This window comes from Nocardioides sp. (genome assembly GCF_047607185.1).
Lineage (GTDB): Bacteria > Actinomycetota > Actinomycetes > Propionibacteriales > Nocardioidaceae > Nocardioides.
In genome coordinates, this window is record NZ_JASGDQ010000032.1 from 1 (window position 1) to 42,052 (window position 42,052).

At 71.3% G+C, this 42,052-nt stretch carries 45 protein-coding genes; 42 read left to right on the forward strand and 3 right to left on the reverse strand.

The features are described from left to right. The 21 genes from QM595_RS02815 to QM595_RS02915 form a co-directional block, all read left to right on the forward strand. Positions 1–218 (forward strand): hypothetical protein (locus tag QM595_RS02815; protein ID WP_415170005.1); only part of this gene is annotated, 218 nt, incomplete at its 5' end. A 90-nt stretch (positions 219–308) separates the two neighbouring features. Next, positions 309–2,291 (forward strand): DUF6801 domain-containing protein, encoded by a 1,983-nt coding sequence (locus tag QM595_RS02820; protein ID WP_415170006.1) that lies wholly within the window; start codon positions 309–311, stop codon positions 2,289–2,291. Further along, positions 2,288–2,995, forward strand: coding sequence for an ABC transporter ATP-binding protein (locus QM595_RS02825; RefSeq protein ID WP_415170007.1), 708 nt, complete (start codon positions 2,288–2,290; stop codon positions 2,993–2,995). The genes QM595_RS02820 and QM595_RS02825 overlap by 4 nt, the downstream gene beginning before the upstream one ends. After that, positions 2,992–5,604, forward strand: a complete 2,613-nt coding sequence (locus QM595_RS02830; protein ID WP_415170008.1) for an FtsX-like permease family protein — start codon at positions 2,992–2,994, stop codon at positions 5,602–5,604. The genes QM595_RS02825 and QM595_RS02830 overlap by 4 nt, the downstream gene beginning before the upstream one ends. Before the next feature lie 32 nt (positions 5,605–5,636). Continuing rightward, entirely contained in the window at positions 5,637–6,635 is a 999-nt protein-coding gene (locus QM595_RS02835) for a DUF6801 domain-containing protein (RefSeq protein ID WP_415170009.1), read from the forward strand. 37 nt (positions 6,636–6,672) lie between these two features. Continuing rightward, the gene (locus QM595_RS02840; protein WP_415170010.1) at positions 6,673–7,455 is read left to right on the forward strand and encodes a TSUP family transporter; all 783 of its coding nucleotides are present in this window, start codon (positions 6,673–6,675) and stop codon (positions 7,453–7,455) included. 106 nt (positions 7,456–7,561) lie between these two features. Then, positions 7,562–8,428 (forward strand): FAD binding domain-containing protein, encoded by an 867-nt coding sequence (locus QM595_RS02845; RefSeq protein WP_415170011.1) that lies wholly within the window; start codon positions 7,562–7,564, stop codon positions 8,426–8,428. Then, positions 8,429–8,899: a (2Fe-2S)-binding protein gene (locus QM595_RS02850; RefSeq protein WP_415170012.1), complete on the forward strand. Its 471-nt coding sequence runs from the start codon at positions 8,429–8,431 to the stop codon at positions 8,897–8,899. It abuts the gene before it with no gap. Then, positions 8,896–11,253 (forward strand): aerobic carbon-monoxide dehydrogenase large subunit, encoded by a 2,358-nt coding sequence (locus QM595_RS02855; protein ID WP_415170013.1) that lies wholly within the window; start codon positions 8,896–8,898, stop codon positions 11,251–11,253. Before QM595_RS02850 ends, QM595_RS02855 begins: the two co-directional genes overlap by 4 nt. Continuing rightward, a complete protein-coding gene (locus QM595_RS02860; RefSeq protein WP_415170014.1) occupies positions 11,250–12,206 on the forward strand; it encodes a LysR family transcriptional regulator in 957 nt (318 codons plus the stop codon). Before QM595_RS02855 ends, QM595_RS02860 begins: the two co-directional genes overlap by 4 nt. Positions 12,207–12,340: 134 nt before the next feature. Further along, positions 12,341–12,631 carry a hypothetical protein gene (locus tag QM595_RS02865; RefSeq protein ID WP_415170015.1) on the forward strand — a complete coding sequence of 97 codons (291 nt, stop codon included), beginning with the start codon at positions 12,341–12,343 and terminating at the stop codon, positions 12,629–12,631. Beyond that, positions 12,631–13,509 (forward strand): FAD binding domain-containing protein, encoded by an 879-nt coding sequence (locus QM595_RS02870; protein ID WP_415170016.1) that lies wholly within the window; start codon positions 12,631–12,633, stop codon positions 13,507–13,509. Before QM595_RS02865 ends, QM595_RS02870 begins: the two co-directional genes overlap by 1 nt. Before the next feature lie 61 nt (positions 13,510–13,570). Further along, positions 13,571–14,113 (forward strand): (2Fe-2S)-binding protein, encoded by a 543-nt coding sequence (locus QM595_RS02875; RefSeq protein WP_415170017.1) that lies wholly within the window; start codon positions 13,571–13,573, stop codon positions 14,111–14,113. Between the two features lie 4 nt (positions 14,114–14,117). Then, positions 14,118–16,523, forward strand: coding sequence for an aerobic carbon-monoxide dehydrogenase large subunit (locus QM595_RS02880; RefSeq protein ID WP_415170018.1), 2,406 nt, complete (start codon positions 14,118–14,120; stop codon positions 16,521–16,523). Between the two features lie 13 nt (positions 16,524–16,536). Then, a complete protein-coding gene (locus QM595_RS02885; protein WP_415170019.1) occupies positions 16,537–17,499 on the forward strand; it encodes an XdhC family protein in 963 nt (320 codons plus the stop codon). After that, positions 17,500–18,084, forward strand: a complete 585-nt coding sequence (locus QM595_RS02890; RefSeq protein ID WP_415170020.1) for an SRPBCC family protein — start codon at positions 17,500–17,502, stop codon at positions 18,082–18,084. A gap of 5 nt (positions 18,085–18,089) precedes the next feature. Continuing rightward, positions 18,090–18,341, forward strand: a complete 252-nt coding sequence (locus QM595_RS02895) for a hypothetical protein (RefSeq protein ID WP_415170021.1) — start codon at positions 18,090–18,092, stop codon at positions 18,339–18,341. A 7-nt stretch (positions 18,342–18,348) separates the two neighbouring features. Then, positions 18,349–18,576 (forward strand): hypothetical protein, encoded by a 228-nt coding sequence (locus QM595_RS02900; RefSeq protein WP_415170022.1) that lies wholly within the window; start codon positions 18,349–18,351, stop codon positions 18,574–18,576. A gap of 2 nt (positions 18,577–18,578) precedes the next feature. Further along, positions 18,579–18,815: a hypothetical protein gene (locus tag QM595_RS02905; protein ID WP_415170023.1), complete on the forward strand. Its 237-nt coding sequence runs from the start codon at positions 18,579–18,581 to the stop codon at positions 18,813–18,815. Positions 18,816–18,817: 2 nt separating this feature from the next. Next, on the forward strand, positions 18,818–19,105 hold the full coding sequence (locus tag QM595_RS02910) for a hypothetical protein (RefSeq protein WP_415170024.1): 288 nt from the start codon (positions 18,818–18,820) through the stop codon (positions 19,103–19,105). Continuing rightward, the gene (locus QM595_RS02915) at positions 19,102–19,497 is read left to right on the forward strand and encodes a hypothetical protein (protein ID WP_415170025.1); all 396 of its coding nucleotides are present in this window, start codon (positions 19,102–19,104) and stop codon (positions 19,495–19,497) included. The genes QM595_RS02910 and QM595_RS02915 overlap by 4 nt, the downstream gene beginning before the upstream one ends. A gap of 3 nt (positions 19,498–19,500) precedes the next feature. Here QM595_RS02915 and QM595_RS02920 read toward each other — a convergent pair whose 3' ends face one another. Continuing rightward, positions 19,501–19,674, reverse strand: coding sequence for a hypothetical protein (locus QM595_RS02920; protein WP_415170026.1), 174 nt, complete (start codon positions 19,672–19,674; stop codon positions 19,501–19,503). Positions 19,675–19,784: 110 nt separating this feature from the next. Between QM595_RS02920 and QM595_RS02925 the strand changes: the two genes are divergently transcribed. From QM595_RS02925 to QM595_RS03010, 18 genes are all read left to right on the forward strand, one after another. Next, complete coding sequence (locus QM595_RS02925) at positions 19,785–20,459, forward strand: FadR/GntR family transcriptional regulator (RefSeq protein WP_415170027.1); 675 nt, start codon at positions 19,785–19,787, stop codon at positions 20,457–20,459. Between the two features lie 133 nt (positions 20,460–20,592). Beyond that, entirely contained in the window at positions 20,593–21,624 is a 1,032-nt protein-coding gene (locus QM595_RS02930; RefSeq protein WP_415170028.1) for an ABC transporter substrate-binding protein, read from the forward strand. Between the two features lie 215 nt (positions 21,625–21,839). Then, the gene (locus QM595_RS02935) at positions 21,840–24,302 is read left to right on the forward strand and encodes a hypothetical protein (RefSeq protein WP_415170029.1); all 2,463 of its coding nucleotides are present in this window, start codon (positions 21,840–21,842) and stop codon (positions 24,300–24,302) included. Then, the gene (locus tag QM595_RS02940; protein ID WP_415170030.1) at positions 24,299–25,084 is read left to right on the forward strand and encodes a hypothetical protein; all 786 of its coding nucleotides are present in this window, start codon (positions 24,299–24,301) and stop codon (positions 25,082–25,084) included. The genes QM595_RS02935 and QM595_RS02940 overlap by 4 nt, the downstream gene beginning before the upstream one ends. Positions 25,085–25,103: 19 nt before the next feature. Then, positions 25,104–26,078, forward strand: coding sequence for a FecCD family ABC transporter permease (locus QM595_RS02945; protein ID WP_415170031.1), 975 nt, complete (start codon positions 25,104–25,106; stop codon positions 26,076–26,078). Continuing rightward, a complete protein-coding gene (locus QM595_RS02950) occupies positions 26,075–27,091 on the forward strand; it encodes a FecCD family ABC transporter permease (RefSeq protein ID WP_415170032.1) in 1,017 nt (338 codons plus the stop codon). Before QM595_RS02945 ends, QM595_RS02950 begins: the two co-directional genes overlap by 4 nt. After that, positions 27,088–27,855 (forward strand): ABC transporter ATP-binding protein, encoded by a 768-nt coding sequence (locus QM595_RS02955; protein WP_415170033.1) that lies wholly within the window; start codon positions 27,088–27,090, stop codon positions 27,853–27,855. Before QM595_RS02950 ends, QM595_RS02955 begins: the two co-directional genes overlap by 4 nt. Then, positions 27,852–29,015, forward strand: a complete 1,164-nt coding sequence (locus QM595_RS02960) for an enterochelin esterase domain-containing protein (protein ID WP_415170034.1) — start codon at positions 27,852–27,854, stop codon at positions 29,013–29,015. The genes QM595_RS02955 and QM595_RS02960 overlap by 4 nt, the downstream gene beginning before the upstream one ends. A 188-nt stretch (positions 29,016–29,203) precedes the next feature. Next, the gene (locus tag QM595_RS02965) at positions 29,204–30,265 is read left to right on the forward strand and encodes an LLM class flavin-dependent oxidoreductase (protein WP_415170035.1); all 1,062 of its coding nucleotides are present in this window, start codon (positions 29,204–29,206) and stop codon (positions 30,263–30,265) included. A gap of 208 nt (positions 30,266–30,473) precedes the next feature. After that, positions 30,474–30,695: a translation initiation factor IF-1 gene (gene infA / locus QM595_RS02970; protein WP_011757309.1), complete on the forward strand. Its 222-nt coding sequence runs from the start codon at positions 30,474–30,476 to the stop codon at positions 30,693–30,695. Positions 30,696–30,753: 58 nt separating this feature from the next. After that, positions 30,754–30,867, forward strand: a complete 114-nt coding sequence (gene rpmJ, locus QM595_RS02975; RefSeq protein ID WP_004008316.1) for a 50S ribosomal protein L36 — start codon at positions 30,754–30,756, stop codon at positions 30,865–30,867. Positions 30,868–31,018: 151 nt separating this feature from the next. Continuing rightward, positions 31,019–31,396, forward strand: a complete 378-nt coding sequence (gene rpsM / locus QM595_RS02980) for a 30S ribosomal protein S13 (RefSeq protein ID WP_415170036.1) — start codon at positions 31,019–31,021, stop codon at positions 31,394–31,396. A gap of 44 nt (positions 31,397–31,440) precedes the next feature. After that, positions 31,441–31,848, forward strand: coding sequence for a 30S ribosomal protein S11 (gene rpsK / locus QM595_RS02985; protein WP_091125760.1), 408 nt, complete (start codon positions 31,441–31,443; stop codon positions 31,846–31,848). A gap of 31 nt (positions 31,849–31,879) precedes the next feature. After that, positions 31,880–32,488 carry a 30S ribosomal protein S4 gene (gene rpsD, locus QM595_RS02990; protein ID WP_415170037.1) on the forward strand — a complete coding sequence of 203 codons (609 nt, stop codon included), beginning with the start codon at positions 31,880–31,882 and terminating at the stop codon, positions 32,486–32,488. A 106-nt stretch (positions 32,489–32,594) separates the two neighbouring features. Then, positions 32,595–33,611, forward strand: a complete 1,017-nt coding sequence (locus QM595_RS02995; RefSeq protein ID WP_415170038.1) for a DNA-directed RNA polymerase subunit alpha — start codon at positions 32,595–32,597, stop codon at positions 33,609–33,611. A gap of 54 nt (positions 33,612–33,665) precedes the next feature. After that, positions 33,666–34,268, forward strand: a complete 603-nt coding sequence (gene rplQ / locus QM595_RS03000; RefSeq protein ID WP_415170039.1) for a 50S ribosomal protein L17 — start codon at positions 33,666–33,668, stop codon at positions 34,266–34,268. A gap of 81 nt (positions 34,269–34,349) precedes the next feature. Continuing rightward, the gene (gene truA / locus QM595_RS03005) at positions 34,350–35,192 is read left to right on the forward strand and encodes a tRNA pseudouridine(38-40) synthase TruA (protein WP_415170040.1); all 843 of its coding nucleotides are present in this window, start codon (positions 34,350–34,352) and stop codon (positions 35,190–35,192) included. Beyond that, positions 35,189–35,782 (forward strand): class I SAM-dependent methyltransferase, encoded by a 594-nt coding sequence (locus QM595_RS03010; protein ID WP_415170041.1) that lies wholly within the window; start codon positions 35,189–35,191, stop codon positions 35,780–35,782. Before truA ends, QM595_RS03010 begins: the two co-directional genes overlap by 4 nt. Here QM595_RS03010 and QM595_RS03015 read toward each other — a convergent pair. Beyond that, on the reverse strand, positions 35,769–37,082 hold the full coding sequence (locus QM595_RS03015; RefSeq protein WP_415170042.1) for a cytochrome P450: 1,314 nt from the start codon (positions 37,080–37,082) through the stop codon (positions 35,769–35,771). The two genes, QM595_RS03010 and QM595_RS03015, sit on opposite strands and share 14 nt — an antisense overlap. Positions 37,083–37,434: 352 nt before the next feature. Here QM595_RS03015 and QM595_RS03020 point away from each other — a divergent pair, with 352 nt between their 5' ends. The 3 genes from QM595_RS03020 (at position 37,435) to QM595_RS03030 (ending at position 41,099) form a co-directional block, all read left to right on the forward strand. Continuing rightward, positions 37,435–38,046 carry a hypothetical protein gene (locus QM595_RS03020; protein ID WP_415170043.1) on the forward strand — a complete coding sequence of 204 codons (612 nt, stop codon included), beginning with the start codon at positions 37,435–37,437 and terminating at the stop codon, positions 38,044–38,046. 237 nt (positions 38,047–38,283) lie between these two features. Next, positions 38,284–40,026, forward strand: a complete 1,743-nt coding sequence (locus QM595_RS03025) for an ABC-F family ATP-binding cassette domain-containing protein (protein WP_415170044.1) — start codon at positions 38,284–38,286, stop codon at positions 40,024–40,026. After that, positions 40,023–41,099, forward strand: coding sequence for a GNAT family N-acetyltransferase (locus QM595_RS03030; protein WP_415170045.1), 1,077 nt, complete (start codon positions 40,023–40,025; stop codon positions 41,097–41,099). Before QM595_RS03025 ends, QM595_RS03030 begins: the two co-directional genes overlap by 4 nt. Here QM595_RS03030 and QM595_RS03035 read toward each other — a convergent pair. Then, a partial coding sequence (locus tag QM595_RS03035) for a hypothetical protein (RefSeq protein WP_415170046.1) occupies positions 41,083–42,052 on the reverse strand: 970 nt, incomplete at its 5' end. The two genes, QM595_RS03030 and QM595_RS03035, sit on opposite strands and share 17 nt — an antisense overlap.

Consider the following 42,052-nt stretch of genomic DNA (forward strand, 5'->3'; position numbering starts at 1 on the left):
CGGCCTCGGGGGCGAGTGTCTCCGGTGAGGTCACGGTGACCTTGACGAAGGGGAAGAAGGCCAAGTCGGTCACCGCCACGCTGACGGCCGGCAAGGCCGTGGTGAAGCTGCCCCGGCTGGCCAAGGGCAAGTGGAAGGCGAGTGTCGCCTACGCGGGTGACACCGCTTTCGAGTCGGCCACCTCGAAGGTCGTGACGATCAAGGTCAAGAAGAAGTAGCAGCACCGCACGCCACCGGCGGTCCGGGCACCCTGCCTCGACGGGGCGGGTGCCCGGGCCGTACGGCGTTCGAGCAACAGAGAAGGTCCCATGCCACATTCGATCCACCCGCATGACTCGCGCCGCTCTGGCCGCGTGCTGGTGCCGGCGGTCCTGGTGCTGCTCGCCGCTGCCATGCTCTTCCTGCTGCCGACGGGGCCGGCCCGGGCTGCCGACACCGACACGGACACCGTCGAGGTGAGCGGCACCGTCGAGCTGTCGTGCACCTCGTTCATCAACGCAGCGGCGTGGACGGCCAGCATCGACGTCCAGACCGAGCTCCCCGCCTCCCTGACGCCGGGCGAGACCGTCGCGGCGCGTCCGGTCACCTATGCGATCAACGTCGGCAACGTCTTCAGCGTCGCCGCGGCGCGGGGGACGGCGTGGACCATGAACAGCGTGCGGCTCGGACTCTCGGACCCCTATCTCGAACTCCTGGTCGACGGGGTCAGCGCCGATGCCGTCAAGGGCGAGACCTTCCTGTCCGAGTGGATCGACCTCACCGAGCGTCGCGACGACCTCGACGACGAACTGATCGCGACTACCGAGACGACCCTGCCCGCCTTCGTGGTCCCCGAGAACGCCGAGACCTCGATCGAGCTCGCCCTCGGTGCCCCGGTCAAGCTCTACTACGACTGGGTCTCCATGGATCTTCCGGACCGGGACGCCGAGGAGGCGGAGTTCCAGGGCTGCACCGCGACCAGTGCCACCTTCGGCACCGCGACGGTGACCCCGCAGACCACCTCGGCGACCGAGGTGGCGACGAAGACGCTGACCAAGACGGTCTCCTACAGTTGCTATCTCTCCGGTTCCTCGGTCACCACCGCGGTGAGCATCACCGCCGCGGCGACCGTCCCGGAGCGGGTCGCGCCGGGCTCGAAGGTGCGGGTGCCGGTGCAGTTCTCGATCGGGCTGCCGGCCCTGCTCATCGACGTCGCGTCGGCGTACGGCGAGTTCGAGACGTACTGGGGCTATAGCGACAATCTCGAACTCAATGCCACCGTCGCCGCCACGACCACGGCCTACCGCTTCCCACGGGTCTCCGCGACCGGGACCCTGCCGGCCAGTGGCGCCTTCACCGCCGAGGCCAGCTCCACCGCTGTCCGTGTCGAGGTGCCCTCCGAGGTCACCTCGGGGACGGTGGATCTCTCGCTGCCCACGGCCGAGCAGATCGAGCACCCGCGCACCGACATCGGGGGCCGGATCTCCTTCACGATGAACGCCCAGCTCTACAGCCCTGCCTATGCGACCCCGTTGTACGCGATCTTGGTCTGCACCGCTCCGGCCGGGGCCGACCTGAGCCTGGGCAGCATGACCATCGACCCCGATGTCGAGGTGGTCACCGACGAGGAGGTCGTGATCGACAACGAGGAGGTCGAGGTCCTCACCCAGGACACCCCGAGCGGTGATCTGTGGGTGGAGGTCTCCACCGCGTCGCTCAACTCCGGCGCGTCGCGTTTCACGGCCCGGGTCAGCAACGCCGCCAAGCAGGTGATGCTGACCAGCGCGGTCAAGGGCTCGAGCGGGAAGATCGCCTCGGTGACCTCGACCGCGGCGGGCACCGCGAAGGTCAAGGTCGACCTCGCGAAGCTGAAGCTGGCCGACGGCAAGCACACCCTGGTCGTCACCGAGCCGCTGACCCAGCGCACCGGCAAGGTCCGGTTCACGGTGGCCGATGGCCGGCTGGCGGGCGGCAGCACCTCCTCCTCCTTGACCACGACGATCTCGAGCTCGCTGCCGGCCGGGGACCTGGCCGGAGATCTGGGCGGGGACGCCTTCGCCGAGGCCGCCGCTGCGCCCGAGGTCGCCACCGTGCCGGTGGAGACGAGCGGCACGGTGCCGGTCGTGGTGCCGGCTGCTGCCGATCTGGCCGTGGTCGCCGCGCCGTTGGCCGGGGCCGGGGAGGAGGGGGGCGAACCCCCGCTCGCGCCGTGGCTGTGGGGGATCGCGGCCGTGGTCGCGGTGGGCGTCCGGGTGATCGTGGGCCAGCACGTCACCGCGGTACGACGACTGCGGGAGCAGGCCGACGGATGAGCTCTGACGCTGCGCTCGCGGTCGAGGCAGCCGAAGTGCGCAAGTCCTACCTGAGTGCCCTCGGCGAGCGGGTCGTCGCCCTCGACGGCGTCGACCTGACCGTCGCGCGCGGCGAGATGGTCGCCATCATGGGCCCGTCCGGGTCGGGCAAGTCGACGCTGCTCAACGTGCTCGCCGGACTCGACCGCGCCGACCAGGGCCGCATCCTGATCGGCGGCACCGACATCACCCGGCTCTCCGACCGCCGGCTGACCCGGCTGCGTCGTACCCGGGTCGGGTTCGTCTTCCAGGGCTTCAACCTGCTGCCGCAGCTGACCGCCCGGCAGAACATCGTGCTGCCCCTGGAGCTGGCCCGCCGCCGGGCCGACACCGCGCGACTCGACGAGCTGGTCGCCGTACTCGGCCTCGGCGACCGCCTCGAGCACCGGCCCGGCGAGCTGTCGGGCGGCCAACAGCAGCGAGTGGCCGTCGCCCGGGCGCTGTTGCCCCGGCCCGACATCGTCTTCGCCGACGAGCCGACCGGCGCGCTCGACTCCCAGAGCAGCGCCGAACTGCTCGGCTTCCTGCGGCGCGCCGTCGACACCGAGGGCCAGTCGGTCGTGCTGGTCACCCACGACCAGGACGCCGCCCGCTGGGCCGACCGGATCGTCCGGATCGCCGACGGCCGGGCCACCAGCCCGGCCGACGTCGCGGCGCTCCCATGATCGCGCTCAAGCTCGCCTGGGAGTCGCTGCGCGCCAGCCTGGCGCGCACCGTCGCAGTCGGCGTCGCGGTCGGTGTCGGCGCCTGCCTGCTGAGCCTGACCAGCATCCTCGGCGACACCGCCGGCGAGGCGGTCTCCCGGGGGCTCTACTCCGAGTACGGCGCCGCCGACGTGGTCGTCCAGGCGGGGGTCCGCGACGAGGGCGCCGGCACCCTCGACGACACCGCGGGCGCACAGCTCGAGACCGGCCAGGTCGCCAGGATCGCGGCACTTCCCGGGGTGAGCCAGGCCAGCGGGCTGGTGCGGGCCAGTGCCGTGGTCCGTACCGGCGAGGGTGCCGAGGAGGTGCGCGGCATCAGCGTGGAGAGTCTGCTCGACCCCGGGCTGCGCTGGCAGCGACTGGAGAGCGGCTCCTGGCCTGCCACCGACACCCAGATCGCGCTCTCGGCGCAGACCGCCGCCGCGCTGGGCGTCGGCATCGGCGAGGAGCTGCTGGTGGGCAAGCGCGGCGTCGAGCCGGGCACGATGACCGTCACCGGCCTGGTCGACACCCGCGGCTCGGTGCGTCACGACGGCGTCGCCTACGGCATCGTCGGCGAGGCAGGCGCCCGTCGGCTGGCCGGGATCGAGGGGATCAGCGAGGTCAGGGTCGCCGTCACCGCCGGAACCAGTCCCGAGCAGGTCGTCGACGCCGTCAACGCCCTCTCCCCGGGCGGCTGGCCGATGACCGTCGCCGAGGCCGCCGGCAGCACCGCCGACCTGTTCGAATCCGGCCTGGACGCCATCGCCCAGGCGGTACGCGTGCTGGTCGGGGTCTCCTTCCTGGTGACCGCGCTGGTCCTCGCCACGACCTACACCATCACCCTGAGCGCCCGCAGCCGCGCGCTCGCGCTGCTGCGCTGCGTGGGCGCCACCCGCGCCCAGGTCTTCGGCTCGGTCGTGGTCGAGACCCTCCTGGTCGGGCTGGCGGCCGGCGCGGCCGGCGTCCTGGTCGCGGTGCTGATCGGCTACGGCGCCGTACCTCTGCTGCACCGGCGGCTCTCGGGCATCTCCGCCGAGGTGGTCACGGTCTCGCCGAGCGGCGCGATCCTGCTGCCCGTCCTGGCCGCCGCGGTGCTGACCGTGCTCGCCGGCCTGCTGCCCGCCTGGCGCGGGGCCCGGGTCCCGGCCGTCGCCGCGCTCGGCGTCGACGTCGGCCACGCGGCACCCCGGCGGGTGCCGAGGTCGCGGCTGGTCGGCGTCGTCGTGGCGGCCGCGGCCGGGATCGCGCTGCTGCTCACCGGTGCCGGCGCCCTTCCCCGCGCCGGGCTCGGGGTCGCCCTGCTCGCCGTCGGCCTGGTCGCGGCGATGCCGCTGCTGGTCCGCGCCGGTGCTGCGCTCGCCGGACTGCTGGGCCGGCTGCTGCGCTGGCCGACCGGCATCCTGGTGGCCGCCAATGTGGCCCGCAACCCGCGCCGCAGCGGCGCCATCGCCCTAACCGTCCTGGTCGGCTGCCTGCTGTGCAGCGCCTCCTGGGTCGCGCTGGACTCGCTGCGGGCCACCGCGCTGCAGCGCGTCTCCGACAAGCCGTCGATCGACGTCATCGTCGGCGACGCCGCCGGGTCCGGCACGCTCTCGGCCGACACCCCGACCCGGCTGGCCGCCATCGCGGGAGTCGAGGCGGTGCAGCCGGTCCGGGTCAGCGACGAGATCACCATGACCGGCACCGCCGCCGTCATCGCCGACACCAACCAGGACATCGACGAGCTCGACGACCTGGCCGGCGAGGGGCTCGGCGTGAGCCGCGACGACGGCACCGCCAGCTGGGCGGTCTCCGTCGCCGCACTGACCCAGAGCTGGCTCGACGCGGTCAGCCACGTCCCCTACGACCTGACGGGGACCATGGACGACCGGACCGTCTACCTCGAGGCCAGCGCCTACCCGCCGTTCGACGACTCCCGGCCGGTCGCTCTCGCCGGCCCGCTCGGTCAGGTGAGGGACGTCCGGGTCGTCTACGTCGCCAACCTCCCGGTGCCGGCCATGGTGACCCCGGCGCTCTTCGAGCGGCTCGCCGCCACCAGCGTGCTCCGCGCCGCCTGGGTCAGGACCGATGCAGGCGCCGACCGGGCCGCGCTGCTCGGCCTGGTCCGTGCCCAGGCGGTGCTCGACGCCGACCAGGCCGTCACCGGGACGCTGCCGGTCGCCCTGCGCATCGACGGCGCCGTCGACCTCGTCGCGGCCGTCGTCACCGCGCTGCTCGGCGTGGCCGTCGCCATCTCGCTGATCGGCGTCGCCAACGCGCTCGCCCTCTCGGTGGTCGAGCGACGGCAGGAGAACGCGCTGCTCCGGGCGCTCGGCCTGGACCGCGAGCAGCTCGGCGGCCTGCTGGTGGGCGAGGCGACGCTGCTGACCCTGCTCGGCGCGGTGCTCGGGGTCGCCGGGGGAGTCGGGCTCGGCCTGTTCGCCGTCCACCTCGCCGCCGACGCCTTCGCCCTCACCGCCGTGGTCGCGATGCCGGTGCTGGTCCTGGCGCTCGGCGTCGTCGTCATGGTCACCGCCGGACGAAGCGCCACCGCCCTGCCCGCCGCCCGCGCCGCCCGCCTCACCCCCGCCCGTGGACTGGCCGCCTGATGAGCCCGTCGTCCGCACCATTGGGAGAACCGATGCCCCGCACCCGCCGTCACCCCCGGTCCCTGCTGGCCGGAGCCTTCGCCGCCGCCCTCACCGCGCCCCTCGTCGCGCTGGCGCCGGCCCACGCCGAGCAGGTCGTCAAGCAGGCGTCGTACACCTGCCAGATCGCCGGCGTGCCCGGTGAGAGCACCGTGGGCATCCTGCTGCGGGTCGAGCTTCCCGAGAGCCTCACCCCCGGGCAGAAGGTGTCGATCAAGGGCCGGATCACCCTGCGTCTCCCGGAGAACGTCAAGGCCGCCGCCGACGCCGCCGAGCTGACCCACGTGCAGGGCTACTCCGACACCGTGACGCTGCCGGTCACCATCGGCGGCAAGACGACGCTGGTGCGGACCTCGCGGATCCAGACCCCGAAGGTCGCGATCGGCAAGCCCTTCACGGTCTCGGCCCCGCTCAGCGTGCCCGCCTTCACGATCCCCGACGACGCCAGCGGCGACGTGGTCATCGAGCTGCCGCGCAATGGCACCGTCGCCAACCCCAAGGACGGCGGCTCGCCGGCCAAGGTCGCCTTCACCGCGATGTCGACGGTGTACGGCGAGGGGGGCTCGCAGTCGATCGGGCTGTTCTGCTACTACAAGACCGACATCGACCGGGTGATCGCCCGGATCCCGGTCGCTGCCACCTCGGCCACCACTCCAGCGGCGACCGCTTCGGCCACCTCGTCGGCCACCTCGTCGGCCTCAGCGACCGCCGTACCGACCGACGCCGGGTCGACCGGACCGGCCCCCGACGGTGCTTCCGCACCGGTGGCGACGGTGACGGTCACCGCGGCGGCCAGCCCGGAGCCGACCCTGGACCCGACCGTCGAGGCCTTCCGGGCCAGTGCCGCCGACGACCCGGACCGCGACGGCGTCTTCGTCCCCGAACAGGCGCTGATCGCGGCCGGGGTCGGCGTCCTCGCCCTCGCGCTGCTCTACGCCTTCCTCGCCAATCGCCGGCTGCGACTGCTGGGCAGGCGGTCCCGGGAGCCCTGAGCAGGCTCGTGGTCCCTTCCGTGGAACCCTAGGGTCCATGTCCGATCCCAGCCTCGCCGTCCTGGTGCTGCTCGGGGTGGCGGCGCTGGCGGCCGGGTTCGTCGACTCGGTGGTGGGTGGCGGTGGGCTGATCCAGCTCCCCGCGCTGCTGCTCGGGATGCCGCACGCCGCGCCGGTCGAGATCCTGGCGACCAACAAGCTCGGCTCCATCTGCGGTACGACGGTCAGCTCGGCGACCTACTACCGCCGGATCAGGCCCGACCCGAGGACGTTCGGGCCGCTGATGCTGTTCGCCTTCCTCGGCTCGGCCGCCGGCGCGGTGATCGGCTCCCACATCCCCAGGGACGCGTTCTCGCCGATCGTGCTGGTCGCGCTGATCGTGGTGGGCGCCTATGTGCTGTTCAAGCCCTCACTGGGCGAGATCACCGAACTGCGCTTCACCGGCCGCCACCACACCGCGGGCGCCATCGGCATCGGCGCCGTGGTGGGCTGCTACGACGGCGCGCTCGGGCCGGGCACCGGCTCCTTCTTCGTCATCGGCCTGGTCGGGCTGCTGGGCTACTCGTTCCTGGAGGGTTCGGCCAAGGCCAAGCTCGCCAACTGGGCCACCAATCTCGCCGCCCTCGCCGTCTTCCTGCCGCAGGGCGCGATCCTCTGGCGGGTCGGCCTGGTGATGGGCGTCTGCAACCTGGTCGGCGGCTACCTCGGCGCCCGTACCGCGGTCGCCCGCGGCGCCGGCTTCGTGCGGGCGTTCTTCATCGTGGTCGTCGCCGGCTTCATCGTCCGGATCGGCGGCGAGCTGCTCGGCTGGTGGAGCTGAGTGGTCACTTCTTTAAGCACTCTCTTAAGAGGATCGGCGAAAGGATGACGTCAGGCCGCGCCGCGGCCTAGAGTGCCGTGCTGGGGGCCACAGTCGAGGAGGTCGTGTGCAGGTTCCGGCCCCGGTCGAATACGAGCGGGCGACGAGTGTCCAGCACGCGATCGGGCTCCTCGAGCGGCTGGGCGAGGAGGCTCGCGTCATCGCCGGCGGGCACAGCCTGCTGCCGATGATGAAGCTGCGGCTCGCCAACCCGGAGTACCTCGTCGACATCAACGACCTGCACGCCGAGCTCGGCTACATCCGGCGAGGGCGCGGCGAGGTCAGGATCGGCGCGATGACCCGCCACCGCGAGCTGCTGGAGTCCGAGCTGCTGCGCGAGCTGTTCCCGATCTTCCACGACGCCGAGTCGGTGATCGCCGACCCGCCGGTGCGCAACCGTGGCACCCTGGGCGGCTCGCTGTGCCAGGCCGACCCCTCGGAGGACCTCTCCAGCGTCTGCACCACCCTCGGTGCCAGCTGCGTGATCCGGGGCGCGGCGGGGGAGCGGGTGGTCAGCATGGAGGAGTTCCACCGGGGTCCCTACCAGACCGCCGTCGGCCCCGCCGAGCTGCTCACCGAGGTCCGTGTCCCGCTGCGACCGGGCGGCGGCAGCGCCTACGCCAAGGTCGACCGGCGGGCCGGCGACTGGGCAGTGGTCGCGGCCGGCGCCGCCATCTGGATCCGGGACGGCCTGATCACCGACGCCCGCGTCGGGCTGGCCGCGGTCGGCCCCAACACCACCGGCATCCCGGAGATCTCCGCAACGCTCACCGGCCGACCGCCCGACGAGGCCGCCTTCACCGCTGCCGGGGAGATCGCCGCGCGGTCCTGCCACCCGGTCACCGACGGCCGCGGCAGCGCCGACTACAAGCGCCATCTCGCCGCCGAGCTCACCCGTCGTACCCTCCGCGTCGCCGCCGAGAGAGCGATCTAGATGGAGGTCTCGCTCTTCGTCAACGGCGAGTACGTCATCCGCGAGGTCGAGGCGCGGCTGCTGCTGGTGCACTTCCTGCGCGACGAGCTCGGCCTGACCGGCACCCACTGGGGCTGCGACACCACCAATTGCGGCGCCTGCGTGGTGCTCTACGACGACGAGCCGGTCAAGTCCTGCACCGTGCTCACCGCGATGGCCGGCGGTCACGACGTGCGCACCGTGGAGAGCCTGGAGGTCGACGGCACCCTCGACCCGGTGCAGCAGGGGTTCATGGAGTGTCACGGCCTGCAGTGCGGGTTCTGCACGCCCGGGATGCTGATGAGCGCCCGGGCGCTGCTCGACCGCAGCCCCGATCCCACCGACCACGAGATCCGCGAGGCGATCTCCGGGCAGATCTGCCGGTGCACCGGCTATGCCAGCATCGTCAAGTCGATCCGGTGGGCGGCCGACACCGAGAGGGGAGTGCTGTGACCGCCACCGCCCCGATGGGCCACGGCCGGATGCTCCGCAAGGAGGACCGCCGCTTCGTGCGCGGCCTGGGCCGGTTCACCGACGACGTACGACTCCCCGGGATGCTCCACCTCGCCATCCTGCGCAGCCCGGTCGCCCACGCCCGCATCGCCCACCTCGACACCACCGCCGCGCAGATGCACCCGAAGGTCAGGGCCGTCGTGACCGGGGCCGACCTCGAGGCCCGTGGCATCGCCTGGATGCCCACCCTGGCCGGCGACCGGCAGGCGGTGCTGGCCACCGACAAGGTCCGCTTCCAGGGCCAGGAGATCGCCTTCGTGGTGGCCGAGGACCGCTACAGCGCTCGTGACGCGCTCGAGCTCATCGACATCGAGTACGACGTGCTGCCGCCGGTCGTCGACGCCCGGCACGCCCTCGACCCCGACGCCCCGATCATCCGCGACGACATCGCCGGCAAGCAGAGCAACCACATCTTCGACTGGGAGACCGGCGATCCGATCGCCACCGAGGCGGCCTTCCGCGCCGCCGAGGTGACGATCAGCCAGGAGATCCTGTTCCCCCGGGTCCATCCGGCGCCGCTGGAGACCTGCGCCGCCGTCGCCGACTGGGACCGGGTCGAGGAGAAGCTGACGCTGTGGTGCACCAGCCAGGCGCCGCACGCCCACCGGGTCGTCTACGCCATGTTCTCCGGCATTCCCGAGCACAAGATCCGCGTGGTCAGCCCCGACGTGGGTGGCGGCTTCGGCAACAAGGTGCCGATCTACCCGGGCTACGTCTGCGCCATCGCCGCCTCGATGATCACCTCGCAACCGGTCAAGTGGGCCGAGGACCGCACCGAGAGCCTGACCGCCGGCGCCTTCGCCCGCGACTACGTCATGACCGGCGAGATCGCCGCCACCCGATCGGGGCGGATCCAGGCGATCCGCAGCCACGTGCTCGCCGACCACGGCGCCTTCAACGGCACCGCCGCTCCGCTGCGCTTCCCGGGCGGCTTCTTCGGCGTCTTCACCGGCTCCTACGACCTGCAGGCCGCCTACTGCTCGATGACCGCGGTCCACACCAACAAGGCCCCCGGCGGCGTCGCCTACTCCTGCTCGTTCCGGATCGCGGAGGCGGTCTACCTCGTCGAGCGGATGGTCGACCTGCTTGCCCGCGAGCTCGACCTGGACCCGGTCGAGCTGCGGCTGAGGAACTTCATCCAGCCCGACCAGTTCCCCTACACCTCCCGCACCGGCTGGGTCTACGACTCCGGCGACTACGAGCGGGCCATCCGCGAGGCGATGCGGATCGCCGGGTACGACGACCTGCGGGCCGAGCAGGCCGAGAAGCGCTCGCGCGGGGAGCTCATGGGCATCGGCGTCTCGTTCTTCACCGAGGCGGTCGGCGCCGGCCCACGCCGCGACATGGACATGCTCGGCCTGGCGATGGCCGACGGCTGTGAGGTGCGGATCCATCCCACCGGCAAGGCCGTCGTACGTCTCTCCGTGCAGACGCAGGGACAGGGCCACGAGACCACCTTCGCCCAGCTGGTCGCCGAGGAGATCGGCATCAGCCCCGACGACATCGAGGTCGTGCACGGCGACACCGACACCACCCCGTTCGGGCTCGGCACCTACGGCAGCCGTTCCACGCCCGTCTCCGGCGCGGCGGCGGTGCTGGCGACCCGCAAGGTGCGCGAGAAGGCCCGGCTGATCGCCGCGCACCTGCTGGAGGTCGCGCCGGAGGATCTGGAGTGGCAGAAGGGGGAGTTCCACGTCCGCGGCGTGCCCGGCACCAGCGTCACCATCGCCGAGATCGCCCGGCGCGCCTACGGGCCCGGCGACCTGCCCGAGGGGGTGGACGGGTCGCTGGAGGCCGAGGTCACCTACAGCCCCGACAACCTCACCTATCCGTTCGGCGCCTACATCTGCGTCGTCGACGTCGACCCCGGCACCGCCCAGGTCAAGGTGCGCCGCTTCGTCGCCGTCGACGACTGCGGCACCCGGATCAACGAGATGATCGTGGAGGGACAGATCCACGGCGGCCTCACCGACGGCGTCGGGATGGCGCTGATGGAGTTCATCGGCTTCGACGAGCACGGCACCTGCCTCAACGCCTCGCTGATGGACTACCTCATCCCCACCGCGCTGGAGGTGCCCGACTGGGAGACCGGCGCCACCTACACGCCCTCGCCCCATCACCCGATCGGCGCCAAGGGAGTGGGGGAGTCGGCTACCGTCGGCTCGCCACCCGCTGTCGTCAACGCGGTGATGGACGCGCTGGCGCCGCTCGGCGTCCGGCACGCCGACATGCCGCTCACGCCCTCGCGGGTGTGGGAGGCGATCCAGGAAGCCACCCGGAAAGGACACGAGTGACTCCCACCCAGCTCCGTGCCTTCGCCACCGTCGTCAGGCTGGGCTCGGTCAAGGCCGCCGCGGAGAGCCTCGACGTCACCGAGGCGGCGGTCTCGCTCCACGTCGGCCAGCTCCGCAAGGAGCTCGGTGACCAGCTCTTCAGCCGCACCGGCTCCGGGCTCGCCTTCACCCCCGGCGGGCTGCGACTGGCGAGCCGGGCCGTGGAGCTGCTCGGCCTGCAGGACCGCACCGTGCTGGAGGTCCGCGAGGCCGGCGCCGGGCGTCGGCTGCTGCGGCTGGCCGCCTCCAGCCTGTTCGCCGAGCACGCCGCGCCCGGGCTGATCGGGAGGTTCGCCGACCGGGCCCGGGACCTCGACGTGGAGCTGTCGGTGCACCGCGCCGCCGACTTCGAGCAACTGCTGGTCACCCGCACCGTCGACGCCACCATCGGCCCCCGGCCCGCCACGACCGAGGGCGTCGTCAGGTCGACACTCTTCCTCAACTACCAGATCTGGGCGGTGGCCGCGCCCACCCACCCGATCAACCGGGCGACCCCGGCGCCGAACGTGCTCCGCGACCAGGTGTGGGTGCTCGGCCCCGCCGCGGCCGAGGACTCCGGCGTCGTACCCGCGATGCTGCACCGGCTCGGCGTCCCCGAGAGCAAGCAGCAGATCTTCCAGAGTCACGCCGCCGCGCTGGACGAGGCCAAGCGGGGACGCGGCATCGCGCTGGCGCTCTCCTTCGTCGCCCAGCCTGACATCGCCCGGGGCGCATTGGTGCAGCTGCCCGGCCGGCTCACCCAGGCTCAGGGGTCCTGGAACGTCTCCATCCTCGGCGGCGGGCGGGCCACCCCGGCCGCCGAGGAGATGGCACGCTTCGTCACCACGCCACGGGCCACCCAGGCCATGCTCCGGGGCCGTGCCATCGCCCATGGCCGGTTCAAGCCGGCGGTCCACGTGACGCTGTGGTCGTGAGGACTGGCGGCGGGCGGCGGAGGCTAAGACATCTATTGATCCTCCGTTGAAAACGGCTGTGACCCGGGGCACAGTCAGCCTCGTCAGGGGATGGACGAGCCTGTCCTCCCCTGCTCGCCGGAGAGGAGACGGACGTGGCAGTCGAGTCCGACGGGCACAGCCGCGGCAACCCCCGGATGTATGAGCTCTTCGAGAGCGCGCCGCCGAACCCGCCGAAGGGCAGCGGCAAGTCCCCGACCATCCGGGCCTTCCCGCAGGTCATCGACTTCCTGAAGGTCTCCGGCCAGCCGGTGCAGGGGCCGTGGCCGCCGCACCAGCAGCCGCGTCCCGATCCCGACGACGTCGAGGCCGGCCCGATCGCGGTGCCCGACCCGCAGTCCCAGCCCAGGCACAGCACCGAGTCCGCCGGCACGGAAGGCCAGTGATGTATCCCTCCCGCTTCCGCTACGAGGCGCCGCGCAGCGTCGAGGAGGCCATCGCGTTCCTCCACGAGGGCGCCGGCGAGGCCAAGGTGCTGGCCGGCGGCCAGAGCCTGGTGCCACTGCTCAAGCTCCGGTTCGCCGCGCCCGAGCTGCTCGTCGACATCAACAACATCCCCGAGCTCTCCTACTACCGCGCCGAGCCCGACGGCACCCTCCGGTTCGGGGCGCTGGCCCGGCACGGCCAGCTCGAGCGCTGGGCCGAGCTGGCCGCGGTGCAGCCGGTCGCAGCCGCGGCGGTGCCGCTGATCGCCGACCCGATCGTGCGCTCCCGCGGCACCCTGGTCGGCTCGCTGTGCCATGCCGACCCGCAGGGGGACTGGTCGGCGGTGGTGACCGCGCTGGGCGGCTATGTCATCGCCCAGGGCCTGGGCGGCAGCCGGCAGATCCCGATCGCCGACTTCGTCACCGGCCCCTTCCAGAACACCCTCCGGTACGACGAGCTGGCGGTCGAGGCGGTCATCCCGGCGGCCAAGGGCAAGGTCGAGGGCGGCTTCCTCAAGCTGGAGCGCCGGGTCGGCGACTTCGCCACCGCCGGCACCGCCATCGGCCTGGAGCTCGACGGCGCCACCGTGATCCGCGCCGGCATCGCGCTGACCGGCGTCGGCAGCCGCACCATCAACGCCGTCGACGCGGCGAGCGTCCTGGTGGGCGGCACCCTGGACGGCGCCTCCGTCGCCCGGGCTGCCGAGCTCGCCGCTGAGGTCGCCGAGCCGGGCTCGGACCACCGCGGCAGCGCGGCGTACAAGAAGCACGTCATCCACACCTTCGTGACCCGGATCCTGACCCGGATCGCCGAGACCGAGGAGCGCAGCGCGGCATGAGCGAGCTTGCGAGCGAATCATCGGCAGCATGCCGGCCACGAGCGCAGCGAGAGGCCAGCTCATGAGCAGTCTCTTCGAGGAGATCCCGGTCGACTCGGTCGGCGAGGTGCCCACCCGCCGGGTGACCATCACCGTCAACGGCCAGCGTCGCGCCGCCGAGATCGAGCCCCGGCTGCTGCTGGCCCACCTGCTGCGGCAGGGCTTCAAGCTGACCGGCACCCATACCGGCTGCGACACCACCAACTGCGGCGCCTGCACGGTGCTCTTCGACGGACACCCGGTCAAGAGCTGCACCATGCTCGCGGTGCAGGCCGACGGCCACGAGGTGCGCACCGTCGAGGGCCTGGCCAGCAGCCAGCAGCTCAGCCCGGTGCAGGAGGGCTTCAAGCAGGAGCACGGCCTCCAGTGCGGCTTCTGCACGCCCGGCATGATGATGGCCGCCACCGCCCTGCTGGAGGAGAACGACGACCCCACCGAGGACGAGGTCAGGTTCGCGCTCTCCGGCAACCTGTGCCGCTGCACCGGCTACCAGAACATCGTCAAGGCCGTGCTGTGGGCCGCCGCCAAGAAGCGCGGCGCGGCTCCGGCGTCGGAGGAGGAGTGAGGCGATGACGACGACACAAGACCGCCCGGCACCGCTCGACGAGATCAAGATCGGCGGCCTCGGCAGCAGCCGCCGCCGGGTCGAGGACAACCGCTTCATCCGCGGCCGGGGCAACTACATCGACGACGTGGTGCTGCCCGGGATGCTCCACATGGAGATCCTGCGCAGCCCGATCGCGCACGGCCGCATCAAGAGCATCGACGTGTCCAAGGCCTATGCCATCCCCGGCGTACGGCTGGTCATCACCGGCGAGATGATGGCGACCCGCAACCTCGCCTGGATGCCGACGCTGTCCTATGACACCCAGGCGGTGCTGGCCACCGACAAGGTCCGCTTCCAGGGCCAGGAGGTCGCCGCCGTCATCGCCGACGACCCCTACATCGCCAAGGACGGCTGCGAGGCCATCGTCGTCGACTACGAGCAGCTGCCGCCCATCGTCAACCCGACCCAGGCCCAGGCCGCCGACGCGCCGCTGATCCGCGACGACAAGGAGAGCCAGGCCGACAACGTCTGCTTCACCTGGCAGGTCGGCGACAAGGAGAACACCGAGAAGGCGTTCGCACAGGCCGACGTGGTCTCCAAGATCGACCTGCACTACCCGCGCACCCACCCCTCGCCGCTGGAGTGCTGCGGCTCGGTCGCCGACTTCGACCGCGCCACCGGCAAGCTCACCGTCTACATGACGAGCCAGGCGCCGCACATCGTGCGCGCCGCCGTGGCGCTGATCGCCGAGCTGCCCGAGCACATGATCCGGATCATCTCCCCCGACCTCGGCGGCGGCTTCGGCAACAAGGTGCCGGTCTACCCGGGCTATGTCGTCTCCATCCTGGCCTCGATCCTCACCGAGAGGCCGGTGAAGTGGATCGAGGACCGCACCGGCAACCTGATCTCGACCGGCTTCGGCCGCGACGTCTACCTCCACGGCGAGGTGGCGATGCGCAACGACGGCAAGATCCTCGCGGTCAAGATGAACACCGTCTCCGACCACGGCGCCTTCTACGCCGACGCCCAGCCGAGCAAGTTCAAGATCGGGCTGATGCACTCGGCCTTCGCCGCCTACGACATCCCCTACGCCTACCTCGACTCGATCGGCTACTACACCAACAAGGCGCCGGGCGGCGTCGCCTACCGGTGCTCGTTCCGGGTGACCGAGGCGATGTTCTTCCAGGAGCGGATGATCCACGCCGCCGCCGACGACGTCGGCATCGACCAGGCGGAGTTCCGCCGCATCAACCTGGTCAAGGACGACGACTTCCCGCACCGGACGCCGTACGGCTTCCTGACCGACTCCGGGCAGTACGAGAAGTGCCTGCGGGTCGGCATGGAGGCGATCGGCTACGACCAGTTCCGCCGCGACCAGGAGGAGGCCCGCAAGCGCGGCCGGCTGCTCGGGCTGGGCATCTCGACGATGACCGAGCCGCTGGGCGCCGGCAACAGCCGGGAGTACGACATCCTGGGCATCAAGATGTTCGACTCCGCCGAGCTGCGGGTCCACATGACCGGCAAGGCGATCCTGCGCACCGGCGCCAAGACGCAGGGCCAGGGCCACGAGACGACCTGGCCGCAGATCGTCGCCCACGAGCTCGGCATCCCGGCCGAGGACATCGTGGTCGAGGAGGGTGACACCGACACCGCGCCCTTCGGCATGGGCACCTACGCCTCCCGCAGCACGCCGGTCGCCGGCGCGGCGGTGGCGATGGCCGCCCGCAAGGTGCGGGCCAAGGCCCGCAAGATCGCCGCCCACCTGCTGGAGGTCTCCGAGGAGGACGTCGAGTGGGAGCTCGGCCGCTTCCACGTCCGCAGCGCGCCCGAGCGCGGGGTGACCATCCAGGAGTGCGCGATGGCCGCCTACGCCAATATGCCCGACGGCATGGAGCCGGGCCTGGAGGCCACCTCCTACTACGACCCGCCCAACCTGACCTGGCCCTTCGCCGCCTACTTCTGCACCGTCGAGATCGATCCGGCGACCGGGGTGTGGGACGTGCTGCGCTTCGTCGCGGTCGACGACTGCGGGGTGCGGATCAACCCGCTGGTGATCGAGGGCCAGATCATGGGCGGCCTCACCGAGGCCTACGCCATGGCCAACATGCAGTTCATCACCTTCGACGTCGACGGCAACTGCATCGGCTCGAACTTCATGGACTTCCTGCTCCCCACCGCCTGGGAGACCCCGGGCTGGGAGCTCCACGAGGTGGTCACCCCGTGCCCGCACCACCCGATCGGCGCCAAGGGCGTCGGCGAGTGCGCCACCGTCGCGGGGCCGGCCGCCTTCGTCAACGCGGTGGTCGACGCGCTCAAGCCGTACGGCGTCCGCAATATCGACATGCCGATGCTGCCGGACCGGGTCTACGAGGCGATCACCACCCGGAGCGACGTCTCCGGCGCGCCGCCGGTGAGGACCGACAGATGAGCGAGGCCTCGTCATGACTCAGTGGGACCCGGACGGCTGGGACGTGCTGGGCCGCGCCCGCGAGCTCAGCGAGGCCGGCGAGCCGTTCGCGCTCGCCACCGTGGTGTGGCGGCAGGCGCCCTCCTCGGGACACGTCGGCTCCCGGGCCATCGTCACCGCCGACGGCCGGATGGAGGGCTGGATCGGCGGCGCCTGCGCCGAGCCGGTGGTGCTCCGGGAGGCCAAGGAGGTCATCGCCAGCGCCGAGCCACAGCTGCTCTTCCTGGGCACCGCCACCGAGGGGGACCTCCCGCTTCCCGACGGCGCCCGGTTCGTCGCCATGTCCTGTCAGAGCGAGGGCGCGCTGCAGATCTTCCTCGAGCCGGTCGTCCCGGTCGTCGACCTGGTCGTGATCGGCGACTCCCCGGCCGCCACCACCCTGGTGGCGCTGGCCGACACCCTCGGCTGGCGCACCCGCCAGGTCGGCAGGACCGACCTCGCCGATGTCGTCATCGGTCCGCGCTCCGTGGTCGTGGTAGCCACCCAGGGCCACGGCGACGAGGAGGCGGTCGAGTGGGCGGTCCGCGCCACGCCGGCGTTCGTCGGCCTGGTGGCCTCGCGCAAGCGAGGCCACAACGTGCTCGGCTATCTGGCCGACCGGGGCGTCCCGAAGCAGCTGCTCGGCCGGGTCCACACCCCGGTCGGGCTCGACCTGGGCCACACCTCCCATCAGGAGATCGGCGTCGCCGTGCTCGCCGAGCTCGTCCAGCTGCGGGCCGCCGGCGCGTTCGCCACGACGGCCCGACCGCTGCTGCCGATGCTGTCCGCCGAGGCTGCTCCTGAGGCGATCGACCCGGTCTGCCACATGACCGTGCCCGCCGACGACGGGCACTGGCCGCACCAGGTCGACGGGGCGACGTACTGGTTCTGCTGCCTGCCCTGCCACGACCGCTTCGCGACCGACCCGGCCGCCTACCTCGCCGACCAGGGGGTCTGAGTGCTCATCTCCAACACCATCGACGTCGAGCAGCCGATCGAGAAGGTCTGGGCCTTCTTCGGCGACGTGCCCCAGGTCGCGTCCTGCCTGCCCGGCGCGGAGCTCACCGAGGATCTCGGCAACGATCAGTACGCCGGCTTGGTCGGCATCCGGATGGGGCCGGTCAAGCTGCAGTTCGACGGCAAGGCCAGCATCCTCTCCCGCGACGAGGCCAACAAGACCATGGTCATCGACGGCGCCGGAGCCGCCGAGGGCGGCCGTGGCAACGCGGCGATGCAGCTCACCGCTCGGCTCGCCCCCGCCCCGGCCGGCACCAAGGTCAACCTCGACATGGACCTGCAGCTCTCCGGCGCCGCCGCACAATACGGCCGTGGCATGGTCCAGGACGTCACGAAGGTCCTGATGGGCCAGTTCGCGACCAATATGCAGCGACGCATCGACGCCATCGAGCGCGGGGAGTCGCTCGACTCGCTGGGCGGCGCGGCCCCGGCCAGCGGGATCGCCATCGCGCTGCAGGCAGCCAAGCTCGCGATCTCGCGGGTGCTGCGCCGGTTCTTCCTGCCCTACGACGCCGCGAAGGTGTGATTGAGATGCTGTGGTGGATCGGAAACATCCTGCTGCTGGTCGTGGTGGTGCCGGTGCTGGTCGCACTGGTCAACCGGGTGCTGGCCGCCCTCGAGCGGATCCGGAAGGCGTCCGACGAGATCCTCGACGGTGGTGGCCGGCTCGCCGCCGCCCTCGACGGCGCGCCCGAGGGGCTTGCCGTCACCGACCAGACCATCAAGGACGTCTCGGCGGGCGCGGTGCGCTATGCCGGCTCCGTCGCGAAGCTGCTGGGGTGAGCTGCTGATGCCTGTCGTCGCCTGGGTCACGGTCGTGCTCGCCGTGCTGATCATCGCCGCCGCAGCGCTGGGCCTGATCCGCGTCATCGGCCACCTGATGGCGGTCTCCCGCACTCTCGACGGGGTGATCGGCGGAGTCGGCGTGGTCGCCGACCGCACCGCCACCGTCCCGACCGTGCTGCCGTCGGTCAACGCCAGCCTGGCGCCGGTCCGCGACTTCTGCGAAGGGATCTAGTCATGGGATGGACCATCGGGTACGTCGCCGGGATCGTGGTGGTCCTGGCGGTCGTCGCCCTCGTCGTACCCATCCTGCTGCTGGCCCGCCGGATCGGCGGCCAGGCGCTGGCGATCGACGACTCGCTGCAGGACTCGGTGCGGCACACCGCCGCACTCGCCGAGCTCAACACCACCATCGAAGCGGCCGGCGTCATCGTCGCCGGCCTCGAGCGCGGCCGTCACCGGCTGGGAGGCTGACCATGACTGTGCTGCTGACCGACACCCAGGAGACCCTGTGGTGGATCGCGATCGTCGCCGGCTTCGTGGTCGTGCTCGCCGTGGCGGCGCTGCTCACCGTCCTGGTGATGCTGGTCAACACCATCGAGAGGCGCGTCACGAACGTGAAGGCCACCCTGGCCGCGGCGAAGGCGAATACCACCGACACCGCACTGATCGGGGAGACCGCTGCCGGTGTCGACGCGGTCCTGGCCGAGGGCCTTGAGCACCACCTCTTCCTCGGCCGAGTCCTGGAGAAGGTGCGGTCATGACGCTTCTGGTGATCCTGTCGGTGGTCGACATCGTCCTGCTCATCGCCGGACTGGCGATCTACCTCTACATCGTCGGCAGCCAGCTGACCCGGGTCGCCGGGCTGCTGGAGGAGTCCCGCGACATCGTCGAGGAGATCGTCGCCGACGCCCAGCCGATCATCCCCGGCGTGGTCCACATCAACCAGGTCGGCGGCGTGGTCGCCGGCGCGCTGCCGCTGCTCTACGGCATGGCCGAGGGCATCGTCACCGGCGCCACCTTCGACCCCGCCGAGGCCCACGCCGAACGGGTGCCCAACAGGCCCGCTGCCGGCACCCGGCGCTCCCGGCTGCACGACGGCGTCGGCTACGACCCGACCGGTCAGCAGCCAGCGGGGATGGCGCGCCACGGCTGACCACTAGCCCTGCTGCCGCTGTGGCCCGGCGTCGTTGCCGGGGTTGACGGCCGAGCCCTTGTACATGTGGGTGTTGTCGAGGGCGTCGATCTTGACGTAGACGGTCTGCCAGCTGCCGTCGTCTGCCGGTAGGAAGCCGTTGCCCTGGCGGCGACCGCGATGCTGGGTGATGTTCAAGACGACAACTCCCGAATCTTCTCTCGCTTGTGACCGAATCAGGTAAGTCGACGCTAACTTAGGTAGGACAAACTGTCGACTGGGGGCTCACGATGCGATACTCCGGCGCCATGACGACGGGTGCTCGCAGCATGGGCAGCGACCGTGCGCGCGAGACCGTGAGGCGGCTGCAGGCCGACATCACCTCGGGGCGCTGGCCGGTCAACGGTCGGATCCCGACCGAGGCCGAGCTGGCCGCCGAGTTCGGCGTCGGCCGCAGCACCATCCGGGAGGCGGTGCGCAGCCTCGCCCATCTCGGTATGGTGGAGCCCGCCCCCGGTCGCGGCACCTTCGTGCGCTCGCTCAACCCGGTGCGCGGCGTGCTCTCCGACTTCGTCGAGGCGCACTCCTGGTCGGACATCCTCGCGGTCCGCAAGGCGCTCGAGGTGCAGGCCGCCGAGCTCGCCGCCCGGAACGCCGACGAGGACGGCGTCGAGCGGCTGCGGCTGGCCCACCGGGCCGACGTCGAGGGTGGCGGCGACACCGAGCGCGGCCGGGCGCCGGGGCAGTTCCATGCCCTGCTCATCGAGCTGTCCGGCAACAAGCTGCTCGCCGAGCTGTACGCCGGGCTCGGCGCCGCCATCCGCGCCGGCCGCTCGCGCGGCACCATCGTCAGCGGCCAGGACGCCGCCGGCCGGCAGGCCGACCATGCCACCCTGCTGGCCGCCATCGCGGCGGGCGACCCGGCCGGAGCGGCGGCCGCGGCGGCGGCCCATGCCGACCACGACCTGGTGGCGACTGATTGATCAGACGGTGATGAGGGTAACCTCACCTTAGAGGTTCCGTTGGTGGGTATCGCCAACCGCCCGGCACCCGGGGTGCGGTCTCGCTGCGGGATCTCTGACGTCGTCAGTTGTCGATCGATGTTGGTGCTTCCTCATGTCTGCTCTGCTGCGCCGCTCCGCTGGTGCACTGTTGGCCACCCTGCTGCTGCTCGTCATCGCCGGCTGTGACGGATCCTCCGACTCCGGTGAGGCCGGCGGGTCTGGCGGGTCGTCCGGCGCGGCGAGCCAGTCCGGCACCCGCACCGTCACCGACGTCGAGGGCACCGACGTCGAGGTGCCTGCCTCGCCCCAACGAGTGGTCGCGCTGAGCGAGCCGACCCTGGACGGCGTGCTCGCGCTGGGCGTGACCCCGGTCGGCACCATCACCGGTCGGGGACAGTCGACGGTGCCGCATTATCTGATCGGCCAGGCTGGTGACATCCCGATCCTGGGCGGCGTCGCCCAGCCCAGCTACGAGGCCATCGCCGCCGCCGAGCCCGACCTGATCCTGGTCGACGGCACCAGCCTCAACAACAACCCCGACGCGATGGCGATCCTGCGGGAGATCGCCCCGACGGTCTACACCGGCTACGCCGGCGGCGACTGGAAGGTCAACTTCGGCTTCGTCGCCGATGCGCTCAACCTGGCCGACCAGGCCAAGCAGGTCGTCGCCGACTACGAGGCCAAGGCGGCGGCGGCCAAGGAGCAGCTTGCGGCGACGTACGGCGCGAAGACCTTCTCGATCGTGCGCTGGCAGGGCGGCTCGGCCTCGCTGATCCTCAAGGAGCTGCCGGCCGGGATGGCGCTCGCCGACGTCGGGCTGGCCCGGCCGCCGGCGCAGGACCGCCGTGGTCGCGGCCACTCCGAGCCGGTGTCGCTGGAGAACCTCGCCCAGATCGACGCCGACTACATCTTCTTCGGCACCCTCGGCGGCTCCTCCAACGACAATCCGGCCGCCGGCGGCAGCAGCGACGAGCAGGGTGCCGAGAAGGCCCTCGCCGCGGCGGAGAAGGTGGCCGGCTTCACCAGCCTCACCGCCTACCAGGAGGGCCACATCATCCCCGTCGACGGCTCGCTGTGGACCTCCACCGGCGGTCCGTTGCTGATGAGCGGACTCATCGACTCGATCCTGGAGGCGCTGTCATGACCGAGTCGGCAGAAGTGCAGGTCCCTACGCCGCCGAGTCGGCAGAAGTGCAGGTCCCTACGCCGCCGAGTCGGCAGAAGTGCAGGTCCCTACGCCGCCGAGTCGGCAGAAATGCAGGTTGGACGTCAGCACTTCTGCCGACTCGCGGCTCCTGAGAGCAGCACTTGTGCCGACTCGCGGCTCCTGAGAGCTGCACTTCTGCCGACTCGGCTGCTGGTGGCGGCCGTGGTGGCGATGCTGCTGATGGTGCCGCCGGCGTTCGCCGAGGACGCCGGTACGCCGGCGGGCGACTCCTCGACGACCACCACCGCCCCGAGCGAGCCCACGCCCTCGACTGCCCCGAGCGACTCCGTCGAGCCCGAGCCGTCGGCCACACCCACGCCGTCGGCCGCCGTCGAGCCCGAGCCGTCGACGGCGGTGCCGAGCCAGGAGCCGAGTACGACGTCCGCCAAGGAGTCGACCGGCGACGCCACGAAGACCAGCCAGAGCGCCGATGAGCAGAAGGGCACCGGCAGGCCCGACGGAGCTGCCGCGACGGCCGTCACGGACTGCCCGACGGCGAGTGTCGCCCTGGCCGCGTCGAGCGTGGCGCTCGGCGGAACCCTGCGGATCACCGGCGCCGGCTGGTGCCACCCGGCCGGCGGCGGCTCGGTGATCGGCGTCAAGATCGACGACGGCGCGATCAGCCACCTCGACACCGCCGTCCACGCCAACAAGACCATCTGGGCGATCGTCTCGGCCGACGCCGACGGCACCTTCACCGCCGACATCACCATGCCCGACGGCACCGGCGACGCGCCCGGCGGCTCCGCCCCGGCGCTGACCGCGGGCAGCCACAGCCTTCGGCTGCTCAGCGGCAGCCTCAAGACCGGCGACGAGACCCGCACGGTGGAGTCGGCCGACTTCACCGTGCTGCCCGCCGGCACCGACGAGAACGACCCCCAGGTGTGGGGCACCGAGCTCACCAGCGGGACCACCAAGGCCTGGGTCCAGCGCAGCGTCTCCACCACCGAGGGGACGCTGCGGATCGCCGGCACCGGCTGGCTCACCACGGCAGGCACGCCGTCCACCATCGCCGTCAAGCTCGACGCCAGCGCTACCACGCAGTTCAGCCGCGACAGTGGCGTCCTGGAGGGCGACGCCACGATCTGGGCGATGCTGAAGGCCAGCCCAGCGGCGGTCCACGAGTTCGAGGTCGGCCCAGACGGCAGCTTCGACGTCGAGCTCGACCTCCCGCCCGGGCTGTCGAGCGGCAGCTATCTCGCGGTGCGGCTGACCTCCGGCAAGTTCGGCGCCGGCGACGTGCAGCGCTCCCTGGTCAGCCCCACCATCGCCGTCGACGGCGTCGCCTGGGACGAGCCCGAGGACGGTGCCGACATCACCTGCGTCCCCACCAGCACCACGACCACCGTCACCGTCGACACTCCGACCGTGTCGCTCGGCGGCACCGTCGTGGTCAGCGGCGCCGGCTGGTGCCACCCGACCGGCGGCGGCTCGAAGATCGGCGTCAAGATCGACGACGGCGCGATCAGCCACCTCGACGACTCGGTGCACACCAACCGCACCATCTGGGCGATCGTCCAGGCCGACCACCACAACGGCACCTTCACCGCCTCCATCCAGCTGCCCGACGGCACCACCAACACCTCCACCCCGGCACTGACCGAGGGCGCCCACACGCTGCGCTTCCTCTCCGGGTCGCTGCGCACCGACGACAAGGTCCGCACGCTGTCGGCCGACTTCGTCATCGGCGCCTACCGCCCCAACGGCACACCCGACCCGCTCGCCAAGCACGACCTGCGCAAGAAGGACCGCCACGGCGTCACCGCCAAGCTCGTGGCCGGGGGAGCGAAGGTCCGGGTCACCGTGCCCGGCGCCGCGAAGGGCGACTGGATCTTCCTGTCCACCTACGACGAGGACGGCTCGCCGAGCTACCCCTGGGACGACCGCTGGTTCCGCGCCGACGGCCACGGCCGGGTCACCGTGCCCGTCCGCAAGAAGGCCCCCACCGGCGAGGTGAAGCTGGTCGCCCAGAGCGGCGCGCAGGGTCACCTCGGCGAGCTGCTCGGCTGGGCGCCGGTCACCCTCCGTGCCGTCCCCACCACCGCCACCTCGGTGACCACGACGACCGCCGAGACTGTCCTGGTCGTGCCGGCCGTGGTGACCCCGGTCGTCTCGCTGGTGGCGCCGCAGCCGCCTGCCGCGTCGTACGACGCCCTGGGCGCTCTCCCGGCCGGCGAGGTCAGCGCCAAGCTCAAGGGCACCGTCGCCACGCTCACCGTGCCCGGCAACGCGGGCGCGAAGGTCTTCGTGACCGTCTACGGCCCCATCGGGGTGCTGCCGGCCGGCTGGGTGACGCTCGACGACGCCGGCCGCGCCCGCGTCGACCTGCGGCTGCTCGGCACCGGCGACTTCCGGCTCGCGGTCCAGGACACCGCCGGACGACTCCTCGGGTACGCCGGCGCCACCGTCGCCGTCGACGAGCCGGTGGCCCCGGCGGCCGAGGAGTCGGACATCCCGGCCATCACGCCCACCCCCGAGCCGACCCCCGAGCCCGAGCCGGTGCGGCTGACCGCCGCCTCCGCCCCGCTGGTCGGTGCCGCCGACGGCTGGCTGCTCGGTCTCGGCGCGGTGGTGCTGGCCGGCACCGGCCTGCTACTGCGCAGGAGGCGCTCGTGAGAAAGGTCCTGCTCGCCCTCGCCGCGCTGCTGCTGACCGCCGCGCCCGCCTCGGCCATCCCGGACGGCGGCGCCGGTGCCAACACCCCCGGCGCCAACGCTTCGGTGAGCCCGCGCTCGCTGTCCGCAGGCCAGACGATCCACTTCACCATCAGCGGCTTCCCCGCCGGCGAGGTCGTCTACATCAAGATCGACGACGGCAACTTCTGCAGCCAGAAGGGCGTCCACGGCGCCTGCGTCGTCCATCAGCAGCGACTCTCCGGCAGCGGCTCGGCGTCCGGCTCGTTCACGCTGCCCGGCGACCTGGCTGCCGGCGCCCACTGGCTGCGCTTCCTGGCCAGCGAGGAGATGACCGACGCGCAGGGCAACTACCTGGGTGTCAAGGGCTACACCACCCGCAAGGGCGCCGACTTCACGGTGGTCCGTTCCTCGGGTACGACGGGCGACACCGGCGGCTCCGAAACGACCGGGTCGACGGGCTCGACGGGCTCGGGTGGCGCCACTGGCTCCGGCGACTCCGGCGCCCAGGCGCTCGCCGCCGGCGAGGTGCTGACGGTGCGACCCACCGCGACCCCGGCCGGGACCCCGCCGCAAGCACCTGCCGAGAGCCCGGAGCCGACCCCGTCCGCGACCGTCTCCCCGCAGACGGCGACCGACTCGACCGACGCGGGGCCGGTCTCCGCCGAGCCGGCGTCCCGGTTCCCGATCGTCGGCACCGTCGGCCTCGTCGTACTCCTCGCACTCTCGGCCTTCCTGGCCTTCCGCTTCCGTCGTCGTGCCTAGCCGGCCGTCCAGGCCGGCCGTGCTCGCGGCAGCCGTGGGCATCCTCCTGATCGCGTTGTTGCTCAGCCTCAGCCTGGGCTCCAACGATCTCGGCCTGACGCGCACCTGGGAGCTGCTGCTCCACTCCGACGGCTCCGCCGACGCGGCGGTGGTACGTGAGCTGCGGCTGCCCCGGACCGTGGTCGCGGCGGCGGTCGGGGCGGCGCTCGGGCTGGCCGGCTCGCTGATGCAGAGCCTGACCCGCAACCCGCTCGCCGACCCGGGCATCCTCGGTATCAACGCCGGCGCCACCCTGCTCGTCGTGCTCGCCGTCGCCGTCACCGGCGTGAGCGGCATCGGCTTCTACCTCTGGTTCGCGCTCGCCGGGGCGGCGGCGGCCAGCGTCGGGGTCTACCTGCTGGCCGGCACCGGCCGCTCCACCGCGACACCGGCCCGGCTCGCCCTTGCCGGCGTCGCCGTCAGTGCCGCGCTGAGCGCGATCAGCCAGACGGTGATCCTGGCCGACCAGGAGGCGTTCAACGAGTTCCGCTACTGGGTGGCCGGCTCGCTGGAGGGTCGCGGCTGGTCGATCCTGGCGACCGTCGCGCCGCTGCTCGCCGTCGGCGCGGTGGTCGCGCTCGCCCTCGGTCCGGCACTCAACGCGCTCGCGCTCGGCGACGAGGCCGGTCGCGCCCTCGGCGTCAATCTGGTCAGGGCCCGCGGCCTCGCCATGCTGGCGGTCACGCTGCTGTGTGGCGCCGCCACCGCCGCCGTCGGGCCGATCGGCTTCGTCGGCCTGGCCGTGCCCATCCTGGCCCGTGCCCTGGTCGGTCACGACCAGCGCTGGGTGGGCGCGCTCAGCCTCGTCCTCGGCGCCGCCTGGCTGCTGATCGCCGACGTGCTCGGCCGGGTGATCATCGCGCCGCAGGAGGTGCAGGCCGGGGTGATCGCCGCGCTGCTGGGCGCGCCCTTCTTCGTGGCCGTCGTACGCCGGCGGAAGGTGCCGTCGCTATGACCGGATCCGCCAGCACGCTGGGGCCGTTCCGGTTCCGGGTGCGCACCGCCGCGGTGCTCGGCATCACGGTGCTGGCCGTGATCGTGCTGGCCGTGGTCGGCATGATGATCGGCGACTACGGCCTCAGCCCGCGCCAGGTCGTCGAGGCGGTGCTCGGCCGCGGCGAGGACCGGCTGGCGTCGTACTTCGTCACCGAGCTGCGCGCGCCTCGCGTGGTTGCGGCGATCGTGGTGGGCGCCGCCCTCGGTGTGGCCGGCTCGCTGTTCCAGAACGTCACCGGCAACCCCCTCGGCAGCCCGGACATCATCGGCTTCACCACCGGCGCGGCGACCGGCGCGCTGCTGCAGATCATCGTGCTCGGCGGCGACACCCGGGCCGTCGCCGTCGGCGCCCTGGTCGGCGGGCTCGGCACCGCGGCGCTGGTCCACCTGCTGGTCGGTCAGCTCACCGGTCAGCGGCTGGTCTTGGTCGGCATCGGCGTCGGCGCCACCCTCGCCGCCGTCAACACGCTGCTCGTGGTTCGCGCCAGTCTGGTGGCCGCGCAGACCGCCGCGCAATGGCTGGCGGGCTCGCTCAACGCGATGCTCTGGCCCCGGGTGCTGCTCACCACCGGTGCCGCCGTGGCCCTGGTGGCGGTCGCCACCGCGCTGATCAGGCCGCTGCACCAGCTGGCGCTGGGCGACGACCTCGCCTATGCAACCGGCGTGCCGGCGCGGCGGGTCCGCACCGCCGCGGTCCTGGTCGGCGTCGCGCTGGTCAGCGTGGCCACCGCAGCCACCGGGCCGATCGCCTTCGTCGCTCTCGCCGCCCCCCAGGTCTCCCGCCGGCTGGCCGGCAATCCGCTGCCCGGGCTCGCGGGCCCGGCGCTGACCGGCGCCTTCCTGGTGCTCGGTAGTGACATCCTGGCGCAGCGACTGTTTGCCCCGACCGAGCTCGCCGTCGGCGTCGTCACCGGCGCGCTCGGCGGCGTCTACCTGATCGTCCTGCTCGCCACCGACTGGAGGAAGCGATGAGCCTTTCCGCGCAGGGGCTGGGCGTCGGCTACGGCGGCCGCGCCGTGATCGCCGACCTCGGCGTCGAGATCCCCGAGGGCGCCATGACGGTGATCGTCGGCCCCAACGCCTGCGGCAAGTCGACCTTGCTGCGGGCGCTCGCCCGGCTGGTCCCCGCCACCGGCACGGTCCGGCTCGACGGCCGGCCGCTGGGGGAGTACGGCGGCAAGGAGCTCGCCCGCCGGCTCGGGCTGCTGCCCCAGTCCCCGACCGCGCCTGACGGGATGACCGTCGCCGACCTGGTCGGTCGTGGCCGCTATCCCCATCAGAGCCTGTTCCGGCAGTGGTCGCCGGCCGACGAGGCCGCGGTCGAGTCCGCGATGACCGCCGCCCATGTCGCCGAGCTGCGCGACCGCACCGTCGAGGAGCTCTCCGGCGGCCAGCGTCAGCGAGTCTGGCTGGCCATGGCGCTGGCCCAGGAGACCCCGCTGCTGCTGCTCGACGAGCCCACCACCTACCTCGACATCGCCCACCAGATCGAGGTGCTCGAGCTGGCCCGCCGGCTGGTCGCCGAGGGCGGCAGGACCGTGGTCGCGGTGCTGCACGAGCTCAACCTGGCCTTCCGCTACGCCGAGCACCTGATCGTGATGTGCCGCGGCCAGGTCGTCGCCACCGGCACGCCCACCGCGGTGGTCACCGCCGAGCTGATCGAGCAGGTCTACGAGCTGCCCTGCCGGATCATCGCCGACCCGGTCAGCGGCACCCCGCTGGTGATCCCGGAATGAACCGGCAGCCTCCCAAGGTCCCGCGCCCGGCACCGGTGCCGCGGGTGCGCAGCGAGCTCGTCGACCGGCTCTGCGCCGACGACCTCGACATGTTCTGGGAGGACATCGCCCGTACCTGCCCGCTGATCGAGCAGGACGGCGAGGAGATGGTGGTGACCTTCTGCTGGCGCGACGCCGAGGCCGAGGCGGTGCTGCTGTTCGCCAACCGGCTCACCGACGAGACCCACCTCGCCGACACCCTGCTGGAGCGGCTGCCGGGCACCGACCTGTGGCACGCGTCGTACCGGATGGGAGCCGACTGGCGGGCGTCGTACTCCTTTCTCGTCCAGCGCCCCGACCACCCCGCGCCGTGGCTGGTCGACGGGCACGTCGCCATCCGCAAGGCGCTCGACCACGGCCGGCCCGACCCGCTCAACCCGGTGACCTGCCGCAACCGCGCCGGGGTGCTGCAGTCGGTGGTCGAGGGGCCGCTGGCCCCGCCCCAGCCTTGGCTCGCCGAGCGCGGCGGCATCGCCCGCGGCACCGTGGTGTGGCACTCCGGGCCGGGTGAGCGGGGGGTGTGGCTCTACGACCCGCCCGAGGTCGCCCCCGCGACCGAGCTGCCGCTGCTCGTGGTGCTCGACGGCGAGGTGTGGACCGGCATCCAGTCGCTGCCCACCACCCTGGACAACCTGCTCGCCGACGGCGTCGGCCCGGTACGGGCGGTCTTCCTCGACTCCGGCGGCCGGGACGCACGCTGGACCGACCTGTCCGCCGCCGGCGGCGCCACGACGTACGTCGCCGAGGAGCTGGTCCCGTGGGTGCGGGCGTGTCGCGGGGTGCTGCCCGGCCCCGCCGCCGTGACGGCGCTCGGGCAGAGCCTCGGCGGCCTGACCGCGCTGCGGCTCGGGCTCACCCGGCCCGACGTCGTCGGCAATGTCGCCAGCCAGTCGGCCTCGCTGTGGCAGGACCCGCTGCTCTCGCTGGTGCCGGCGGGACCGCTGCGGGTCCACCTTGCTCACGGCGCCCAGGAGTGGGTGCTCGCCCCGCCCCATCTCGCGCTGGCCGACCACCTGCGCGAGGCGGGTGTGGACCTCGAGGTCAGCGTCCACAACGGCGGCCACGACTACGCCTGGTGGCGCGGCGCCGTCCCCGAGGCGCTCCGCTGGCTGCTCACCTGACCGCGAGTCGGCAGAAGTGCAGGCGCCAGGAGGCTCGAGTCGGCAGAAGTGCAGGTCTCAAAGGGCTCGAGTCGGCACAAGTGCAGGCGCCCTGACAGCACTTCTGCCGACTCGGCGGTTATGGGACCTGCACTTCTGCCGACTCGGCGGGTGGAACAAGGTGGGACATCGCGCGGTTGGCAACAGACGTGACCCCTGCGCTCTCCGTGCTCGACCTCGTACCCGTCCGCGCCGACCAGACCAGCGCCGACGCGGTCGCTGCCTCGCTGCGACTGGCGCGGATCGCCGACGAGCTGGGCTATCTGCGTTACTGGCTCGCCGAGCACCACAACATGCCGGCGGTCGCCGCCACCAACCCGCCCGTCCTGATCTCCCTGGTCGCGGGCGCGACGGAGCGGATCCGGGTCGGCTCCGGCGGGGTGATGCTGCCCAACCACGCGCCGCTGGTGGTGGCCGAGCAGTTCGCGCTGCTCGAGGCCGCCTTCCCGGGCCGCATCGACCTCGGCGTCGGCCGCGCCCCCGGCACCGACCCGGTCACCGCCTGGGCGCTGCGGCACCAGGGTCCCGCGGACGCGGACGAGACCGTCAACCAGTTCCCGCAGATCCTCGACAACCTGCAGGCGATGATGGCCCCCGGCGGCGTGGCGGTCCAGATCGCCGGCCGCCGACACGCCCTGCACGCCACCCCCTCCGCCGGCTCGGCCCCAGAGCTGTGGCTGCTCGGCTCCTCCGACTACGCCGCCCGGCTGGCCGCCGAGAAGGGGCTGCCCTACGTCTTCGCCCACCACTTCGCCGGAGGCGGGAATGGTCAGAGCTCCGGAGAGGGTACGGCGGCCGCGCTGCGGCTCTACCGCGAGCGGTTCACGCCCTCGGAGACCCTCGCAGAGCCGCGCACCTTCCTCACCGTCAACGCCGTCGTGGCCGAGACCACCGACGAGGCGGACCGGCTCGCGCTGCCGCAGCTGCTCGCCATGCTCAAGCTGCGCACCGGGGCACCGCTGACCGCCCAGCAGAGTGTCGAGGACGCCGAGCTGACGCCGGTCGCCGAGGCCCACCAGGGGCTGCTGGAGGCGATGCGGAGCAAGTGGATCATCGGCGACCCGGCGTACGCGAGGAAGCGGATCGCGGACCTGGCGGCCGAGTTCGGCGTCGACGAGGTGATGGTCAACCCGGTCGCCGGGGCCCACGAGGGCACCGACCCGGCCACCGCGCCCGGTCGTGAGGAGACGCTGCGGCTGCTGGTCGACTGACCCCCGGGCCGTGGATTAGGGTTCGACGCCGCCGCGACCTAGACTGGCGTGTCGGCCCAACGTGGGTCTGTCCTGTCATGCCTCGCGGCTGCCCTGAGTCAACCAGGGTTGAGGCATGTCCGGCGGCTTCACGAGGTCCACTCGGCAACGAGAGGTTCCCGGGTCGATGCAGGAACGGTAGACCAGACCCCGAGCAGTTAGTGAGGACATGCCGAAGAAAGAAGGCGTGATCGAGATCGAGGGCACCGTCGTGGAGGCCCTCCCCAACGCGATGTTCCGAGTGGAGCTCAGCAACGGGCACAAGGTTCTCGCCCACATCAGCGGCAAGATGCGACAGCACTACATCCGGATCCTCCCCGAGGACCGCGTGGTGGTGGAGCTCTCGCCCTATGACCTCACCCGGGGTCGGATCGTCTACCGCTACAAGTGAGCGAGCTTGCGAGCTCACGGACAAGTCAGAGCCGCTTACGAAGAGAAAGGGGCTGGCCGTGAAGGTCAACCCGAGCGTCAAGCCGATCTGTGACAAGTGCAAGGTGATCCGTCGCCACGGCCGCGTCATGGTGATCTGCGAGAACCCGCGCCACAAGCAGCGCCAGGGCTGAGCCCCGGCGGAGCCGACAACTTCATAACCACCTCGACGTACTACCCGCGGCGCGGCCGCGGGGAACCACCTCCGGAGCAAGGGCCGGAGCTCAGGCGCCACCTGGGACGTACGTCGAACGACACCCTTGCTGCAACCCGAAGGAAAGACACATGGCACGCCTCGTTGGTGTCGACCTCCCGCGCGAGAAGCGCGTGGAGATCGCTCTCACCTACATCTACGGCATCGGCCGTACGACCTCCAAGCAGCTCTTGGCCGCGACCGGTGTCAGCCCCGACACCCGCGTCCACGCGCTCTCCGAGGACGAGCTGGTCAGCCTTGCCAAGGAGATCGAGTCCCGTGGCCTGACGATCGAGGGTGACCTCCGTCGTGAGGTGCAGGCCGACATCCGCCGCAAGATCGAGATCGGCAGCTACCAGGGTCGCCGTCACCGCATGGGCCTTCCGGTCCGCGGGCAGCGCACCAAGACCAACGCCCGAACCCGCAAGGGTCCGAAGCGGACCGTCGCCGGCAAGAAGAAGGCCAAGTAGGCCTTCGCGATCTGACCAGACCAGCTATCCCCAGGAGTTACTGAATGCCTCCCAAGAGCCGTCAGGCCGCGGCGAAGACCAAGGTCCGCCGCAAGGAGAAGAAGAACGTCGCCCAGGGCGAGGCTCACATCAAGAGCACGTTCAACAACACCATCGTCACGATCACCGACCCGACCGGTGCGGTGATCTCGTGGGCCAGCGCCGGCACCGTCGGCTTCAAGGGCTCGCGCAAGTCCACCCCGTTCGCCGCTCAGATGGCCGCCGAGGCCGCCGGCCGGCGCGCGATGGAGCACGGCATGAAGAAGATCGACGTCTTCGTCAAGGGCCCGGGCTCGGGCCGCGAGACCGCGATCCGCTCGCTGGGTGCCATCGGCCTCGAGGTCGGCACCATCCAGGACGTCACGCCCACGCCGCACAACGGCTGCCGCCCGCCCAAGCGCCGCCGCGTCTGAGCCCACCGAGACAGAAGGAGACGAGTAAGAAATGGCCCGTTACACCGGACCCATGACCCGCAAGTCGCGCCGTCTCGGTGTCGACCTCGTGGGTGGCGACGCCGCGTTCGAGAAGCGTCCCTACGCCCCCGGCCAGCACGGCCGTGCCCGCATCAAGGAGAGCGAGTACCGCTCGCAGCTGCAGGAGAAGCAGAAGGCGCGCTACACCTACGGCATCCTCGAGCGGCAGTTCGCCAACTACTACGCCGAGGCGCACCGCCGTCCCGGCAAGACCGGTGACAACCTGCTCCAGCTGCTCGAGGGCCGCCTGGACAACGTCGTCTACCGCGCCGGCTTCGCCCGCACCCGCCGTCACGCCCGCCAGCTGGTCTCGCACGGCCACTTCCTGGTCAACGGCAAGAAGGTCAACATCCCCTCCTACCAGGTGGCTCAGTACGACATCATCGACGTGCGTGAGAAGTCGCTGGAGATGACCCCGTTCATCGTGGCTCGCGAGACCCACGGCGAGCGCGTCGTCCCGGCCTGGATGGAGGCCTTCCCCAACCGGATGCGCATCCTCATCCACCAGCTCCCGGTCCGGGCCCAGATCGACGTCCCGGTCCAGGAGCAGCTCATCGTCGAGTACTACTCGAAGCTCTGATCCACCCTGGTCCGCCGCCCTCACCGGGCGGCGGACCGCACCACTTCCGTCACCACCTGAAGTTCGGGCCCATCAAATAGCGGGTAGGCCCGGGAAGGAATCACCAGTGCTGATCGCACAGCGTCCCACCCTGTCGGAAGAGACCGTCGACGAATACCGTTCGCGGTTCGTCATCGAGCCCCTCGAGCCGGGCTTCGGATACACGCTGGGCAACTCCCTGCGTCGTACCCTGCTCTCGTCGATCCCGGGTGCCTCGGTCACCAGCATCAAGATCGACGGCGTCCTCCACGAGTTCTCGACCGTCGAGGGCGTCAAGGAGGACGTCACCGAGATCATCCTCAACCTCAAGGGCCTGGTCGTCTCCTCCGAGCACGACGAGCCGGTCACCATGTACCTGCGCAAGTCCGGCGCCGGCGACGTCACCGCCGCCGACATCGCGCCGCCGGCCGGCGTCGAGGTGCACAACCCCGACCTGAAGATCGCGACCCTGTCCGACAAGGGCAAGCTCGAGCTTGAGCTCGTCGTCGAGCGTGGCCGCGGCTACGTCTCGGCGGTGCAGAACAAGGGCGCCGACAACGAGATCGGCCGGATCCCGGTCGACTCGATCTACAGCCCCGTCCTCAAGGTCTCCTACAAGGTCGAGGCCACCCGTGTCGAGCAGCGCACCGACTTCGACAAGCTGGTCATCGACGTCGAGACCAAGCCATCGATCAAGCCGCGCGACGCGCTCGCCTCGGCCGGCAAGACCCTGGTCGAGCTCTTCGGCCTGGCCCGTGAGCTCAACGTCGAGGCCGAGGGCATCGACATCGGCCCGTCGCCGGTGGACGAGCAGCTTGCCGCGGACCTGGCCCTGCCTGTCGAGGACCTGCAGCTGACGGTGCGGTCCTACAACTGCCTCAAGCGCGAGGGCATCCACGCCGTGGGTGAGCTCATCAGCCGCTCGGAGCAGGACCTGCTCGACATCCGCAACTTCGGCGCCAAGTCCATCGACGAGGTCAAGGCCAAGCTGCACGAGATGGGCCTCTCCCTCAAGGACAGCGCGCCGGGCTTCGACCCCTCGCTCGCCCTCGCCGCCTACGGTGACGACGATGACGACGCGTTCATCGAGGACGAGTCCTACTGATCCCACCCACCTACCCCGGTACCTGACACGGCCGGAGAGGAAAGGAAGGCACCAATGCCTACCCCCAAGAAGGGTGCCCGCCTCGGCGGTTCGCCCGCGCACCAGCGGCTGATCCTCTCGAACCTGGCGACCCAGCTGTTCGAGCACGGCCGGATCACCACGACCGAGGCCAAGGCGCGTACGCTGCGCCCGGTCGCGGAGAAGCTCATCACCAAGGCCAAGAAGGCCGAGCTCGGCACCGTGGAGTCGCTCGCCAACCGTCGTGAGGTCCTCAAGACCGTCCGCGACAAGGGTGTCGTGCACAAGCTCTTCACCGAGATCGGTCCCTCCTTCGCCGAGCGTCCGGGCGGCTACACCCGGATCACCAAGATCGGCCCCCGCAAGGGCGACAATGCCCCGATGGCGGTCATCGAGCTGGTCACCGAGGCCTACAGCCCGAAGCCGGCCACCAAGAAGGCCGCTCCCGCCCCGGCTGCCGAGCCGGTCGTCGAGGACGCTGCCGTCGAGGATGTCGTCGAGGAGGCTGTGGAGACGCCCGCCGAGGCCGTCGAGGAGACCGCTGAGGTCGCCGAGGAGGCTCCCGAGGCTGCGGAGGAGACCGCCGAGGTCACCGAGGACGCTCCCGCCGTGGAGGCCGAGGAGAAGCCCGAGGCCTGACCGGCCCACGAAGGGGCTCGCCACCATCCGGTGGCGAGCCCCTTCGCATCTCCGGCTCGGGCTCACTTTGGGGATGGGAGGATGGCCGCCGTGCGGATCCGGATCGACCTGGCCTACGACGGCACCGACTTCCACGGCTGGGCGACCCAGCCGGGGCTGCGGACCGTGCAGGGCGAGCTGCAGGCGGCGCTGGCCACCGCGCTGCGGCTCCCCGAGACGTGGGTGACGGTCGCCGGCCGCACCGACACCGGCGTGCACGCGCGCGGCCAGGTGATCCACCTCGACGTCGAGGACGAGGTGGTCATCGAGAGCGCCGGCAGGGCGAAGGAGCCACCTCTGGCGACGCTGGTACGACGTCTCAACGGGATGCTTCCCGCCGATCTGCGCATCCACCGTGCGATCGAGGCGCCGGCGGGTTTCGACGCCCGCTTCTCGGCGATCTGGCGGCGCTACGCCTACCGAGTCGCCGACCAGCCCGCACTCGTGGATCCGTTGAGACGACACGAGGTGCTGCCCTGGCAGCGGCCGCTCGACCTGAGCCGGATGAACGCCGCCGCGACCGACCTGCTCGGCCTGCACGACTTCGGGTCGTTCTGCAAGGCCCGCGACGGCGCCACCACGATCCGTGAGGTGCAGCAGCTGGTCTGGGAGCGGGACGAGGCCGGGGTCGCGGTCGCCCGGGTGATCGCCGACGCGTTCTGCCACGGCATGGTCCGCTCGCTGGTGGGCTGCCTGCTGGAGATCGGCGACGGTCGCAAGGAGGTCGCCTGGGCCGAGCAGATCCTGGCCGAAGCCCGGCGTACCTCCTCCGTCCACGCCGCCGCTGCCCGGGGCCTCACTCTCGAGGAGGTCGGCTATCCGCCCGACGAGGCGCTGGCGCAGCGGGCCGAGCAGACCCGGGGGAGGCGGGTGCTCGCGGAATGAGCGAGGAGCACTACTTCACCGCCGACCCGTCGGTGCCATTTGGCCGGAGCCGGTTCACCGCGACGATCTGGGGTCGGGAGCTGACCCTGGAGAGCGGGGCGGGCGTCTTCTCCCACGGCCACCTCGACCACGGCACCGCGGTGCTGTTCCGCGAGGCCGAGCCGCCGGCGCCTGGCCGGATCCTCGACCTCGGTTGCGGGTACGGCGTTATCGGGCTGGCCATCGCCGCGCTCGTGCCGGAGGCGGAGGTGATCGGCGTCGACGTCAACGAGCGAGCGGTGCTGCTCGCCAACGAGAACGCCACGCTCCTGCGGCTCGCCAACTTTCGGGCGACCAGGCCCGACGGCGCCGAGGGGGAGTACGACGAGATCTGGTCCAACCCGCCGATCCGGATCGGCAAGCAGGCGCTCCACGAGCTGCTGCTCACCTGGCTGCCCCGGCTGCGCCCTAGCGGCCGGGCGGTGATGGTGGTCGGCAAGAACCTCGGCGCCGACTCGCTGCAGGCCTGGCTCACCGACCAGGGCTACCCGACGACCCGGCTCGCCAGTGCCAAGGGCTTCCGGGTGCTGGAGACGCTCAGCCCAGCGTGACCGGCAGCCGGTCGAGGCCGTAGACGATCGAGAGATCGCGGAAACCGAGCTCGCCGAGATCGTCGGTGGCCATGGCCAGGTCGGGGAACCGGCGGGCCAGGCCGGTGAGCGCGGCACGCAGCTCGATCCGGGCCAGCTCGGCGCCGACGCAGCGGTGCAGGCCGTGGCCGAAGGCGAAGTGCATCGTCTCGGCGTTGCGCAGGTCGAACTGCTCGGGGTTGGGCACGGCGCGAGGATCGCGGTTGGCGCCGGCCAGCGACACGATGACCACGTCGCCCTTCTTCACCGTGTGGCCGAAGAGGTCGTGGTCGGACTTGGCGAAGCGCGGGAAAGCGATCTGCACCGGGCACAGGTAGCGCAGCAACTCGTCCACGACCTGGTTGACCTCCGCCGGGGTGCCCTCGCGCAGCAGCCGATAGGCCTCCGGGTTGCGGGTGAGGACGTAGGCACCCATCGACAGCATCGCCGCCGAGGTCTCGTAGCCGCCCAGGAAGACGCCGTCGGCGAGGCCGCCCAGCTCGACGTCGTCGAAGTCGTCGCCGCGGGTGCGGATGATCTCGCCGATCATGCCGTCGCCGGGGGCGTCGCGCTGCGCCTTGACGGTGTCGATCAGGAAGGTGCGGGTCTCCGTGGCGGCGCCGAAGACCTCGGTGCCGCCCTTGCTGATGTCGAACCGTGCGACGCCCAGCGCGTGGAACTCCTCGCGCACGTCGTCGGGCATGCCGAGCAGGTCGCAGATGACCCGGAAGGGGATCTCGAAGCCGAACTTGTCCACCAGGTCGACGGTGCCGTCGCCGCTCGCGGCGGCCGCGGCCATCTCGTCGAGGGACCGCTCGACGATCGCCCCGATGCCCTCCTCCAGCCGCCGCAGCCGCCGCATCGTGAACTCCGGTGTCAGTACGCCGCGCAGCCGGGTGTGGTCGGGCGGATCGGTGAAGCCCAGGCCGCCCACCCCCTCCGCGCTGTCCTGCCTCCGGTTGCCGAGCAGGTGGCGGATGTCGTTGGAGTACGACGTCATGTCGGCCAGCACCGCCTTGGCCTCCTCGTGGCCGGAGACGAGCCAGATCTTGATCCCGAGGATCTCCCCGAGTTTGTGGACCGGGTCGATCGCGCGCTGCTCGGCGAGCTGCGGCACTGGATCCACGCCGTCGCGTCGCAGTGGGTAGGTGAGGTGCTCGGGCACCTTCCGCAGTGTGGTGATGTCGGGCATCGGTGAGGAGCCCCCGCGGCTGCCCAGCCGCATCGCGAGACGCAGGACTCGACGGCGGAGAGCGGCCGGCAGCCACGTCATCGAACTCATGTCGCCAGTCTGACTGATGCATACGCGGTAGAGCCATCGGGGTTCTCCCCGTGTCGGCCCTCAAAAGGATGTGCGCCGCTGCCTGGGGTCGGGGAGACTGGTGCGTCGTGGGTCATGTTGAGGTCTCCGGGGTGCGCTTCGAGTTGCCTGATGGGCGGGTGCTGCTCGACGGGGTGTCGTTTCGGGTGGGGGATGTCGGAAAGCGGATGGTGGTGCTCTAGTTGTCTACGATGAGGCTCATCCACAAAGCGCACCCGTCCGGCGCACATCCAAGTCGGTGCTTGACGGTGAGAGTGATATCACTGGCCACCTGGACGGACCTGAGATGAGATGTGATGGGAGGGAGCCTGAGATGGCACTGCGTTCCCGAGTATCAATGCAAGAGAAGATCGACGCCGTGGTGGCTGCGCTCACTGATGGCCTGAATTCTGAGGCATCGTTTCGTGGGAGTAGGTCCATTCGCCGACTGGAAGGTGGAGTCGTCGCGCTCGATTTCGGCGACGAAGATCACGTCGTCCGGGTGACAGTTGAGCGAGTGGCCCGAAGGCGCTGGAAGCCAGAGGAACCGATACGCATTGGCTGGGTCGACGGGGTCGAAGCCGAGATCGTTGGCGTGACGGTAGATGACTTCGTGAACGTGGAATTGGCTGCCGTTCCTGGCGGTGAGCGTGATCGGCTTTCCTGGGAGTACAACGACGCATTCGAGCATTGGGTGGCCGCAGGCAAGGACAAGCGCGATGATATTCCGGAACAGCCGGCTAGTCGCCTTATGCAAGTCGGGATTCAGGTCAGAGACGACAGTGGCACCAGTTACAGTTACCAGAGTGGTCAGTTTGGCGGGACCGGAACGGAATGGAATGCAATACAGTCCTTCGGCCCGTGGCCATCGGCCGAGGTGCACGGGTTGAACATCGAGTTGCAAGCGCCGGATGGTATGCCCGTCGTGATTTCTGTGCCGCTGTAAGTGCCTCGCTTCGCGGTAAGCGTTATCTGCATTGGCGTGAGGCGACTCGTGCCCGGTGAAGGATTTTAGCCGCCAGAACTTTGCGCTTCCGGCGCGTGAGTTGCGCCGGGCGTCAGGCCGTATTCTGGCGCCTGTGCGTTGGGCATCCGGTCGCTGGCCTCATCGTCGTCCGACCTCGGAGTGGCAGGCTCCAATTTGGGATGCGCCTGAGCGCGCTGCCTGGGAGACTTGCCCGTTGTGGGTCATGTTGAGGTCTCCGGGGTGCGTTATGAGTTGCCTGACGGGCGGGTGCTGCTCGATGAGGTGTCGTTTCGGGTGGGGGATGGTGCCAAGGTCGCCTTGGTGGGTGCGAATGGCGCGGGGAAGACCACGCTGTTGCGTATCGTGACCGGTGAGTTGACGCCGCATGCTGGCGTGGTGACGCGTTCCGGCGGTCTCGGGGTGATGCGGCAGCAGGTCGGGGCGGAGGCGACGACGGTTGGCGAGTTGTTGCTTTCGGTCGCCCCGGAGCGGGTACGCCGGGCGGCGGCCGGGGTGGATGCCGCCGAGCTCGCTCTGATGGACGAGGACTCCGAGTCCGTTCAGATGGCCTATGCGGTCGCGTTGGCCGAGTACGCCGATGCTGGTGGCTATGACCTGGAGGTCGCCTGGGACAAGTGCACGACCGCGGGCCTCGGGCTGCCGTTCGAGCGGGCGCGTTATCGCGCCCTCGAGACCCTCAGTGGTGGTGAGCAGAAGCGGCTGGTGCTGGAGTACCTCCTGCTCGGCCCCGAGGAGGTGTTGCTGCTCGACGAGCCCGACAACTACCTCGACGTGCCCGGCAAGGTCTGGTTGGAGCAGCGGATCGCCGCGTCGTCGAAGACGATCCTGTTCGTCAGCCACGATCGTGAGCTGCTCGACAACACCGCGACCCGGATCGTGACCGTCGAGCTGGGCTCCGCCGGCTCTCAGGGGCGCGGCAACCTGGTCTGGACCCACCCGGGTGGCTTCGCGTCGTACCACGAGGCCCGGCGTGACCGGTTCGCCCGCTTCGAGGAGCAGCGCAGGCGGTGGGACGAGGAGCACGCCAAGCTCAAGGCGCTGGTGCTGCGACTGAAGATCAAGTCGGAGTACAACGACGGGATGTCCTCGCAGTATCGCGCCGCGCAGACCCGGCTGCGCAAGTTCGAGGAGGCCGGCCCGCCGACCGAGCAGCCCCGCGAGCAGCAGGTCACGATGCGGCTCAAGGGAGGCCGCACCGGGAAGCGGGCGGTGGTCTGCGAGCAGCTGGAGCTCTCGACCAACGGTGGGACCGCCGGCCCTTCCGGGGCTGGGGCGTTGATGCGCCCCTTCGACCTGGAGGCCTGGTTCGGCGAGCGGGTGGCTGTGCTCGGCTCCAACGGCTCGGGCAAGTCGCACTTCCTCCGGCTGCTCGCCGCCGGCGGCACCCGACCCGACAAGGAGCACGAGCCGGTCGGGGAGTTGGTCATCGAGCCGGTACGGCACCGTGGCGTGGCCCGGCTCGGCGCCCGGGTGCGCCCGGGCTGGTTCGTGCAGACCCATGCCCATCCGGAGTTGCGCGGCCGCACCCTGCTGGAGATCCTCCATCGCGGCGACGGCCGGCCCGACGGGACGGGCCGGGCGGGGATGGGTCGCGAGCAGGCCGCCCGGGTGCTGGACCGCTACGAGCTCGCCGCGAGCGGTGAGCAGACCTTCGAGTCGCTCTCCGGCGGCCAGCAGGCCCGCTTCCAGATCCTGCTGCTGGAGCTCTCCGGCGCCACCCTGCTGCTGCTCGATGAGCCGACCGACAACCTTGACGTGCAGTCCGCCGAGGCATTGGAGGCCGGCCTGGAGGCCTTCGAGGGCACCGTCCTCGCGGTCACCCACGACCGCTGGTTCGCCCGCGGCTTCGACAGATTCCTGGTCTACGGCTCCGACGGATCGGTCTATGAGTCCACCGAGCCGGTCTGGGACGAGGGCCGCGTAGAGCGAGTCCGATGAGGATCCGGCCGCTCGACCCCGACGACGAGGCCGGGCTGGCCGCCTGGCACCAGGTGTTCGTGGCCGCCGACCAGGCCGACCGGGGCGAGTACGCCGACACCTGGACGCTCGAGGAGATGCGGGCCGAGCTGCGACAGGACGCTGCCTCGATCCGGCGGCACGCCTTCGTCGCCGAGACCGACACCGGGGTGGTCGGCAGCGCCTGGCTGGCGCTGCCGCTGGCGGACAACCACCACCGCGCCGAGCTGTACGTCGCGGTGCGACCGGAGCACCGCCGGCGCAGCGTCGGCGGCTCGCTGCTGGACCACGTCGAGGCGCTGGCCCGCGCCGAGGGTCGCACCGTGGCTGGGGCGGAGTCCTACTGGCGCCACGACGCCGGGCCGGCCGGCGACGGCCAGCCGGGGGTGGAGTTCCTGCGAGCCCGCGGCTACGAGTGTGTGCTGGTCGACCTGCAACGGTGGCTACGGCTGCCGGTCGACGACCGGCTGCTGGACGAGCTCGCCGCCGAGGCCGCGACCAGGCATCCGGCGTACACGCTGCGGAGCTGGCAGGGGCCGGTGCCCGACGGCATCGTCGAGGACTGGGCGGCGCTCAATGCCAGTCTGGAGACCGAGGCGCCGATGGGCGACCTCGACCTGGAGCCGCGTACGGCGGCGGTGGCCGTGGTCCGGGAGAACGAGGAGCTCCTCGCTGCACAGGGCCGTACCAAGGTCAACACCGTCGCGCTCGACGCCGCCGGCCGGGTCGTCGCGTTCACCGACATCGCCCTCCCCGACACCGGCAACCGCGCCTACCAGTGGGGCACCCTGGTCCGGGGCGACCACCGCGGCCATCGGCTCGGGCTGGCCGTCAAGGTCGCCAACCTGCGCCAGCTGCAGCGGCTGCGCCCCGACCTACGGCTGCTCGTCACCTATAACGCCGCCTCCAACGCGCCCATGGTCGAGGTCAACGACCGGCTCGGCTTCGAGCCGGTCGAGTGGAGCGGCGAGTTCCAGCGAAGGTCGACCTCGTCCACACGATCGGCAGGCTGTGCCCCTCGCCAAGATCCGCGCCTCGTCAATCCGGATTCGTGATTTCCCTGGTGCCATATTGGGTGGTGTGGAATCGGTAGCCGTGGGGGCTGGTCCAGAGATATTCACCCGGCGCGAGCTGAAAATAGGACCACCCTGCGCTGTGGGTTTTCACGCGGTGGTGATGTCGGCATAGCGGGGCGATATTGCTGGTCCGGGTTTGGTCGGGTGGGCCGTGTTCTTGCCATTTCTTGGCGTGGTCGAGGTCGCAGGCTTCGGCGGGGCGCTCGCAGAAGGGGAAGACGCATTTGCGGGCGGTCTCGATGGCCTGCTCGCGGATGATGTCCGATGCGTATCGGCTTGCTGTGACTGCCTCGGCGGTCAGGTCGAGGACGGGCCGGACGGTGACGTGGCTGTGGGCGCACCAGGCCTGGAGGCGGTCGACGCTCACCATGCCCAGGTGCTGGCCGGTCAGGGAGTGCACCACGGCGTGGGTCTCGCCCTCGGCCACCCGCACCCGGAGGTCGATCCGACGTGGCTGGAGGTGGGCCGCCTGGTCGGTCTCGCGTGGGCCGAAGTCGACCTCGCCACGGGCGAGCATGCCCAGGGCCCGGGCTCGGCGGACGGCCTTGGTCTCGGCGAGGCCGTCACAGGCGGCGAGCTGGTCGGCGATCTCGTCCAGCACGGCATCGAGGTCGTGGGCGTCGGTGGTGTCCAGGACCGCCTCCACTCTCGTGGTGGCGGCCCGGCCGGTGGGGTTGCGGGCGATCTCGACGCGGCGCTCGGCCAGGTCACTGGCTTCGTCCTCGGCGAGTTGTTCGGGATCGAACCGGGCCAATGCCTCCTCGATCAACCGGTCCAGGGTCCTGACCCCGACTCGCTCCACCCGGCGCGCAATGTGGACGTCGACCCACGCGGCCGCCTCCTGGGGGAGTGTCATAGTCGCGTCGGCGACCCGGCGGGCCCGCCAGCCATCTACCTGCCCGGCCTTCACCCTCGCCCACGTACACGGGAGA

What these genes read in the sequence shown, in the direction of transcription:
- QM595_RS02910 (WP_415170024.1), top strand. Translation starts at nt 18,818, where the DNA reads ATGACTGTGCTGCTGACCGACACCCAGGAGACCCTGTGGTGGATCGCG.
- QM595_RS02905 (WP_415170023.1), top strand. Translation starts at nt 18,579, where the DNA reads ATGGGATGGACCATCGGGTACGTCGCCGGGATCGTGGTGGTCCTGGCG.
- QM595_RS02840 (WP_415170010.1), top strand. Translation starts at nt 6,673, where the DNA reads ATGTCCGATCCCAGCCTCGCCGTCCTGGTGCTGCTCGGGGTGGCGGCG.
- QM595_RS02880 (WP_415170018.1), top strand. Translation starts at nt 14,118, where the DNA reads ATGACGACGACACAAGACCGCCCGGCACCGCTCGACGAGATCAAGATC.
- QM595_RS02925 (WP_415170027.1), top strand. Translation starts at nt 19,785, where the DNA reads ATGACGACGGGTGCTCGCAGCATGGGCAGCGACCGTGCGCGCGAGACC.
- QM595_RS02820 (WP_415170006.1), top strand. Translation starts at nt 309, where the DNA reads ATGCCACATTCGATCCACCCGCATGACTCGCGCCGCTCTGGCCGCGTG.
- QM595_RS03030 (WP_415170045.1), top strand. Translation starts at nt 40,023, where the DNA reads ATGAGGATCCGGCCGCTCGACCCCGACGACGAGGCCGGGCTGGCCGCC.
- QM595_RS03020 (WP_415170043.1), top strand. Translation starts at nt 37,435, where the DNA reads ATGGCACTGCGTTCCCGAGTATCAATGCAAGAGAAGATCGACGCCGTG.
- QM595_RS02895 (WP_415170021.1), top strand. Translation starts at nt 18,090, where the DNA reads ATGCTGTGGTGGATCGGAAACATCCTGCTGCTGGTCGTGGTGGTGCCG.
- QM595_RS03010 (WP_415170041.1), top strand. Translation starts at nt 35,189, where the DNA reads ATGAGCGAGGAGCACTACTTCACCGCCGACCCGTCGGTGCCATTTGGC.
- infA (WP_011757309.1), top strand. Translation starts at nt 30,474, where the DNA reads ATGCCGAAGAAAGAAGGCGTGATCGAGATCGAGGGCACCGTCGTGGAG.
- QM595_RS02875 (WP_415170017.1), top strand. Translation starts at nt 13,571, where the DNA reads ATGAGCAGTCTCTTCGAGGAGATCCCGGTCGACTCGGTCGGCGAGGTG.
- QM595_RS02830 (WP_415170008.1), top strand. Translation starts at nt 2,992, where the DNA reads ATGATCGCGCTCAAGCTCGCCTGGGAGTCGCTGCGCGCCAGCCTGGCG.
- rpsM (WP_415170036.1), top strand. Translation starts at nt 31,019, where the DNA reads ATGGCACGCCTCGTTGGTGTCGACCTCCCGCGCGAGAAGCGCGTGGAG.
- QM595_RS02825 (WP_415170007.1), top strand. Translation starts at nt 2,288, where the DNA reads ATGAGCTCTGACGCTGCGCTCGCGGTCGAGGCAGCCGAAGTGCGCAAG.
- QM595_RS02850 (WP_415170012.1), top strand. Translation starts at nt 8,429, where the DNA reads ATGGAGGTCTCGCTCTTCGTCAACGGCGAGTACGTCATCCGCGAGGTC.
- QM595_RS03015 (WP_415170042.1), bottom strand. Translation starts at nt 37,082, where the DNA reads ATGAGTTCGATGACGTGGCTGCCGGCCGCTCTCCGCCGTCGAGTCCTG.
- QM595_RS02835 (WP_415170009.1), top strand. Translation starts at nt 5,637, where the DNA reads ATGCCCCGCACCCGCCGTCACCCCCGGTCCCTGCTGGCCGGAGCCTTC.
- rplQ (WP_415170039.1), top strand. Translation starts at nt 33,666, where the DNA reads ATGCCTACCCCCAAGAAGGGTGCCCGCCTCGGCGGTTCGCCCGCGCAC.
- rpsD (WP_415170037.1), top strand. Translation starts at nt 31,880, where the DNA reads ATGGCCCGTTACACCGGACCCATGACCCGCAAGTCGCGCCGTCTCGGT.
- QM595_RS02960 (WP_415170034.1), top strand. Translation starts at nt 27,852, where the DNA reads ATGAACCGGCAGCCTCCCAAGGTCCCGCGCCCGGCACCGGTGCCGCGG.
- QM595_RS02950 (WP_415170032.1), top strand. Translation starts at nt 26,075, where the DNA reads ATGACCGGATCCGCCAGCACGCTGGGGCCGTTCCGGTTCCGGGTGCGC.
- rpsK (WP_091125760.1), top strand. Translation starts at nt 31,441, where the DNA reads ATGCCTCCCAAGAGCCGTCAGGCCGCGGCGAAGACCAAGGTCCGCCGC.
- QM595_RS02870 (WP_415170016.1), top strand. Translation starts at nt 12,631, where the DNA reads ATGTATCCCTCCCGCTTCCGCTACGAGGCGCCGCGCAGCGTCGAGGAG.
- QM595_RS02955 (WP_415170033.1), top strand. Translation starts at nt 27,088, where the DNA reads ATGAGCCTTTCCGCGCAGGGGCTGGGCGTCGGCTACGGCGGCCGCGCC.
- QM595_RS02915 (WP_415170025.1), top strand. Translation starts at nt 19,102, where the DNA reads ATGACGCTTCTGGTGATCCTGTCGGTGGTCGACATCGTCCTGCTCATC.
- truA (WP_415170040.1), top strand. Translation starts at nt 34,350, where the DNA reads ATGGCCGCCGTGCGGATCCGGATCGACCTGGCCTACGACGGCACCGAC.
- QM595_RS02900 (WP_415170022.1), top strand. Translation starts at nt 18,349, where the DNA reads ATGCCTGTCGTCGCCTGGGTCACGGTCGTGCTCGCCGTGCTGATCATC.
- QM595_RS02885 (WP_415170019.1), top strand. Translation starts at nt 16,537, where the DNA reads ATGACTCAGTGGGACCCGGACGGCTGGGACGTGCTGGGCCGCGCCCGC.
- QM595_RS02930 (WP_415170028.1), top strand. Translation starts at nt 20,593, where the DNA reads ATGTCTGCTCTGCTGCGCCGCTCCGCTGGTGCACTGTTGGCCACCCTG.